This is a genomic window from Paraburkholderia phenazinium (genome assembly GCF_900142845.1).
GTDB classification, from domain to species: Bacteria; Pseudomonadota; Gammaproteobacteria; order Burkholderiales; family Burkholderiaceae; genus Paraburkholderia; species Paraburkholderia phenazinium_A.
Genome location: NZ_FSRU01000001.1, coordinates 916,277 through 972,821 on the forward strand (window position 1 = coordinate 916,277; position 56,545 = coordinate 972,821).

The window sequence follows — 56,545 nt, forward strand, 5'->3', positions numbered from 1 at the left end:
GCGCGCCGGACGCAGGTTGACGTACTGGTCGAACTCGCGGCGGAACTTGAGCAGCGAGCCCCACAACGAAATATGATCGGGCACGGTGTCGGGCCAGCCGACCGCGCCGAACAGGATGGCATCGCAATCGGCGAGCTGGGCTTTCCAGTCGTCGGGCATCATCTGGCCGTGCTGCGCGTAGTAGTCGCAACTGGCCCAATCGATCTGCTTGTATGAAAGCTCAATGCCGAAGCGGCGGCTCACTGCGTCGAGGACACGGATGGCCTCGGGCATGACTTCCTTGCCGATGCCGTCGCCGGGGATCACGGCGATACGATGCTGTTTGCGGGTCATGTCGAACGTCCGGGGAAGTGGCGTTGCGCCGTTGAAAGAGGACAATGCGCGGGAGGCCGCGCGACTGAACCCATTCTATTGATGCGAACGAGGCGCGACAGCCTGCTACCGGTTAATCCACTTTCCACGAATCGTGAATAAAACTCCCAATCTCGCCGACCTGCGCGTGTTTTGCGCGGTGGCCCGGCACGCCAGTTTCAGCGCGACGGCCGAGCTGCTGGGCGTGTCGCCCGCCTTTGTCAGCAAGCGCGTCGCGATGCTCGAAGCGGACCTCGGCACGCGCTTGCTGCATCGCTCCACCCGCCGCGTGACGATCACCGAGGCGGGCGCGCAGGTGTTCGCGTGGGCCGAGAAGATTCTCGACGACGTCGAGCATCTGGTGGAAGACGTGTCCACCGCTCGCCGCACACCGAGCGGCACGCTGCGCATTTCCAGCAGCTTCGGCTTCGGCCGGCACGTGGTCGCGCCTGCGGTAGCGCGCTTGTCGGCGGCGTATCCGCAGTTGAACGTGCGGCTGGATCTGTTCGACCGGATCGTCGATGTGGCGGCCGAAGGCTTCGATCTGGACGTGCGGATCGGCGACGACATCGCACCGCATCTGATTGCGCGCAAGCTGGCGTCGAATCATCGCGTGCTGTGCGCGGCGCCGGCGTATCTGGAGCGTCATGGCAAGCCGCGCGAGTTGGGCGACCTCGCGGCGCATCGTTGCCTCGTCATCAAGGAGCGCGATCACCCGTTCGGCGTGTGGCGGCTGACGGTCAACGGCAAGGAGTTGCAGTTGAAGGTCACCGGGCCGCTGTCGACCAATCACGGTGAGATTGCCGTGCAATGGGCGGTGGCTGGTTACGGCATCGTGCTGCGCTCGATCTGGGACGTGGCACCGCTGCTGGCGAACGGCACCTTGGTGCAGGTGTTGCCGCAGGCGTCGCAGCCGGCCAACGTATGGGCGGTCTACCCGGAGCGACGTGCGAGTTCGGCGAAAGTGCGGGCCTGTGTGGACTTTCTGGTGGAGGAGTTCAAGGGGTGGAACGGCGAGGCGGGATGAGACGCCGTCTTCCTGTACGGCTTGCGTCGCGCCATGGCCGAACCAGGCACTTGCTTACGACGCGTCGTGAAAGATCACGCCCAGTGTGTGCCGATGGCCCGAGTGCAGCCGGCTGACACCGTGCCGCAAATTGACCCGATAACTGCCGCGTGTGCCTTGCACGGGCCGGTGATGAACGGCAAACACCACGGCGTCGCCTTTGGTCAGCGGCACAACTTCCACGCGCGATTGCATGCGCGGCCGCTGCTCGGTCATCACGAACTCGCCACCCGTGAAGTCCTGCCCCGGCTCCGACAGCAATATGGCGAGCTGCAGTGGAAACACATGTTCGCCGTACAGATCCTGATGCAGGCAGTTGTAGTCGTCTTTGGTGTACTGCAGCATAAGCGGCGTCGGCCGGATCTGACCGGCGTCGTGGCAGCGCTGGATGAACTCGGCGTGCTGGTCCGGATAACGCACGTCGATACGCATGATCTGATTCCAACGGTTCGCCACCGGCACGAGATGTGGATAGACGGAGGTCCGCAGCGTATCGACGAGATTCGGCAGCGGATAGCCGAAGTATTTGTATTCGCCGCGGCCAAAGCCGTGCCGCGCCATCACGACGCGGCTGCGATACAACGCGTCCTGTGCATAGAGCGCGGCGAGCGCGTCGCATTCCTGCCCCGACAGGAGACCGCGCAGCATCGCGCTGCCGTGCTGGTTCAGGTCGTCTTCGACCGTGTACCAATCTATCGCGTCGACGCGTTGCGTCATTTCTGCGCGAGGGGCTTCGGTCGCAACGCCTGTGGTGTCCATGATGGGCTCGCGGCCGGGAAGGGGCTTCAATACGGTATTCATGCTCGGCTCCGAAATCTGCTTCAATAGACTCAGTGTACGGACGCGCGCGACGCTAGACACTCCGGGTCTTGCTCTCCAATTCGACAGAACTCCGGCTTGAGTGCCTGGTCTCGAACGTGTAAGCCTGCCTGCCGTCTTAACCAAAGCCAAAGACCCGCTTCAGAAATGCGAACTTCGCGGATGACACTGCAAGGTTCATAGTGAGGCTCTATTTGGCGTCTCCGGAGTACCGCGCATGTCTGCTTCCACCCAGAATCTCGACGCCTGGCTCGACAAACAGGACGTGGTCAAAGACAACATCACGGCTTTTCCGTTGCAGGCAATGGCGGCGACGCTGGACTGGAACGAAGCGGGCGATCTCGTGCCGCCGCTATGGCACTGGCTGTACTTCCTGCCCATTTCGCCTCTCGCGGAGGCCGGGCCGGACGGGCACCCGAAGCGCGGCGCGTTCCTGCCGCCGGTGCCGCTGCCGCGCCGCATGTGGGCCGGCGGCCGCCTCACATTTCATATGCCGCTGAAGGTGGGCGAGCGCGCCGTCCGCACTTCGACGATTGCGAATATCGAGGACAAAACCGGTCGCTCGGGCCGCCTCGTGTTCGTCACCGTGCAGCACACCGTTGAAGTTGCCGGCGAACTGAGGATCGAGGAAGAGCACGACATTGTCTATCGCGACGCGCCGCATCCCGACGCGCCGCCGCCGAAAGCGGCCCCGGCGCCGGAAGGCGAAACGTGGCGCCGCACCGTTCATGCCGACCCCTTGCTGCTGTTCCGCTACTCGGCGCTGACCTTCAACGGCCATCGCATCCACTACGACTATCCGTACGTGACCGAGGTCGAGGGTTATCCGGATCTGATTGTGCATGGTCCGCTGATTGCAACGCTGCTGGTCGACCTCGTGCGCCGCGAATTGCCCGAGGCCACACTGCAAAGCTTCGCCTTCAAGGCGGTGCGTCCCACCTTCGCCAACCGGCCGCTCACGGTGTGCGGCAAGCCGTCTGAGGACGGCAAGACCATCGACCTGTGGGCCAAAGACCACGAGGGCTATCTGACGATGCGTGCCACTGCCGCGCTGGCCTGAGCGTTGGGAGGTTCCGTCACCGGACCGCCTGACAGCCTGACAGCCTGACAGCCTGACCGCCTGAACGCCGGACGACCGGCCCCTTGATCACCACCGTTTTCTTTCGAACCCGATTTCCATGCAAACGACGCAACAGGATTCTTTCCAGGACATTCGCGAAGCCGTTCGCGATCTGTGCCAGCAGTTTTCCGGCGAATACTTTCGCAAGATCGACGAAGCGCGTGGCTATCCCGAAGCCTTTGTCGATGCGCTGACCAAAGCGGGCTGGCTCGCTGCATTGATCCCGCAGGAATACGGCGGCTCGGGACTCGGCCTGACCGAAGCCTCGGTCATCATGGAGGAAATCAATCGCGCGGGCGGCAATTCGGGCGCGTGCCACGGCCAGATGTACAACATGGGCACGCTGCTGCGGCACGGTTCGGCTGAACAGAAACGCAAGTACCTGCCGCAGATCGCGAGCGGCGAATTGCGTCTGCAGTCGATGGGCGTGACCGAACCCAGCACCGGCACGGACACAACGAAGATCAAGACTACCGCCGAGCGCCGTGGCGACCGTTACGTGATCAACGGTCAGAAGGTATGGATCTCGCGCGTGCTGCACTCGGACCTGATGATCCTGCTGGCGCGCACCACGCCGCTCGCCGACGTGAAGAAAAAATCCGAAGGCATGTCGATCTTTATCGTCGATCTGCGCGAGGCGATCGGCCACGGCCTGACCGTGCAGCCAATCCTGAACATGGTCAATCACGAGACCAGCGAACTGTTCTTCGACAACCTGGAAATCCCCGCGGAAAACCTGATCGGCGAGGAAGGGCAGGGTTTCAAATACATCCTTGATGGACTGAACGCGGAACGCACGCTGATCGCGGCCGAGTGTATCGGAGATGGTTACTGGTTCGTGGACAAGGTGTCCGCGTATGTGAAAGAACGCGTCGTGTTTGGCCGTCCCATCGGGCAGAACCAGGGCGTGCAGTTTCCGATTGCGCGCTCGTTCATCAACGTCGAAGCGGCAAGCCTGATGCGTTTCGAAGCCGCGCGCCGCTTCGACGCCCACGAGCCGTGCGGCGCCCAGGCGAACATGGCGAAGCTGTTGGCCGCGGATGCGTCATGGGAGGCGGCCAACGCCTGTCTGCAATTCCACGGCGGCTTTGGCTTTGCGTGCGAATACGACGTGGAACGCAAGTTCCGCGAAACACGGCTGTATCAGGTTGCGCCGATTTCGACGAACCTGATCCTGTCGTACGTGGCCGAACATATTCTCGGCTTGCCGCGTTCGTTCTGATGGTGAAGGTGAAGGAAGCATCGATGAGACCTCTCGACGGTATCAAGGTCGTCACCCTGGAGCATGCCATTGCGGCGCCGTTCTGCACGCGTCAGCTCGCCGATCTCGGCGCTCGTGTGATCAAGGTGGAGCGTCCGGGCGTGGGCGATTTTGCGCGCGGCTACGATGAACGCGTGCAAGGTTTGTCGTCGCATTTCGTGTGGACCAATCGCTCGAAGGAAAGCCTCGCACTCGACCTGAAGCAGCCGGCGGCCGCGAAGATTCTCGACGCGCTGGTCGCCGACGCGGATGTGCTGGTGCAGAACCTCGCCCCGGGCGCAGCGGACCGGCTGGGTCTGAGCTACGAAAAGTTGAGCGAGAGGTATCCGCAACTGATCGTCTGCGATATTTCGGGCTACGGCGCGGACGGTCCGTATCGCGACAAGAAGGCCTATGACCTGCTGATTCAAAGCGAATCCGGTTTTCTGTCCATTACGGGTTCACCCGGTGAGCCGGCCAAGGCGGGTTGCTCGATCGCGGATATCGCGGCGGGCATGTACGCGTATTCGAACATCCTGAGCGCGTTGTTGCTGCGTCCGCGTACGGGACGGGGTTGCCGTATCGATGTGTCGATGCTGGAGAGTATGGTGGAGTGGATGGGGTATCCGCTTTACTACGCCATCGACGGCCAGACGCCGCCGGCACTTTCCGGCGCTGCGCACGCGACCATCTATCCGTATGGTCCGTTCCCCGCCGGCGATGGCAAGACGGTGATGCTCGGTCTGCAGAACGAGCGCGAATGGAAGCTGTTCTGCGATCAGGTACTCGTGCAACCCGAACTCGCGACCGATCCGCGCTTTGCCTCGAATTCCAAACGCACCGCGGCGCGCGAAGCGCTGCGCGGTGTGATTGTCGAGGCGTTTGCGCCGCTGACGGCGGCGCAGGTGATCGAACGGCTCGAGGCCGCGGGCATCGCCAATGCGCAAATGAATACGCTCAGTGACGTGTGGGTGCATCCGCAACTGGCGGCGCGCGAGCGCTGGCAGGAAGTCGACACGCCGGCCGGGACGATTCCGGCCTTGCTGCCGCCGGGTCTGCCCACGAGCTTCGAGCCGCGCATGGACCCGGTGCCGGCGCTCGGCGAGCATACCGACGCGATCCTGCGCGAACTCGGCTACGACAGTGCGCAGATCGATGCGCTGCGCGCAGCCGGCGCGATCTGACGCAATACGCTCATGACGCCTGCCATGCCGACGCCGCTGACCTGGAGGTCCGACCACCCGGATCCACGGCGCGATGGCGCAAGCAGCGTCCCCTACGAACCTCACGGTACTCCGCTCCTATCATGACCGATCACCCAAGCCTCACGCTGGCAACCTTCGCCGCACAACTGGACTTCGACGCTATCCCTGCGGCGGTTGTCGAGCGCACCGTCAATCTGTATGTGGACTGGCTGGGCTCGGCGCTCGCCGGGAAGGGCGCGCGGCCCGTCGAGACGATTGCGCGCTTCGCGCGCCAGGCGGGCGGCGGGTTGCCGGATGACCCGTGCGAAATTCTGATCGACCGTAGCTGCACGACGCCGTATTTTGCCGCGATGGTGAACGGTGCCGCGTCGCATTTCGCCGAACAGGACGATGTGCACAACGGTTCGGTGTTCCATCCGGCGACGGTGGTGTTTCCCGTCGCGCTGGCGCTGGCGCAGGCGAACCGCGCGTCGGGGCGCGACTTCATCGCGGCGGCGGTGGCGGGTTACGAGGTGGGCATTCGCATCGGCGAGTTTCTCGGCCGTTCGCACTACAAGGTGTTCCACACCACCGGCACGGTCGGCACCGTGGCCGCCGCCGCGACCGCCGGGCGGCTGCTCGGCCTGACGCCCATGCAGATGCTGGACGCGTTCGGCTCGGCGGGCACGCAGGCGAGCGGCCTGTGGGAATTCCTGCGCGACGCCGCCGATTCGAAGCAACTGCATACGGCGATGGCCGCCGCCAACGGTCTGATGTCCGCCCAGCTCGCCGCGGACGGCTTCAAGGGCGCCACCCATATCCTCGAGGGCGCGCAGGGGATGGCGGCGGGCATGTCGAGCGACGCCGATCCCGCGCGCCTGGTCGATCGGCTCGGCAGCCGCTGGGCTATCGCCGAGACGTCGTTCAAGTACCACGCGGCCTGCCGCCACACTCATCCGGCGGCGGATGCGTTGCTCGCGGTGATCCAGCAACATCGTCTCGCGCCACGCGATATCGTGAAAGTGACGGCTCACGTGCATCAAGGCGCCATCGATGTGCTGGGTGCCGTGGTGACGCCGCGCACCGTGCATCAAGCGAAATTCAACATGGGTACCGTGCTGGGACTGGTCGCGTATCACGGCTATGCCGGCGTCACCGAGTTCGAGCAGGGCTTCGACACCGACGCGATTGCCGCCTTCCGCGACAAGGTGGAGATGGCCTTCGACGCCGAAGTGGACAGCGCCTATCCGGCCCGCTGGATCGGCAAGGTGACGGTGCTGACCGGCGACGGCCGCACGCTGCATGGCCGCGTCGACGAGCCGAAGGGCGATCCGGGCAATACGCTGTCGCGCGATGAAATCGAAACCAAGCTGCGGCGGCTGGCGGCGTTTTCCGGCGCCGCCTCGGACGAGGAAGCGTCGCGGTTGCTGGAGACGGCGTGGCAAATCGCGTCGCAGGCGCGTGTCGAATCCGTGTTCGATGCCGAGGTCACCGCATGAGTGCCGCGCTGCCCCGTTCGTATCTGTTCGTGCCGGGCAACCGGCCGGAGCGCTTCGAGAAGGCGCGTGCGGCGGGCGCGGATGCGGTGATCCTCGACCTCGAGGACGCCGTGCAGCCCGACGAAAAGCCGGCCGCGCGCGCCGCCGTTCTAGCTGCGGCGGATGCGGCGCGACCGGCGTGGGTGCGCATCAACAGTTCCGATACCCGCTGGTTCGCCGACGACATCGCTGCGCTCGCCGGCCATCCTGGCATAGCGGGCGTGGTGTTGCCGAAGGCCGAAACGCAGGAGCACATTGCCGCCGTGCTGGCCCATGCGCATGCCGCGCTCAGCGTGCTGCCGATTGTCGAAACCGCACGCGGCTTTGCGAATCTTGCGGCGTTGTGCGCGGCGTCACGGGTGAGCCGTATCGTGTTCGGGACGCTCGATTTCCAGATTGACCTTGGCATCGACGGCGACGGTGAAGAACTGCACCTGTTTCGCTCGCAGATCGTGCTGGCCTCGCGGCTGGCGGGCATCGGCGCGCCGGTCGACGGCGTGTCCACTACGATTACCGACGCCGACGCGATCGAAGCCGAGGCGCGGCGCGGACGCCGCTTCGGCTTCGGCGGCAAGCTGTGCATCCATCCGAAGCAGATCGAGGCGGTGCATCGCGCGTATGCATGGAGCGATGCCGAGCAGGCCTGGGCGGCGCGTGTACTGGAGGCGGTGGCGGCGAGCCATGGCGCCGCGGTGGCCGTCGACGGCAAGATGGTCGACCTGCCGGTGATCCTGAAGGCGCGGCGGATTGTCGGTCAGAGCTGAGCGGGCGCTTCTGGGCGCGTTGTCAGCGCCGCGGTGGCCCTCACACCTGCCTCGCGTAGCCGGGGCTGCCGGGCGTGGTTCGCTTCGTCCCCCTCATTAACGCCAGCGAAACACCGGCTTCCAATAATGCCAATTCCCACGTTGCGCCGGGTACTGCACTCTTAGTCTGTTAGGGCGATGGCCAATCGAGGCCGCGCCACCCAGGAGCTTGCGCCAGAGCCGTCACACCTCCAAAGACGGCCATGCAGCTCTGTTGATCGCGGACGCTTCCGCGTGTGCGTTAAGGAGACACAGCTTGGCAACCGTCAATTCCGGCGCGCGGCTCGACCGCCTGCCTATCAGCCGTTTTCACTGGCAAATCCTTGGCCTGATCGGCGCCGGTGCGTTTCTCGACGCGTTCGACATCTATCTCGCCAACGGTTCGCTCGCCGCGATGGTCAAGAGCGGCTTTACCGACCTACGGCTCGGCTCGTTTTTCATCTCTGCCACGTTCATGGGCATGATGATCGGCGCGGGGCTGTCGGGCTATCTGGGCGACCGCTTCGGGCGGCGCTATTCCTATCAGGCCAATCTGGCGATCTTCGGACTCGCCTCCCTCGCGGCGTGCTTTGCGCCGAACATCTACTGGCTGATCCTGCTGCGCTTTTTGATGGGGATCGGGCTCGGTGCGGAACTGGTGGTGGCGGCCGGCACGCTCTGCGAATTCGTGCCGCCGGCTACGCGAGGCCGTTGGACCTCGCTGCTGGCGCTGATCATCAACTCGGGTCTGCTTGGGGCAACCGCAGTCGGCTACTGGGTGATCCCGCATCTGGGCTGGCGTTATATGTTCGCGATTGCCGGTATTGGCGCGTTGATCGTCTGGTTCCTGCGGCATCGGATGCCGGAATCGCCGCGCTGGCTCGAAACGGTCGGCCGTCTGGACGAGGCGGAAGCGACGGTCGCGGCCATCGAGCGGCAGGTCGAGGCGCGCGTCGGCAAGCTGCCGCCGGTGGCGCGCGTGGTGAGCCACGAAGTGCCCGCCGCGCCGTTGTCGGCACTGTTCGCGCGCGGCATGATTGGCCGCACGCTGGTGGCCGCGCTCACCTGCATGGCTATCAATATGTCGCTGTACGGCTTTGTCGCATGGCTGCCCACCTTCTTCGTCAAGGAAGGGCTGACCATCGTGCAATCGCTGGGCTTCGTGCTGCTGATGTCCTTCGGTGCGCCGATGGGGGCGGTGGTCGGCTACCTCGTGACGGATCGCATCGGACGCCGCAACGGCATCGTGCTGTTCTCGCTGCTGACTATCGTACTTGGCTTCTTTTATGTGCAGATGCGTGCGCCGGCGGCGATTTCGATTATGGGCTTCGCGCTCGTTACGACGATCTACACGGTGTGCACGCTAGGTCTGTTCGGCTATATTCCCGAACTCTTCCCGACCGCACACCGTTTGCGCGGCACGGGTATCGCCGGGACGTGCGGGCGCGCCGCTTCCATGACTACGCCTTACGTCGCGTTGCTGTTGTACACGCATTTCGGCGTGACGGGTGTGGTGGCGATGGTGGGCGGCGTGCTGCTGTTGCTCAGTGTGGCGATTCTCGCGTTGCGTATCGAGACGAGTCAGCAAACGCTCGAAGAGATCTCGCCGGATATCAGTGTGCCGGAGACTGGCGAGAGCCAGGCGCTGGGGAGTGGGGCAGTGTAGCGGCTGCTATGAGGTAAGGGCATAGGCCGTTCGGCCGACTTTCCCGCTCGGTGCCGCGGAGATAAGCTAGGGTTTCCAGACACGCATATCGCGTGTTGTGAGGAAGGGGAGCCTGGCTATGTCTGAGAATACGAACGCGGCAATGACCGAAGGCGCAACCGGCGCAACCGGCGCCACGGGCGGCGCAAAATCGAGCACCTATGTGCTCGTCCACGGCGCCTGGCACGGCGGATGGTGCTGGGACGCGGTCGCGCAGAACTTGCGCTCGCACGGTCATCGGGTGTTCACGCCGACCCTCAGCGGGCTCGGTGACCGGGCCCATCTGATTTCGCCGGAGATCGATCTTCAGGTGTTTATCGAGGACGTCGTTCATGTACTCGAGCGGCACGATCTGTCTGAGGTGATTCTCGTTGGGCACAGCTTTGGCGGTGTGACCCTGCTCGGCGCGGTGGACCGTGTGCCGCAGCGAATTCGTCAACTGGTGTTTCTCGATGCCGTAGTGCTGTCTGCTGGAGAGACGGCATTCTCGCGGCTCCCTCCGGAGATCGTCGCCGCTCGCAAGCAACAGGCAACGGAAACCAGCAATGGGCTAACCATTCCTGTGCCGCCCGCGAGTGCATTTGGTGTGGTCGAGCCGGAGCAGGTGGCGCTGCTCGAGCGTCATTGCACGCCCCATCCGCTGAAGACCTTCGATGACCCCATGGTGCTAAAAGGACCGCCGGGCGGCACGCTGCCGAAGGTGTATATCCAATGCGTCGATCCCGTCTATGGGCCGCTGCAAAGCAGTCGCGACTTCGTCAAATCGCAAAACGATTGGGCTTGGGATGAGATCGCGACCGGGCATGATGCCATGATTAGTGCGCCGGACGCGCTGGCTGAGAAGTTGTTGGCGTTTGCTTGAGGGCCGCGGCCGCAGGGCACGTCGCTTCGGTCGGGGGCATTCGCCTTTTTCGAACGCATGGTTCGCCTCCGGTTAAGATTGCCGTTCAACAGCGTCGCGTGTTCGCTCTGCTTGCACGTCCGCCGCCCACCTGCCGGTCGCCACCAGCTATCCCCTCCGCGCTCACTTCCTCGGCTTTCATCATGCATTTCGATTTTGTAGACCTGCGGCTCATCGTCAATATTGCCGACACGAAGAACCTGGCGCGTGCAGCAGAACGCTCCCATCTCTCTGCGCCGGCTGCGAGCAACCGGATCAAGAACCTCGAAGAGCAACTCGGCTTCAAGCTGCTCTATCGAACCAGCCAGGGCGTGACGCCCACGCCCGCCGGCGACGCGTTTGTGCACCATGCGCGGCTGGTGCTCGAACGCGTCGAGCATCTGGCCGGCGACATGCAGGAGTACGGCGAAGGTATCAAGGGTCACGTGCGGATCTGGGCCAATACCACCGCCATCAGCGAGTTTCTGCCTACGGTGCTCAGTCACTTCCTGCGCGATCACCCTGACGTCAACATCGACCTGCGCGAGGTGCTGAGCGGCGAGATCGTCAAGGGCGTGGCAGACAGCGCCACGGATATCGGCATCGTCGCCGGCAACGTGCATGCGGAGCACCTGGAGATGCTGCCCTATCGCGACGACCGGCTGATCCTCGTCACGTCGAAGGATCATGCGCTCGCGCACGAGCGCTCGGTCGATTTCGCGCAGACGCTCGAAGACAACTTCGTCGGTTTGCCCACCTCGAGTGCGATTCATGCGTTCGTCATGAGCGCCGCGGATACCCTCGGGGTGCGGCTCAAGCTGCGTATCCAGGTGGGCAACTTCGAGGCCGCCTGCCGGATGATCGAAGCGGGCGTGGGCATCGGCATCGTGCCGGAATCCGTCGCGCTGCGTCATGTGAAGACCATGCAGATCGCGCTTGTGCGCTTGAATGATGGTTGGGCTGAGCGCAAGCTGAAAATCTGCGTGCGCAGTGTCAAGGATTTGCCGCCGTTCGCGCGGGCTTTGGTCGACCGCTTGATGATGGGTGTCTGACAGGCTGGAGGGCTCGGGTCGATGGGGTGCGTCGCAAGGGTGGATACTTTCCAATAAGAAACAAGACCAACCCTGATCGAGGCGCTGCCCGCGGCCAGTTCCGGCTGGTGTAAGCGCTTGCCCTTCATATGCTTCAAACCCCAGATGGACCTATGAAGGACGAATATGAAGAAATCAGCCCCAACTCGCCGCCGCGATTACGCTTGCCCCCATAAAACCCCGCGTGTATAGTTTCCGAACTTACTCTTGTTTCGCATTGGAAATTAAAGGGATTCTTCATATGAACGCTTCGACTATCCTCGCCGATCTCGGCATCGCCCACGCGGCGCAAGCCGGCGACATCGCGGTTCATTCGCCGATCTCCGGCGAGCTCATTGGCCGTGTGGCCAGCAATACCGTGGCCGACGTCGACGCGGCGCTCGCCAATGCGCAGCAGGCTTTCAACGCATGGCGCAACGTCCCGGCCCCGCGCCGCGGCGAACTGGTGCGTTTGCTCGGCAACCGTCTGCGCGAGAAAAAGCAGGCGCTCGGCAGCATCATCACGCTCGAAACCGGCAAGATCCTTCAGGAAGGTTTGGGCGAAGTGCAGGAAATGATCGACATTTGCGACTTCGCGGTCGGCCTGTCGCGTCAGTTGTACGGCCTGACCATTGCCTCGGAGCGTCCCGGTCACCGCATGGCGGAATCATGGCATCCCATGGGCACTTGCGTCGTGATCTCCGCGTTCAATTTCCCGGCCGCCGTGTGGTCGTGGAATGCCGCGCTCGCGCTGGTGTGCGGCAACGCCGTGATCTGGAAGCCGTCCGAAAAGACGCCGCTCACCGCGCTCGCCGTCAATCAGATCCTGCTCGACGCGCTGAAGGAATTCGGCGACGCGCCGCAAGGACTGACGGCGCTGATCAACGGTGGTCGCGACGTCGGCGCAAAGCTGGTCGCCGATCCGCGTGCGTCGATCGTCAGCGCAACCGGCAGCACCGAAATGGGCCGTACGGTTGGCGTCGAAGTGGCAAAGCGTTTCGGCCGCTCGCTGCTCGAACTGGGCGGCAACAACGCCGGCATCGTCACGCAGAGCGCCGACCACGAGCTCGCGTTGCGCGGCATCCTGTTCTCGGCGGTGGGTACGGCGGGCCAGCGCTGCACGTCGCTGCGCCGCCTGTTCGTGCACGACAGCGTGTACGAACAGACCGTCGAGCGTCTGAAGCAGCTCTACAACAAGGTGCCGATCGGCGACCCGCTCGAAAAGGGCACGCTGATGGGCCCGCTGATCGACAAGCAATCGTTCGCCCGCATGCAGGAAGCGCTGCACCAAGCTGTCGCGGAAGGCGGCAAGGTGTTCGGCGGCGAGCGTGTCGAAGTGAAGGGCTACGAAGGCGGCCACTATGTGCGCCCGGCGCTGGTGGAAATGCCGTCGCAAACGGCTGTGGTGCTGAAGGAAACCTTCGCGCCGATCCTCTACGTGCTGCGCTACACGGATTTCGCGGATGCGGTCGAAGCGAACAACGCGGCGGTGCATGGCCTGTCGTCGTGCGTATTCACCACCGATCTGCGTGAAGCGGAGCGTTTCCTCTCGGCGGCCGGCAGCGACTGCGGCATTGCCAACGTGAACATCGGACCGAGCGGCGCGGAAATCGGCGGCGCCTTCGGCGGCGAGAAGGAAACGGGCGGCGGCCGCGAGTCGGGTTCGGATGCGTGGAAGGCGTACATGCGCCGCGCCACCAATACGGTCAACTACTCGTCGGCATTGCCGCTGGCGCAAGGCATCGACTTCAACATCGGCTAAAGGCGAAACGTCGTGCGCTCAGCGGGTTTAGTACGCGCTGAGCGCGCGTCGTAGCGCGAGATGAGGGACGCGCGGGTGCACCATCCTTCCGCGCGCCGCGCCGTCTTGCGATGAAGCCGCTAGCCCCTATCAACCTGTGTTCGACTGGCCGCCCCTCTGAGGCGGCCGGCGCCTGCTTCCGGTGAGCCGATCATGAGTGCCCCCAACCCTGCCGCTTCGCACCAGCCCCCCCACGCGGATTCGTCCGCCACGGGGACTTCCTATGGGGTGGAAGACTCGGAGGCGGCCCGGCGTGTGCCTGGGAGTTCGAAAGTGGTCGTCGTCGGTGGCGGCGTGATCGGCAGCTCGATCGCGTATTTTTTGCGTGCCTCGGACCCGACGGTCAGTGTCACCGTGATCGAGCGCGATCCCACCTATGCACGCTCGTCGTCGGCGTTATCGGCGGCGTCGATCCGGCAGCAGTTCTCTACGCCGCTGTCGATCCAGATGTCGCTATTCGGCATCGAGTTCTTGCGTTCGATCGGCGAGCGGCTCGAGATCGACGGGGCCAGGCCGTCCATCGATCTGCATGAAGGCGGTTATCTGTTCCTCGCCACGCCGGCCGGCGAGTCGACCCTGCGCGAAAATCACGCGCTGCAGAAGAGCCTCGGCGCCGACATCAGTCTGCTCGACAGGGTGGCGCTGCAGGCGCGCTTTCCCTGGCTCAATACCGAGGACCTGGTGGCGGGTGCCTATGGCGAGAGCGGCGAGGGCTGGTTCGACGGTTATGGTCTCGTGCAGGCCTTGCGCAAGAAGGCGCAGGCGCTCGGTGCGCGCTACGTGGCCGATGACGTCGTGGCGTTGCAGCGTGACGGCAAGCGTGTCACCCAGGTGGTGACGGCGGGCGGCGAGACGTATGCCTGCGACGTGGTCGTCAATGCGGCCGGCGCGTGGTCGCGGAAGGTGGCGGAGATGGTCGGCATCGACATTCCGGTGTTTGCACGCCGCCGCAGCATATTCAACGTGAGCTCGCCCGCTCAACTCGAACGCTGTCCGCTGCTGATCGATCCGACCGGGGTCTATTTCCGCCCGGAAGGCAAATCGTTTATCTGCGGCACGTCGCCAGGCGCCGACAACGATCCGGACGATCTGCCGCTCGACGAGGTCGATCACGCGTTGTTCGACGAGGTGATCTGGCCGACGCTGGCGCATCGCGTGCCGCAATTCGAGGCGCTGCGCGTGCAGAACTGCTGGTCGGGCTATTACGAGTACAACGTGCTGGACCAGAACGCCATCATCGGACACCACCCGGATGTCGATAATTGCATCTTCGCCAATGGCTTTAGCGGGCACGGTCTGCAGCAGGGGCCGGCAACCGGTCGCGGCGTCAGCGAGCTGATCTTGCAGGGCCGTTATACGACGCTGGATCTGTCGTCGCTTGGTTTCGGGCGTGTGCTCGAGAACCGGCCTATCGTCGAAAAGAATGTGGTTTAGAGGCTGCTAACGCGCTTGCCTGGGCACTGCATGCCCAGATGATTCCGAAAACTCAACAGGTAGTGACTAGATATCGTTTGCCGCCTGTGCCGTTGCTGACCACAATCGACGCCAGTCGCGGATCGTGAGTCGCGGACCGCCGCATGTCACATGCCGCATGCCGTTCAGGCCACACCCCGTAAGCCAGTTACTATCGGCCGCGTTAGCGGTCAAACGCCAACCGCCAATCATGTTCAAGTTCACCCCTCCGTTCGAAGCACCGACCGGCTCTCCGATCCGTGAACTGTTCAAGTACCTGGGCCAGCCGGGCATGATTTCGTTCGCGGGCGGTTATCCGGCGAGCGACCTGTTCGATCGTGCGGGCCTCGATGCGGCTGCTGCGCGCGCGTCGCAGCAGCCAACGCTCTGCCTGCAATACGGTCCGACGGACGGCTTGCCGGTTCTAAAAGACGAACTCGCCCGGCTGATGACGCGCCGCGGCACGCCGTGTACGCCGCAGGAGTTGCTGGTAACGACCGGTTCGCAGCAGGGCTTCGATTTGCTGCTGCGGGTGCTGGTGGGTGCTGGGGATGTGGTGCTGGTCGAACAGCCGGCCTACCCGGCTACATTGCAGGCGCTTAAGCTGCAGCAGGCCGAGGTGGTGACGGTGCCCGTCGATCAGGACGGCCTCGATGTGGCCGCGCTGGCCGCACTGCTCGAAGCGGGCACGCTCGAACGTCTGCCGAAGCTGCTCTACACGGTGCCGACTTTCGCGAATCCCACTGGCGCGACGCTCTCGTATGAGCGGCGTATCGCATTGCTGAAGCTGGCGGCGCGCTACGGTTTTCTGGTGGTCGAAGACGATCCGTACGGCGATCTGCGTTTTGCGGGCGAGCCGTTGCCCTCGCTGCTCGCCTTGAGCGCCGAGGTGCCGGGATCGCGTGATTGGGTCGTGCATTTCTCGAGTCTGTCGAAGATCGTGGCGCCCGGTTTGCGGGTGGGCTGGACCATCGCGCATGCGGAAATCTTGCGGCGCTGTGTCGTCGCCAAACAGACCGTGGATCTGTGCAGTTCGCCGTGGACTCAGGCGATCGCCGCGGAGTATCTGGCGAGCGGCGCGCTCGAATGGCATCTGCCGAAGATCATTGCCGCCTACGCGTTGAAGTGCACGACGTTATGCGATGCGTTGCAAACGCATCTGAAGGACGAGGTTGCGTTTCATCGTCCTGCCGGCGGGATGTTCATGTGGGGCCGGCTTGCGGGCGGCGGCGACGCGTCGGCTTATCTGAAGGCGTGTATCGAGCAGAACGTGATGTTCGTGCCCGGGGTGGCGTTCTTTAAGGACAACGTGGATCTTGCGTCGCTGCGGCTGTCGTTTGCGGCGCCTGGCGTGGGTGAGATTGAAGAAGGTGTGCTGCGCTTGAAACGGGCGCTGGGGATGTGGGGCGCGGCTTGATTAAGGTCATGGCGGTGACGTACCGCTAGCAATGCCGCGAATGCCAATGGGTTCAAACACTTGCGTGACGAGTCCGCAGGATATCCACAGGCTTGCGAACATTATCTGTGGAGAACTACCCTACCCGCAAATGCTGCAACACCCCAAACCCATGCACCCCATGCAGCCAGACATGGCCGGCCACAAACCACGCCGCGATCCACGAAGCCCCCACAACCAGCAGATCGCAATGCCCGCTATTCCACCAGTTAAGCGAGTGCCGTCCAGCGATCCACGGCACGCCGAGCGGGTTGGGCCAGTCCGCGAGTAAATGCATCAGACCGCCGCAGGCGAACCCGAACGCAAGCGCCGCGAGCGGCTGATGATGCGCAAGCTCGCGATAAGAAAACACCAGCAGCGCGATCCAGCCAATCCCCCAATGCGTGACGGTGCGATGGGTGATCCACAGGCGCCGCTTGCGCGACCACCACGCCACTTCAAGCCAGTCCGGCGCAGTACCGCCCGCGACGGCGGCAATGAAACTCAGCAACACCCACACATGGAAGGGGCCGTTCGCGCTGCTGCGCGCGACGATGGCTGCGGCGATGACGCCGGCCGCGAAGCCGGTGGCGTGATGTGCTTTGTTGGAGGCCATCGATAGTGCGCGGCGCCACGTGCGCCGTCTGAATGCAAGGGGCGGTTATGTTCGCAGATGCCCGCGCAAAAAGACAGCGCCGCGCGTGCTATGCAGGCGCGGCGCCGGTCACTCAACGCTCAGTGTTCATCACAGCGGCCTAAATAAACCACACGACGAACACCCGGCCAAAACTATTCCTAAGTCGCGCAACGCGCGATATCAAAGCGCATTTCCGGTTCCGGCGGATCGTCCGGTGCATTGGCCGGTCGCATGACCTTGATCACCGAGCCGGCGCTGACCGGCGTCAGCGTGACGAAGTATGCGGTGTCCGAACCCGAGCCGACGGCCAGTTCGGTTGCGCCGCCCACCGACGACGCCTGCACCCGCGACAAACGGCTTTGGAGGCATTCAGCGATGTAAGACGGCGTGCGCTGCGATGTCACGAACACCAGCGGCTGTGAAGCATCCCGCGTAGGACCGGACGAGCCGCACGCAGCAAGCGCGAGAGCGGCGGGAGCGAGCAAGAGAAGTTTTTTCATGATCGGATCGTCGATGTTCCCGATTAGCGACGGGAACAGGGGCACGGGCGGAACAGGGTGCTCCGCGACGAAGCCGCCGTTCAGCCGCGACGAACTCATGGTGAAATCGCCGCGCGGAAGGCAACTGGCCCGAGTATACCTGCGCGCACGTGGCCGTTCGAAGCACGCAACAATGAGTTACGCATAAAAAAACGCGCGCGTGATTGTGTCACGCGCGCGTTTCTCAACAGGCCGGATCGGTCGATCCGGCCTGCAGCTTCATTAGAAGCGGTGACGCAGACCCACGGTCGCTGCGACCTGGTTGCCGCTCGACGACGGCGACAGCGTGTTGATCATAGCGACGTTCTGCTGGCCATCGCCCAGTTGGCCCGAAGCGTGCTGGTACACGCCTTCCACGTAAACGTCGGTGCGCTTGCTGAGCGAGTAGTCAGCTTGCAGCGAAACGGTGTGCCACTTCGGATCACCCGAGGTCGTGCCGCCCGTCGCCTTGCCGTCCGTGAACGTGTACGCGCCGTTCAGGCTCAGCGCCGGCGTCAGAGCGTACTTGCCGTTGATTTCAAAGTTGTCGAGGTGCAGGTTCGTACCGGTCGGAACCGTGAAGCCCGAGATCGAACCGCCGCCCTGGCCGCCGGCAATCAGGTTGTCGTCTTGCGTGTGGGTCCACACGAAGCCCACCGTAGCCGGACCGTAGGCGTAGTTCGCGCCCACGCCATACGTGCGCTGCAGGGCAGCCGTCAGGTTGGCGTTGTTGCCGTCGCCTGCCGACACTGCACCGTTGCTCAGGTTCGAGCCGCCCAGCGAATTGTTCAGTTGCAAGTACGCAGCAGCAACGTTCAAGCCACCGTTGGTGTACGAAGCGCCGGCGCTATATGCACGGTTGTTCGCGAACTGGCCAGCGTCGTTGCTGAAACCGTACAAGCCGCCAAAGCGGAAGCCGGAGTAGTTGGCGCTCTGGTACTTGACTGCGTTCTTGATCGAGAACGAGTTGTCCAGGTTGTCGTTGTCGAACGGGTGGGCGGCGAGGTTGTTGCCGTAGCCCGAACCTGCTTCCGACAGCGGGCCGAGGTAGTCGACCACGGAGTCATATTGACGGCCGAGCGTCAGCGTACCGTACTGGTCGCTTTGCAGACCCACGAAAGCCTGACGATTGAACATCGTGTTGCTTTCGGTGAACTTGCCGCTGTTCAGGTTGAAGCCGTCTTCCAACGTGAAGATGGCATGCAGGCCGCCGCCGAGGTCTTCGCTGCCGCGCAGGCCGAAGTACGTATCCGACACCGTGCCGCTACCTTGCTGCCAGTTGTTGTGGCCGCCCTGGTTGTTCGAATAGACGAGGCCGGCGTCCAGCGTGCCGTACAACGTAACGCTGCTTTGTGCATGAGCATTGATGGCGAACGCGCCCATGATGCCCGCGATGATGAGGGTTTTTTTCATGCTTTATAAACTCCGAGACAGTCCGTAGAGAATCGCCTGACAGGACTTAACACCGATGCCACTGGCCGCCTGAGGATTCGCAGCGAAGTGTATTCCCCCTGATGAATTGATTAACCTCATCCCGCACAACAATGCTTTCCAGAATCAGGAATACCGGATTTTATTTTCGTAAGTGCAGGTAAATAAAGCGATTTTGTGTGTCGCGGAGAATCCATCGCGGGTATGTCAATCTTTTTCCTGTTGCACCTGCGCGACGCCCACCCATTAAGGCTGAGCGGCTTTCGAATTACAAATGAAACATTAACTTTAAATTCTTTTGTTTTTTGAAAGAGACTATTCCGGATAGTGTGGTGATTGCGGCCGGTCAGTGGCTTTACAATTCGGCTGCCCCTTGACCAAGGGTGTCTTTTTTTTCATCTGTTTATACGCGGCCTGCGGGCCGCGTTTTTTTATTCTGTATTAAATCCGATTATAAGTTCCAACGGATCGCGAAAAATATTTTTTTGAAATTGGCAATAATCCACGGGCTCTGCCGTTCGGCATAGGCCGTACCCCGGTGCAGCCGGGGCGGGTAGAATCGGGTCCTAGTTGACGAATCCGATCCGAACCTGAGCGACCCGCAATGACCGATACCCCCCTTCCATCGCCCGACACCGCTGCCGATCCTGCGACGGAAGATCTCCCCGAACTGCCCGAAACCCAGCACGACCCGCGTTTGTGGCGCGACGACGGCTGGACGGCGCGCGTCATCAAGAATGAAGACGACGACGGCTGGGCGGTGGAGATGATCAAGGACGGGGAGCCGGAGCCCGCTCTGGTCGGACCGTGGACCATGGGTCGCGACAAGAAGAACCCGAAGCCGCTCGATACGGGCGCTTTCAATACGCTTGTGAAGACCGCGTCGGAGGTGCTGCGCCGGCACGAGCAGCAGTTGCACGCCATGCTGCATAAGCGCGTGACGGTGGAATCGCCCACCGGCGACGAACTGGCGGTCACGCTCGACATCGTCCCGAGCGAGGACGACCCCTACGCGCTGTTGACGGCGTTCGACGCCTTCGGCGAGCAACTCGCCCAGGTGAAAGTGGCGCCCAGCTTCAAGTTAGGCAAGGCGAATGCCGCGGCCTGGGTCGAAAACGGGTTCCGCCGGCCGGGTTGAGGCCCCCGCGGGGCGCCGTTCCCGCTTGCCTCAGTTCCGTTTGCAGAAAATCGCGGTGATATGCGGCCCGACGTGATGCACGATTGCCGTGCTGCCCGCCTGGGTCACGGCGTCCTGCACGCTCGAGTCGCTGCCGAACACCACCGCGCCGTACGCCGAGTTGGCAAGCGGTTCGCCGTCACCGGTGCGGAACATCGGATCGTCCTTCTCGAAGCCCACCACTGCAAACACATGGAAACCGAAGGCGCTCAGGTCGGCGCCTTTGGCGGGCCGGAACGCGTTGATCGAATTGCTTTCGACGCGCATCGGCGTCGGATCGATCAGTTGCTGCTGGGCAAGGTCCGCAATGAACTGATGGCCCGATTCGTTACAGGCAAGCGGCGCGTCGAGCGCGCTCGCGTGGCAGGCGAGCGGCAAGACCCCTGCGGACAGGGCGAGCAGAACGGAAGAAAAAACGTGCTTCATAAGCTTCAGATCACGTGTGCACAGTGGCAAGTTCGCAACGGGGCAGGTCAGGGAGAGACGCTGGAAACGCCGCCACGCAAGGTCGTGAATCCTCGGTGAATTTGCCGCGAATCCGATTACGCGGCGTTACAGGCGTAACTGGACTCGCACTTTACCAACGTTCGGGTATTTTTGCTTCGAACGGTATCTGTCAAGGGTTCGCGAGGAAATTGGCGCGGAAAACAGCAAGGTTTCCCGTAACCGTATATATTTCCGGGTTATGAATTCTCGACCATCATCTTTAAAAAACGTTCCGGTCCCGAAAACATGGGACGCGAGGCTCGCTCGCCGGCTTGTGACGCCGCTTGTGGACACGTTTGTCACGCCCAATCATCTCACCACGCTGCGTCTGCTGATCGGCCTCGCAGGTGCGCTGTGCCTCGCGCGGGGCGGGTTTTCCTGGACCAACGCGGGCGCGCTGCTGATCGTCCTGTCGAATTTCGTCGACCACACGGACGGCGAGCTCGCGCGCATCAGCGGCAAGTCGAGCCGGATCGGTCATTTTTACGACCTGGCCTGCGATGCGCTGGTGACGATCCTCCTGTTCGTGGGCATGGGAGTCGGCATGGGCGGGGTTCACGTAGCCGAGCGGGTCGTGCCGGGCGTATTGCTCGGCAGCCTCGCCGGCGTAGCGGTCGCAGTGATTTTCTTCCTGCGCATGCGGATCGAGGAGATGGAAGGCAAGGCCGGCACCAGGCAGGCCTCGGTGGCCGGCTTCGAGACCGAAGACGTGTTGTATCTGCTGCCGCTCGTGACGCTGACCGGCGTCGTCACGCCGTTTGTGGTGGCCGCCTCGATCGGCGCGCCGCTCTTTGCCGTATGGGTGATCGTGGACTTTCGCCGGGCGCTGCGCCGCACGGCGCAGCCCGCCGCCGAAACCAGTCAAATGCAGGTTAGTCCATGAGTACGCAGGCCGAAGATGATGTGATTGCCCAAGCCTCGTCCGACCGCGTACCCGTCACGCCCGCTTCGGTAGAGGCCTTCGGGGCCGTTCCCGAGGCGGACCGCGCCGTTGCCGGCCGCACGCGTCAGTTCGACACGGCGCGCCTCTCCAAAGACTTCGCCGAGCAGGGCGCCTTCCTCTACATGGAAGACTTCCTCGCGCCCGAGGTCACCGCGCAACTCGTGCATAGCGCCCGCGCGCTGCTCGACGAAGTGAATCGCAACTACCTGCCGGGCCACAAGCAGGGCGGCAGCGTGAGCCGTCATACGATCGACCGCCTTGCGCCGTTCATTGCCGAGCTGTATCGCTCGAAGGAACTGATCGGCTGGCTGGAGAAGTTGAGCGGCGACAAGCTGATGGTGTCCCCGCCCGACGACCCGCACGCCTATGCGCTGTATTACTACACCCGGCCGGGCGACCATATCGGCTGGCATTACGACACCTCGTACTACGACGGCCGCCGCTATACGCTGCTGCTCGGCGTGGTCGACGAATCGTCGTGCCGTCTCGACTACGAGTTGCATACGAAGAATCCGGATGTGCCCGATGTACCCGGCTCCGTGCAGATCCCCCCGGGCGGTCTGGTGTTCTTCGACGGCGACAAGCTGCGCCACCGCATCACGCCGGCGGCCGCCAATGAATTCCGCGTCTCGCTGACGTTCGAATATGTCACGGATCCGAACATGCGCCCGTGGCGCCGTTTCATCTCGAACATGAAAGACGCGATCGCCTATTTCGGCTTTCGCCAGGTCTTCCGTCAGATGATCCAGCGCAAAGGGGCGGGGCAATGACTCGCGCGGCCATGATCCTGCTGTCGATCGGCGTCGCGCTGTTCGTCGCGCTGCTCGCCTGGCAGGGCCTGGGTTCGGTCACCTCGACGCTGCTGGTCGCCGGTTGGGGCCTCGCGCTGGTGGCCGCGTTCCATATCGTGCCGCTGGTACTGGATTCGGCGGCGATCGCCGTGCTGATCGACCGGCGCCGCGACCCTGTCGCCGCGCACGATGCCTTGCTCGCGCGCTGGGTCGGCGAGTCGGTGAATAGCCTGCTGCCGGCCGGTCAGATCGGCGGTCCGGTGGTGATGGTGCGGCAACTCTCGCAGCGCGGCATGCGCATGCGCGACGCGGCCGCCGCGATCACGGTCAGCACCACGCTGCAGGCGCTTGCGCAGATCGTCTTTGCCGTGCTCGGCTTGCTGCTGTTCGGCGCTTACGCGGCGCAGGGCGCGCTGCACGACTTGCGCACCGCGACTTTTATTGCCACCGCTATACTCGCCGGGCTGATTGCACTGTTCTTTTTCGCCCAGCGGCGCGGCCTGTTCGGACGGCTCCTGCGGGTCGTCTCGAAGGTATTCGGCAAGCGCGACTGGTCGACCCTGACAATGCGCGCCGACGCCGTCGACGGCGCCGTGCAGGCGCTCTATCGCGAGCGCGGCCGGGTGCTGGCGAGCTTTGCGCTGAGCCTCGTCGGCTGGATCGTCGGCACGGTGGAAGTGTGGCTCGCGCTGCGTTTCCTCGGCCATCCGGTCGGTTGGGTCGACGCGTTGCTGCTCGAGAGTCTGGGTCAGGCGATTCGCGGTGCCGCGTTTGCGATCCCCGGCTCGCTTGGCGTGCAGGAGGGCGGCTATCTGCTGCTCGCGCCGCTCGTCGGCCTGCCGCCGGATGCGGCGCTGGCGTTGTCGCTCGCCAAGCGCGCCCGCGAGATTCTGCTGGGTCTGCCGGGCCTGTTGTACCTGCATTTCAGTGAAAGAAACTGGCAGCGTCGGCGTGCGACGCGCGTGCCGGCTGTCGACTAACCCTACTTTTAGAAAGGGACCACGCATGCGTGCCATTATTCTCGCTGCGGGCCTTGGCCTGCGTCTTCAGCTCCCGCCGGGCGAACAGTTCCCGAAATGCCTGCTGCAGTTCGACGGCGTCAGCCTGCTCGAACGGCATCTGCAGATGCTCGAAACCGCCGGCGTCACGGATGTCGTGTTGGCGCTCGGTTTCCAGCCGGGGCTGGTCGAGGCCGAGCTGAAGCGCATCAACTGGCCACATCCGGTCGAGATCGTGATCAATCCGCGTTTCGACCTCGGCAGCGTGCTGACGGTGCACACCGTGGCCGATCCGCTGACGCGCGGCGGCGACGTGCTGCTGATGGACGCCGACGTGCTGTACGACGAGCGCATCCTGAACGCGCTGGTGGCGGGCGAGACGGTCAACCGTCTGCTGATCGACCGCGACTTCGAAGCGGGCGACGAGCCGGTCAAGCTGTGCCTGAAAGACGGTGTGCCGGTCGAACTGCGCAAGCAGCTTGCTGTGAATCTGGAGTACGACACGATTGGCGAGTCGGTGGGCTTCTTCCGCTTCCGTGAGGAAACTGCACAGCGCTTTGCGCAGATCGTGGCGGGCTACATCGACAGCGGCCGTTCGAACCTGCCGCACGAAGAAGCGGTGCGCGATCTGCTGCTGGAGCGCAGCCAGGTGTTCGATACCGCCGACGTGACCGGTGCGCCGTGGATCGAAATCGACTTCCCGAACGATGTCGTGCGCGCCCGCGCCGAGATCCTGCCGCAATTGCAGCCGCTGGTGACTGTGCCGCGCTGAGCGCCGCATCTCGCTTCTGCTTTGACGCACATGTGCCGGTTGTTGACGGCACATGTCGCTCCCAAAACCTGCGCATGGCACACGCCAGGGCCGCAGCGTCATCACTTCAAATAAAGCCCCGGTGTCCAGGCGCCCGAACGGGACGAAAAGCTCACGGTCTGGCTGACTGGATTCTTGATGCAGATGCCTATCTGCGACGCACCCGCGGCCCTTTGCGACGCGATATACCCACTGATGTCGTTGAGCCGGACCTGCTGAACGTTATCCAGGTAGATCCCACCGATGCGCTGGCTCAGATCGCAAGACGCAACGGTAGGGGCATGCCCCGTCTCGTCCCAGTCCGTATGTGCCGCGTATAGCTGGATCGTGATGGCGGCGGTATCCGTAACGTTTCCGCCAAATGACTGCAAGTACGACTTGGCGTACGGATAGTCGTTGAGATTGGCCGGCATGGGAAACCGGATGAAAACCAGGTTGCCCGGCGCCGCGACCAAGGTTGTGCCTGCGGGCTGGGCAACGCCATTGCTATCCAGTTGAACGTTCGCGGCGGCCGCCGAATAGTAGGTGGGGATGTTTTTGTCGCAGGTGCTTCCCGGCGTGGCGGGCTTGTTCATGCAGGTATCGATCAGGTATTGCATCGTCTCCGGGCGCCACGCGTTCATGAAGTCGCCGTGCGCGGTGTACAGGCTGCCCCATTGCGGTACCCATTGACCGTTCTGGAACACCGGGTCCATCGAGAGTTGCATATCCGACATGTCGGGATTGGTCCCGAGATCGTAGGCAAGGTTCATCTGCAACTCCGGGATCTTCACCGGATAGGCGCTGGGACAGGTGCCGTCGCTGTTTCGGTAGGCCACGTTGAGCTGGCCGCTTGCCGCTTTTCTCGCGGCCTGCATACGGGCTGCCCTGCTGTTCCCCAGGATCGGTACCAACGTCTTGCCGTCCCAGCAATCCGGAAAGTGCACGGAGATATTGAATTGCGAATGTTCGCCCGGCGTTTTCGGCGGACAGGTTTTCGGCGGCTCCTTGACGTAGCCCTGACCGGCGCACAGGAAATCGATGTGCGGGTTCTGCTGGGTGCCCATGTGATCTCCCGCCAGCATTTCCAGACCGGCCGGAATCACGTTGACGGGCACCACGGGCTGGTCGTTCCTGTAGTAGGTCTTCTCGTACATCGGCGGGATGATCTCGGCGCCACGCTTTAACTGCGGCGACCAGTAAGCCGAAGGATCTGCCGGCGAATCGCAGGTGGTAGCGATGTCTTGGGTCAATGAATCGGGCGTGCTAAAGGCGTTCGTATGCGTGTTGCCAAAGAAGTCGTGCACCATCGCTTCTCCTGGCTTTCCGGGGTAGACGATGGCGTCGTCAGGCAGCGTATGCGAGTAGGCGCACTGCGTATTGAACTGGTTGGCATGCGCAGCGCCTGCCGCAAGCAGCAACGTCAATCCAACAATGGCATGGGTTTTCATGAGTGACTCCGGCGAGGCTGAATAGAGCGGCGTCCAACGAAAGTTGTTTCGTTAAACTAAATAAATAATGAAATGGAATGTGCGATGGTTTCAGTGCGCACGTCAACGAATCACGGGAGGGTAAAGGGAGTCTAGTTCATGATCGGCGTCGCAAATCGCCGGCGGGCATTTTCGCGCCAGGTGAACGAAACGATGTGGATCAAACGAAGCGAGGACGAAACGATGAACGGCTGAAGTGCGCAGACCTATATGTCCGAAAATGCACATGCGCAATACGCGTGACATATAACCGCGAGTGCGATTCTCCGTCTTTATCGGACATTCATCGAAGCCTTGACCTTTCTTGACCAATTAGCGGCGTGATCCAGGTAAATTTCGCCTAGCATACTGAAAGCATGCGTTCCGGAGCGGTCTGGTGTGGCCGCTCGCCATCCACCCCATAGGAGGTTTCAACATGAGTATTTTTGGTGAGATTGTGAACAAGCTGTTCGGCAAGGCGAAGCCGGATCAACCGCCGCCCGCCGCGGAGCCCACGCCGGACCCTGCGGTTGCGCAGGCTGCCGCGCAGGCCGCCGCCCCCGACGCCGCGCCGGCGCCCGCGCCGCTGACGGATGTCGACGTCGCTGCCGTGCTGGACCAGCTTGTGAGCGAGAGCGGACAAACGCTGAACTGGCGCGTGTCGATTGTCGATACGATGAAGGCCCTCGGCGTCGACAGCAGTCTCGACCATCGCAAGCAGCTCGCCACGGAGCTCAAGTACAGCGGGGACATGAACGATTCAGCCAGCATGAACATCTGGTTGCACAAGCAGGTCATGCTTGCGTTGGCCGCGAACGGCGGCAAGCTGCCGCCGGATCTGGCTTCCTGAATGCGCTGATGCGGGTGCTGCGCCAACGCCCGGTGGCCTCGGGCGTTGCGCGTTGAGCGCCACGAGGTCTGTCCGCGGAGAGACGAACACGCGGGCAGGCCGTATCTTATGCTGCTGCTTTAGCCCAATCTGACAACATCTGTTGCCGGGTCGATGCCATAATTGAGGCTTTATGCCGACGGCTTTGCCACCCGTCGTCCTGCCAATGCCTCTTGCCCTGGGTGCATTCATCGTTCCGCTGATCGTCGCGTGTGCGATGTTCATGGAAAACGTGGACGGCACGGTCATCGTGACGTCGCTTCCCGTTCTGGCGCGTGACCTCGGTCAGAGTCCCATCACCCTCAAGCTTGCCATCACCAGTTATGTGATCGGCCTCGGCGTCTTCATTCCTATCTGCGGCTGGGTGGCCGACCGCTTCGGCTCCCGCACGGTGTTCCGCACGGCCATTGGCATCTTCATGACCGGCTCGCTGATGTGCGCGGCCTCTACTTCGCTCGGCACGTTTGTCTTTGCGCGCTTCGTGCAGGGCTTGGGCGGCGCGCTGATGGTGCCGGTCGGGCGCATCATCATTTTCCGCTCGATGCCGAAGTCGCAATTCATTCGCGCGGTCAACTACCTCACGGTGCCCGCATTGCTCGGGCCGGTGCTCGGGCCGCCGCTCGGCGGATTCATCACCACGTATCTGCACTGGCGCCTGATCTTCTTTATCAACATTCCGATCGGTGTGCTCGGCATCTGGCTCGCGAACAAGCACATCGCCAATGTGCGCGAGGCGCATCCGGGGCGTCTCGACTGGGCCGGCTTCGTGTTGTCGGCGGGTGGGGCTTCGTCGTTCATGCTGGGCGTCTCGCTGATCGGCGGAGAACTGGTGTCGAATACGCTGTCGCTCGGTATGACCGTGGCCGGCGCCGCGCTGCTGCTCGTCTACTGGCTGTATGCGAGCCGGGTCGAATTGCCGGTGCTCGATCTGCGCCTGCTGCGCATCCCGAGTTTTCACGCGAGCGTGCTGGGCGGTTCGCTGTTTCGCATCGGTCTTGGCGCCGTGCCCTTCCTGCTGCCGCTGGCGTTGCAGGAAGGACTCGGCATGACAGCCTTCGTGTCAGGCTCGATTACGTGCGCCTCGGCCTTCGGCTCGATCTTCATGAAGACGGTCGCTTCGCGCGTACTCGGACGCTTTGGCTTCCGCAAGGTGCTGATGGTCAATGCGTGCTTCGCCGGACTGGCGATCGCCGTGTACGGATTGTTTTTCCCCGGCATGCCCCATTGGGCGATCTGGTGCGTCGTGTTGTTCGGCGGCTTCTTCCCGTCGCTGCAGTTCACGTCGTTGAATACGCTCGCTTATGCGGATATCCCTAGCCGCGACATTGGCCGCGCCACCAGCGTGGCGAGCGTGATCCAGCAGATTTCGCTTGGGCTCGGCGTGACGATAGGCGGGCTCGTGCTGCAGATCTCGCATCATCTGCAAGGCCATCCGGCGATTGTGTGGTCCGACTTCTGGCCCGCGTTTCTGGTGGTGGGGCTGTTCTCATTGGGCTCGATTCCGGTGACCGCACGCATGCCGCAAGGCAGCGGCGACGAAATCGCCAGAGGCGGCAGAGGGCGCGCATAACAGCAAGACCCTGCCACGAGCGCCAGGCAGAAACGAAGTGGATGAATTCGTTGCAGCACAGCAAGTTAGGACTGCAGTCGGTGGCTTCGCAAAACACCGTCACGCATGCTATAAGCGAAGGCAGTCGTTTTTTTCACCGCGAAAGAATGGTCATGGAGGAGAGTCAATGTCGTTGGATAAAGTCAAGCTGTCCGCAAGCGCATTTGCCGTTGCCGCACTCGTCACGGTCTCGAGCGGCTTGCTCGAAACGGCCCCCGCGTACGCGAAAACATCCGATCAACCTGCTGTTCTCAACGCCTCGGCCATCGCCGTTGCGGACAAGTTCAGCGCCGACGCCGCCGAGCAGATCTTCAAGGAAGGCGGCAATGCCGTCGATGCCGCTGTAGCCATTGCCTTCACGCTTGCCGTGACCTATCCGGAAGCCGGCAATATTGGCGGTGGCGGCTTCATGACGCTCTACGTAGACGGTAAGCCTTACTTTCTCGACTATCGCGAGAAGGCGCCGATCTCGGCGACACGCAACATGTACCTCGACGACAAGGGCAACGTCATCAAGGGCATGAGCCTGTTCGGCTATCGCGCGGTGGGCGTGCCGGGCACCGTCGAAGGCATGTGGGAAGCGCAGCGCCGTTTCGGCAAGCTGAAGTGGAAGCAGGTGCTGGCGCCGGCCATCAAGTACGCCACGGATGGCTTCGAAGTGAGCGAGCAGTTGCAGCAGCGCCGCGACGACGCGGCCAAAGACTTCGCGGGCAAGACCAACTTCGATACTTACTTCGGCAACCTCAAGCAGGGTGTCAATTTCAAGCAGCCGGATCTCGCCGCGGTGCTGACGCGCATTGCCAACCAGGGCGCCAAAGACTTCTACGACGGCAAGACGGCCGACCTGATCGCCGCATCGATGCGCGGTCACGGGCTGATCACCAAGCAGGACCTGCACGAATACAAGGCCGTGTGGCGTCAGCCGGTCGAGGCGAACTGGAACGGCTATCACGTGATCACCGCACCGCCGCCGAGTTCGGGCGGCATCGGCCTCGTGCAGTTACTGAAGATGAAAGCGGACCTTGCGCCTGACTTCAAGGACGTGCCGCTCAACTCGGCGCAGTACGTGCACCTGATCGCGGAAATCGAAAAGCGGGTGTTCGCCGATCGCGCGCAATACCTGGGCGACCCCGACTTCTACAAGGTACCGGTCGCCCAGCTGATCGACGATTCGTATCTGGCCAAGCGCGCTGCCGAGGTCAATCCGACTACGCCTTCGGATACGAAGAGCGTGCAGCCGGGACTCGGCACCTCGATGCCGGAGAAGGCCGAGACCACGCATTTCTCGGTGATCGACAAGTGGGGTAACGCTGTCTCGAACACGTACACGATCAACGGCTACTTCGGCTCGGGCGTCGTGGTGGACGGCACGGGTATCGTGCTCAACGACGAAATGGATGACTTCTCGGCCAAGCCGGGCATGGCGAACCAGTTCGGCGTGGTGGGCAGCGACGCGAATGCGATCGAACCGAAGAAGCGGCCGCTGTCGTCGATGACGCCCACCATCCTGACGAAGGACGGCAAGGTGTCGCTGGTGATCGGCACGCCGGGCGGCTCGCGCATCTTCACGTCGATCTTCCAGGTGATCAACAACGTCTACGACTTCAATATGCCGTTGCAGGACGCGGTGGCCGCGATGCGCTTCCACCACCAGTTGCTGCCGCCGAACACGATCTTCTGGGAGCCGTACAAGCCGATCGAGGGCGAACTCGCGCAGCAGATCGAAGCGAAGGGCTACAAGCTGCAAGGCCAGGACTTCAGCGGCGACATTCAGGTGATCAAGGTCAATGGCGATACGCCCGAGCCCGCTGCCGATCCGCGTGGCCGCGGTGTGACGCGGATGGTCCAGTGAGGGTTTGACGCAGCGGCGGTGTGAGCGCGTTTCGCGCCGCACCGCTTACAGCTCTGTAAACCGCCCAAAGAAGCGTTCCCATGCTTCCTTGTCCGTCGCGGAGAGGGTGGGGTTCGACGTCACGCCGAACGCCTCTTCGCGGGCGCGGATGCAGGCATCGATAAACTGCTGCAAGGTGTCGCGATCGGCAAACACCAGTTCGCGTCGCGATGCGGCAATCTCCACGCGCGCCGGCGTTTTGCTCACACGCGGCACGCCGGCGTCATCCGGGCCGGCGGTGTCCCGCGTGACCCGCACCTGATAGTTGCCTGTCACATCGATCTCCCATGCCAGATGATGGCGGTTTGCTGTCCGAGGGTCGGTTCCCTCAGTATAGAAAATCGCTGTGACACTGTTGGATTTCTCTGGCTTTTCTGCCGTGCGGTTCGGCCTTAGCTAGCCTGTTCGACCGGTGTGAGCGTCAACTCGAGCCGCTGCGCGCCGCGCAGCACCGTCACGTTGACCGGGCGGTCGATCCGCGACGCATCCAGCACGCGTTGCAGGCTGTCGACACCATCCACGGGCAGCGTATCGATCGCGACGATCGTATCGTCCGTGCGCAGTCCGCCTATTGCCGCCGGGCTGGCCTTGACGATTTCCATGACCCGCACGCCGGTTTCCGAGTCGAGGCCAAAGTAGCGTTGGACGCGCCGCGACAGCGGCGTGGTGGTGCCCGCTACGCCGATATACGCGCGCCGCACCCGGCCGTGCGCGAAAATCTGCATGATGACCCACTTCGCGGTATCGATGGCCGTCGCAAAGCAGATGGCCTGGGCGCCGGGGATGATCGCCGTGTTCACGCCGATCACCTGGCCCGCGGAGTTGATCAGCGGGCCACCCGAGTTGCCGGGATTCAAGGCCGCGTCGGTCTGGATCACGTCGTAAATCATGCGCCCCGAGTTCGAGCGCAGCGAGCGGCCGAGCGCGGAGACCACGCCGGTGGTGACGGTCTGCTGCAGGCCGAGCGGGTTGCCGACCGCAATCGCAATCTGACCGACCCGCACCCGTCCGGATTCGCCCAGTTCGACGTGCGGCAACGGTTCGGCCGAACCGATCCGCAGCACGGCAAGGTCGCTGCCGGGGTCGTCGCCAACCAGATCGGCGTCGAACTGGCTGCCGTCGGCAAGGGTGACGCGGATCTGGGCGGCGCCGTGTACGACGTGGCTATTGGTCAGCAGGTAGCCGTCCGGCGTGAACAGGAAGCCCGAACCGGTGCCGCCGCGCGTGCCGCGGCCGCCCGGATTGGCGGGCGTGCGGTGTTCGACGGCAATGAACACCACCGCCTGCTGGACCCGCTCCAGCGCGCCGATCACGGTGCGCGAGTAGGCGTCGAGCAAGGCGTCGTCGTTCAGGGCGGACGGTGTGGCGGACGCGGCGGCGCCGACGGACGCGTCCGGCTCGGACGAGGCGCGCGACAGATCATCAATAAAACGGGGACGGCTTCCCATGGCGAAGCTCCGGACAGGGCGGGAGCGTAACTGCAGGGCTGTCCATCCGTTTTCAAGATGCGGGTACGGGTGTGAGAAACTGGCCGTGCCGACGCCCCGTGCGCCAGATGCAAGGAGTACCGCAATGACTGAAGCTGACCCCTCCGAGGCGCCGCGCATCGAGTCGCTGAGCGCGATCACGCTGGCGACCCATGACATGGCGCGGGCCGTGCCGTTTTATGAAGCGCTAGGTTTCCCGCTGAAGTACGGCGGTCCGCAGGAAGCGTTTACATCTTTTGCGTTCGGCTCGTCGTTTCTGAACCTGATTGCCGATAGCCGCGGCCCGATTCACTGGTGGGGGCGGGTGATCGTTTACGTGTCGGACGTGGACGGGATTTATCGCAGGGCGCTGGCGGCCGGGTTGCAGCCCGAGTCCGCACCCGCGGATGCGCCGTGGGGCGAGCGCTATTTCCACCTGACCGACCCGGACGGCCACGAGTTGAGCTTCGCGAAGCCGTTGCGCTAGCCGGATTGGATCGCGTGGAAAACTCGCTATCATGAGTTGATGCAAGCCGTGCCGCCCCAGTAATAACAGTGACACCTCGATCGCCGATAATCGGCCGGTCGCCGCTGCGTCCGGCGCAGTGGGCTTACCTATTCCCGTTTCCAGGAGAGTCGCGATGAAAGAGCAGGATCCCAGAGCCGATATGGCGTCGATGGCGGAGCGGCAGCGCCGTTTTGAAGAGGATCTCATCGACGCGTACGACGAAGAGCTCGAAATGGAAGTGGACGACCGCATCAACGACGGCGAAGCGGGTTTTTCGGCCGAGCATCGCGAGGCGCGCAAGAAGTACTTCCGCGAGCTGTTCCGTCTGCAGGGCGAACTGGTCAAGCTGCAGGACTGGATCGTCGCCACGGGACACCGGCTCGTGGTGATCTTCGAGGGACGCGACGCGGCGGGCAAGGGCGGCGCGATCAAGCGCATCACGCAGCGTCTCAACCCGCGTGTGTGCCGGGTTGCGGCACTGCCGGCGCCGAACAATCGCGAACGCACGCAGTGGTACTTTCAGCGCTATGTGTCGCATCTGCCGGCCGGCGGCGAGATGGTGCTATTCGACCGGAGCTGGTACAACCGCGCGGGTGTCGAGCGTGTGATGAACTTCTGCACGGACGAAGAGTACGAGGAGTTTTTCCGCTCGGTGCCGGAGTTCGAGAAGATGCTGGCGCGCAGCGGCGTGCAGATTCTCAAGTACTGGTTCTCGATTACCGACGAAGAGCAGGAAATCCGCTTCCAGACACGTATTCACGACCCGCTCAAGCAGTGGAAGCTGAGCCCGATGGATCTGGAGAGCCGGCGCCGTTGGGAGGCGTACACGCATGCGAAGGAAGTGATGCTGCAACGCTCGCATATTCCCGAGGCGCCGTGGTGGGTGGTTCAGGCGGTCGACAAGAAGCGCGCGCGTCTGAACTGCATTCACCATCTGCTGAGCCAGGTGCCGTATCACGAGGTCGAGCATCCGCTGATTACGCTGCCGGAGCGCGTGTACAACACGGAGTACATCCGGCAGCCGGTGCCGGCTAACATCATCGTGCCGGAAGTGTATTGAGCGGCTGACGGGTGTTTGCGGCAGGCGGGTGGCGGGAGAGGCAGGTTACTAGTGTGATGGTAAAGCATCACACTAGTGAACTCGTAAAGCATAAAACAACCGGCTCGCGCCCCGTCGTCCCTTCAAAACACGTGCAGGAACACCCAATACAATCCGGCTGCCAGCGCAATGGAAGCGGGCAGCGTCAGCACCCACGCCATCAGCAGACTGCGCACCGTGCTCCACTGCAGCCCCGAGCCGTTGGCCGCCATCGTGCCGGCTACCCCTGACGACAGCACGTGCGTCGTCGACACCGGCAGACCGTAGAGATCGGCCGCGCCGATCGTCAGCATGGCGACCAGTTCCGCCGAGGCGCCCTGCCCGTAGGTCAGATGCTGTTTGCCGATTTTCTCGCCAACCGTCACGACAATCCGCTTCCAGCCCACCATCGTCCCGAGCCCGAGTGCGATCGCCACGGCGACCTTGACCCAGGTCGGAATGAATTTGGTTGCATGATCAACCTGCTTCTTGAAGTTGTCGATCGGCTTCATGTCGTCCTGCGTAAAGGCGGGCTGTTTGGCCTTTTCCATCAGGCGAATCGCCTCGGAGGTGACGTACATGTTGTTACGCACGTTATCGACGACATCTTGCGGCACGTTCGCCATCGAACCCGATGCGCCGACCTGCTGACCGATCTGGTCGGTCAGTTGCTGCAGCGCGGGCAGCGTCTCGGGCGTCAGCTGGCGGGTGCGGACATAGGCCTCGACGGCGGTGCGCGGGTGCGCCGACGGCGGAGCGCCGTTCGTATATTTGGCGAACGTAGCGGAGGCCTGTTGCGACACCGCGACGAAGGTTTGCGTTTCACCAGGCGTGACGGCCTTGTTCAAGGCGTACGCGGTGGGCACCGTGCCGATCAGGATCAGCATGATCAGGCCCATGCCCTTTTGGCCGTCATTCGAGCCGTGTGCGAACGAAACGCCCGTACAGGTGAGGATCAGCAGGCCGCGGATCCAGAACGGCGGCGGCTCCGAGCCCTTCGGTTCGGCATACAACGCCGGCACGCGGACAACGGCTTTCAGTACCATCAGAAGCAGTCCTGAGAGCAGGAACCCGACGATCGGCGAAAACACGAGCGACTTGCCGACGCCCAGCGCCTGATTCCAGTCCACGCCGCTGGTGCCGCTGGCGCCGTGCATCAGTTGATTCATCAGGCCCACGCCGATGATGGAGCCCACTAGCGTATGCGAGCTCGACGACGGCAAGCCGAAGTACCACGTGCCGAGATTCCAGATGATGGCCGCGATCAGCAGGGCGAACACCATCGCGAAGCCGGCGCTGCTGCCGACCTGCAGGATCAGTTCGACCGGCAGAAGCTGCAGCACGCCAAACGCGACAGCGCCGCTCGAAGTCAGCACGCCGAGGAAGTTCCACGTACCGGACCACATCACCGCGATATTCGGCGTGAGCGAATGCGTGTAGATCACTGTGGCGACGGCGTTCGCGGTGTCGTGAAAGCCGTTGACGAACTCGAAGCCGAGCGCGATCAGCAACGCGACGCCGAGCAACAGGTAGGGCAAGAAACTGAGTGACTGTACGGACTGCAGATCGGTTACCAGATGCACGGCGCAATACACCGCGCCGAATGCGATCACAAGGAGGAAAATAATCAGACCAATGCCGCGGCTTCGAGCGTTGGTGGTGGTCGTCTGCGGGTACGAAAGTTCCGGCATGGCGTGAGCCCCAAGGTAGTCGCGTCAACTTTTTATGTTGGTTCATCAATATGTCGCATTCGTGACAGATATGTGTCATTCCGGCCCTTTAGGCGCGCAGAGGGGCCTCGCGCCTTGCCTGGCGGACCTGTGTCATATGTGAAACGCATACGGCTTGCAACTACTATTTCTATTTTGTGGCGGCTAATTTAATTCGTAATACGAAACATATTGCCGATTTCGGTATTCGTCGTTTATCGGCCCTTTCCTCACATCATGAACCCCCGCTGATTGAGTCAACGCTTGCCGTCCGGAAGGCCCGTGGAGCGAACGCGTAAAATGTCACTCCGGTTTGCCGCATCCGATCAGAGACGCCCTTGAAACGAAAAATGCCCGCGCTCAACGCGCTCAAAGCTTTTGAAGTGGCCGGCCGTACCGGCAGCTTCACCCGTGCCGCCGAGTTGCTCAACGTCACCCAGAGTGCGGTCAGCCGGCAGGTGCGTCAGTTGGAAGAGCAACTCGGCGAGGCCTTGCTGCAACGCCGCCATCACCACCTCGAACTGTCGGCCGCCGGCCGCTTGCTCCTGCAGGCGCTGCAGCAGTCGTTCGACAAGATCGAACTGACCGTGCGCAGCATTCAGGAAAAGACCCATCTGAACCGCTTGCGCATCAACGCGCCGCCCACGTTTACGAGCCGCTGGCTGATGCCGCGTCTCGCGCGTCTGCGCGACGCGCACCCGGAACTCGAACTGAGCCTGTCGACGCGCGTCGAGGACAAGCTCGCCGAATCGGGCGTGCTCGATTGCGCGATCCGTTTTGGCGACGGCGAATGGGAAGGCTTCGACAATCGTCTGCTGATGAGCGAACGGCACGTCGCCGTCTGCTCGCCGGCGCTGCTCGCCCGGCACTCGGGGCAGCAGGGCATCGACCTGAATCAGTTCACGCTGCTGCACGTGCTGGCGAGCGACGACCAGCGTTACCTCACCTGGCAGCACTGGCTGAAAGCGGCCGGGATTGACGGCGTCGATACCAGCGGCGGCTACGAATTCGATCTGCTCGATCTGGCGATTCGCGCGGCCGTCGACGGTCTCGGCATCACCATCGCCGACCGCCATATGATCGCCCGCGAACTGGCAACCGGTGAACTCGTGCAGGTGCTGAACGTGCATGTCGACGGTCACCAGTCCTACTGGCTGGTGACGCGCCCGGAGCAGGGCGATCTGCCGCAACTGGCCTTGTTTCGCGACTGGCTGCAGCACGAAGTGTGGTCGACCGAACGCAACCTGGAGCCGTCGGCGTCGTCGCCGGAACGGCTGATCGGCGGCCACTGAACGTTAAGCGGTAAGCGGCGGATAAGCGGCGGATAAGCGGCGGATAAGCGGCGGATAAGCGGCGGATAAGCGGCGGATAAGCGGCGGCCTCGTTTGCGGGTTAGCGTGCCGGCAAGCGGCCACTCACAACGCATAAGGGGGCCTGAAAGCCTGACCAGGAAGCGCCTTTACATGCCGGCCGGCACGACGCCGTAGCGCCTTGCAAACGGCTTGAACGGCGTCGACGGAGCGGTTAAGGCGAAGTAAGTTAGAGGCCCACACCAAAAAGTTCGTTTTCTGCGGTGTTCTGCACGTTTCGCGGCTAGCTCTGCTTTCCGGTTTCGTCTGATTATCTATACACTGGCTCGACGATGACGAAACACAAGGTCGTTCTGAAGAACAAGGTGTGGGCCGCGTAACGGGGAATGGCTTTAACGTGCCGCGCGAGCCGACGCTAACAAGAAGAATTGAGAGCAAGCGTATGGGGCAGCGAGCCGAAGGACCAACTGGAGAACCGCGGGTATTTCTGGAAGGGGTACGTCCGCAGCGCGTGGTGTCGACACGCTGGAGCGTGTTGCTGGCATTCGTGGTGACGACGCTCACCTGTTTATTGAGCGGCGCGCTCAAGAGCATGGCGGGTGAAATCGCAGCTATCTGGCTGACGAATGCGGTGCTGCTGGGCCAGATGATGGTAGTTGCGCCCAGACAGCGCTATTGGGTGCTGGCCGGCGGCATAGCGGGGAACCTGGCGGCCAATCTGATTAGCGAAAGCCTCGCGGTATCGCTCTCTTATACATTGGCCGATACGCTCGAAGTGCTGATTGCGTTCAGCTTTGCGCCGCGCTTGAGCACGGTCGCCGATTTGTTGCGTCCCAAGGCGCTGCTGAGATTTCTGGCCGGTGGCGTGATCCTCGCGCCGCTTTTGTCGGGGCTGCTTGCTACGACGCTGCTGCGCAGCCAGTTGAGCGGCCATCTGCTACCCAATCTTGCCAACTGGTTCGTCTCCGACGCGCTCAGTCTCGTGATCTTTACGCCCGCGGCGGTCGTGTTCTGGAACGGTGAGGCCGCCGATCTCCTGCGTGCGGACCGGCGTCTGAAAACCTTGGCCCTGTTGCTACTGGTGTGCGCCGTCACCGCCGGGGTATTTTCCCAGAGCCGGTTCCCGCTGCTCTACTGGGCGCTGCTGCCCATCGTGCTGCTGGCGTTTCAAGTGGACCTTGCAGGGGTCATGGTGGGCTTATTGCTGTGTCTTGCGATTGCGGTGTCGTTCACCATGCGCGGCATTGGACCGCTGTGGATATTCCCGTATGAGGACATGGAAGCCCGCATCTTCTCGCTGCAACTGTTCCTGTTTGCCGCGTTGTGCATTGCACTGCCGATCAGCGCGACGCAAGTGTCGCGTGGCCGCCTTGTGGGACTCCTGCGCGAGGGCGAACGGCGCTACCGGATACTCGCAGAGAACGCGACCGACATCGTCATGAGTGTCACGCTCGAGGGCCGGCTTACCTATGTTTCGCCGCGTGCTCAAACCGTGATGCGTCGCAATCCTGACGAACTGATCGGTGCGTACTTGCCGGACCTGGTGATTGCTGACGATCGCGATGCGCTGGCCACGGCCATCGAGAATCTGGCGATCGGCGCGAGCGAAATCTCGCAGGTCAGCCGCTTCAGACGACCGGACGGCCAGATCCTCTGGCTGGAAACCTATCTTCGTCCGGTGATCGATCCGTTTTCCGGACAGCCTGAAGCGCTCACGGCGACGACACGCGACATCACGGTACGCAAAGCGGCCGAGCAGCGCCTTGCCGACGAGCGTATCGAACTACAGGGACTGGCGTTTCGCGACGGACTGACGGGACTCTTCAACCGGCGTCATTTCGACCTCGAACTGGCCAATCAATGGCGGCAAGTTGCAGAGGGCGACGGCGCCGGTTTTACGGCGGTCGTGATGATCGATATCGATGCGTACAAGAGCTATAACGACCACTACGGCCATCAGCGGGGAGACGACTGTTTGCGCACGATTGCCCAGACCATCGCATTGTCGGCGCGGCGTCCGACGGATATCGTGGCCCGCTACGGTGGCGAGGAGTTCGCGTTGATCCTTAAGGAGACCGATCTGCATGGTGCGCGCGTGGTGGCGGAGCGCATTCGCCGTGCTGTTGAAGGGCTGCAGGTACCGCATCACGCGAGCGATGTCGGGATGGTGACGGTGAGCCTGGGCGTCGCTGCGCGGCAGCCGCGTGAAGGGGGCGGCGCGGCCAGTCTCGTGGCGGCCGCGGACCGCGCGCTCTACGAGGCCAAGCGGCGCGGCCGCAATCAGACCTTCGTGGCCGAAGACGGCGATGCGGGTCCCGGCTCGCGCGCCTGACGCGTCACGCCGGCCAGAACATGCCGAGCGCCGCGAGTCCCATGATTGCGGTCGCGATCCAGCCCACCCAGCGCAATAGACCCGTCACGGCAAACTCACCCATGATCTCCGGGCGTCCTGACATCAGCATCACCAGCACCATGATCGGCACGGCCGCGAGGCCATTGACGACGGCGGCCCAATACAACGCGTCGATGGGATCGAAATGGGCAAAGGTGAGCGTCACGCCGCCAAAGGTCGCAACCGCCATCACCACGTAAAACTGCTTGGCGACGTTCACCTGCAGCGCCACACTGTTGCGCCAGTTCATCGCACCGGCGGCCGCATACGCAGCGGACCCGGCGAGCACGGGCAGGGCGAGCAAGCCGGTGCCGATCACGGCGAGACTAAACAGCAGGAATGCGAATGGACCGGCGACGGGCTTCAGTGCGCTCGCGGCATCGGCAAACGTTGCGAGTCCCGTGCGATGCACGTGCAAGGTCGCCGCAGTCGAGAGAATGATGAAGAACGCCACGCCGTTCGACATCGCCATGCTGACCCAGGTGTCGAGGTTGATTCGGCGCAGGTGTCCGCTAGCCTGTTTGGGCGCGTCAAGCAGGGTCTCTTGCGCCGGCTCCGAACGGATCTCATCCGCTTCCTGCGACGCGTGCCAGAAAAACAGATAAGGGCTGATCGTGGTGCCCAGTACCGCAACGACAGTGGTCAGGTAGTGGCTGGAGAAGGGTATTGGCGGCTTGACGAGATTCAGGCCCACCGCTTTCCAGTCGAGCCGCATGACGAACGGCGTTGCCACGTAGGCGAGCAATGCGAGCGGGAGCCACTTAAGGAATCGCGCATAGCGATCGTAGGGGACAAAGACTTGCAGCAGCAGGGAAGCGGTGCCCAATAGCACGATGTAGATCTGCACGGGACCGCCGAGCACGAGCGTGACCGCTGCGCCCATTGCCGCCAGGTCCGCTGCAATATTGATCGTGTTGGCAATCAGCAGGACCATGACGGCGGCGTAAAGGATCTGCGAAGGATAGTGGCGGCGCAGGTTGGCCGCGAGTCCGCTGCCGGTGACGCGCCCCATGCGTGCGCTGATCGATTGAATCGCCACCATCAGCGGGTAGGTGAGCAGCACGGTCCATAGCAGGCCGAAGCCGAATTGCGCGCCCGCCTGCGAGTAGGTTGCGATACCGCTCGGGTCGTCGTCGGCCGCGCCTTTCACGAGGCCTGGCCCGAGGCGTCTCGCCCAGGAGCGTTCCGCCTCGTCTTCAACGACGAGTTCAGGCTCGAACGGTTCGTTTGGCACGGTCTTCCCCTATTGGTTTGTGTCCGCACCGAGGCACCGCCGAGGGTGTCGGGTGGGGTTATCGCGCGGCTATTCGTTCTCCGAGCAGCATTATTCGTGCCACGAGGAAATCGTGCGGTTCCGTGAGACGGTTCTTCCCGCGAGGTTGGACGTGGACGGCATTGCCGACTCTAGTCGAAGCATACTCAGTTCTATTAATGAAACAGTCTCGAGCTTCATCCGTGTCGGTCTAAAGCTCGCCTTGCGATTCGATGCGAGGTCAAAGAGTGTGTTCATCAAACATGCTTAAGCGCATTGAAGCGTCCTATGCTTTACTTCGTTGTGCGTGAAACCATAGCGTTTTGCCATGCGCTCATGGCATAGTGCGTCCATTGCCCACACGTAAGGAGGCGGTAATGGCCACTCTAGAGCAAATTCAAGCGCGTATGAAGAAACTCCAGGCGCAAGCCGAAGTGTTGCTTGCCAAACGCGCGCAAGCGGCTGTCGACCAGATCCGCGAACTGATGATCAAGCACGGCTTGACCACCGTCGATATCGAAGCACGCGCCAAGGCAAGGCGCGAAGCCAAGGTGGCCGGACGCCGTCTTTCAAACGGAGCCGCCAGTGCTAAAGGCAAGATGCCGCCCAAGTACAGGGATCCTAAAACCGGCGCAACCTGGAGCGGTCATGCGCGGCCGCCTGCCTGGATCAAGAACGTGAAGGACCGCACCCGTTTCCTGATTGATGGGGCGGCGGCGATTGCGCTGAACGGTAGCGGCGCTAGCCACGCAACGACTGCGGCCAGGAAGGTGTCGGCGAAGAAAGCGGCTGCTAAGAAAGCGCCCGCAAAGAAGGCCACCGCAAAGAAGGCCGTTGCTAAGAAAGCCGTGACGAAGAAGGTTGCAACCCGGAAGGTCGCAACGAAGAAAACCGCGGCCAAGAAACCCGCGGCCAGGAAAACAGCCGTAAAGAAAACGGTTGCCAGGAAGGTTTCAACCGCGAAGCGGGCACCCGCCCGGAAGGCCGCCGCCAAAAAGGCCGCGCCGAGCGCTGCAGCGTAACGGAACCGGCCGCTCGATCGGCTGTTAGAAACGACATTGGCCCGCCAAGGCGGGCCAATGTGTATGCAGGAACGCGAGTTCCGGCGCGCTGTTACAGCGGCGTAATATTGGCCGCTTGCTTACCCTTCGGGCCCTGCTTCACTTCGAAGCTGACCTTCTGGTTTTCTTGCAGCGATTTGAAGCCACTTCCCTGGACTTCAGAAAAATGCGCGAACAGGTCTTCACCGCCGCCGTCCGGCGTAATGAAACCAAAGCCCTTTGCATCGTTAAACCACTTCACTGTACCTGTTGCCATTTTCCTGAATTTTCCAAAAAAGACGTTGTGTTGGTGCCGGTTAGCCGAGGTCGGCAAGACGCGACGCTTCTTTTTACCACAGGCAAATGACAATTCACAACCAGGGTCGCTACCGCCTGCCGCCGGAAGTCCCTCGTTTCGGCGCTACCCCGCGCAGCGTAACGGCCTCGGTCTCCGCCCGCAGGCTTTTCACGCGCGCCGCCAACGCGGCTGCGCTGGCCCGTGACGGAAACGGATCGAAGGCATAACCGCGGCGCGCCCAGGCATCGAGACCGCCCTTTAGCGCGCGAATACGCGTAAACCCTTTGCGGCGCATCTGTTGCGTAATTCGCATCGCCGTCGCCTCATCCTGACAGACGCAATACACCACGCGATTCCTTTCGGGCAAAGCCTCTTCGATGTCCGCCTGCGAGGTCGCGTCGAGCCGCTGCGCGCCGGGTATGCGATGCGTATCGTCCAGTAGCGCCGACTCGGGCCGGGCATCCAGAATAATGGGCGGAGATTCGGTGCGCAGCGTCGCTTCAAGCTGTTCCTGGGTAATCCGAACCCGCTTCAACCAGCGTCTAAAGCGCCAACGCTGGATACAGCGGTAGACGAAGTACAGCAGCGACGCGGCCAGCACCAGGTCGATCACGGTGGTGCCATGCGCCCGGACGGAGAGCACGAACAGGCTGAGCTGCTTTTCGAACACGGCTCCGCCGAGCAGCCAGAATGTTGCCCATACGGAAGCGCCCAGCAGGTCCCATGCGAGAAAGATTTTTGGGTCGACACGGGTCGTGCCCATCAGCGGCGGAGTGGCGATACCCAACCCAGGAACGAATTTGGACACCGACACGATCGGCGCTCCGAAACGTTCAAACAGCGAGCGCGCGGTCCGCACGTGTGTACCGGCGGACATCGACAGGCGCGAAAGGGCATTGATCAGCCGTTGGCCGTACCGGCGTCCCGCGATAAACCAGATCCCGTCGCCGATCAATGCGCCGAGCACGGCTGCGGGCAGCACGTACCAGAACGACAAGGTTCCGCTGGCAATCGCGGAGCCGGCGAAGAGCAGGACCGGTACCGCGGGTATGGGCACACCAAGACGGGTAAGAAGCACGTTTAGAAAAACGACCCCGCCACCCCAGGTCGAAATTTCCGATTGCGGAAACTCTATCAATTGCAGTACTCCTGAGGTCACGAACGAGGGGGAGCGGCATGTCTGCTGTGCCTGCATTCGTGGCGTGCTGTATCTGGAATCGGGAGATCCTGGCAGACGTCAGCACAGGTTCATTCTACGTTTGAATCGATCAGCGTGACGCGCACACCTTCGCATCCGGCGCTGCTCGATACCTCCAGTTCGCGCCAGCCGCTCGCTTCGCCTTGAACGGAGATGAGCGGATCGATTTGCCTGTCGGGACGCAACACATTGAACGGCCACGACGGACGGCGCAAGCGCTCATGCACGAGCGAGCCTAACCAGATCGGCGCAGCGGGCGTGCCGCTTTTACGTTGCACGGCATAGTCGGTGGACCAGAAACGCAAGACGTCGCGTTCGTCGCGCGCGTCGCGGGCGCGAGTAAAGACCAGCGCGGACGGTTCGCCGTTGTTGAGCTTCGGCAGTACCGGCAAGGCGGTGGCTTCGGGATCGGGCGCCACCAGCGAGAGGAGCGAGCGTGCCGACAGTTGCGTGCCTTCTATCCAGCCTCGACGACTCAACTGCGCTTCGATCTGCTCGCGGTTGGCCGACCATTGCACCGTAATCGGCTCGCGCCGGTCGCCCGTCATGTCGGACCGGTAGCACGCGAAGGTCTTCCAGAGCGTATCGGTCCATTGCGCTTCGGTGACCACGTTCAAGGGACGATTCGGCAGGCTGGAAGGTTCGCTGGTGGCGCGGCTAAGGACGATCTGCGGCGCCGCGCTCGCGCAGATCACCAGCAGCATCACGGCAGGCATGAACTCGCGCGAAGCGGGCACCGTGGGGTTGCGCCAGACAGCGGTTAGTGCGACGACGGCGACCCAGATCGCCGCGAATGCGGCGCCGCCAACTGCATCGGAGAACGAAAAACGTCCGAAGTAGAGGCCCGCGAACGCGACGGCAATGACAATCGCGGTGCTGAGCGTCGTCGCAAGAATGCCCTGGATTTTGCCGACCCGCCGCGCCAGCAGAAACGCGAGGAAGCCGTAGACGATCGCGCTTGCCGCGACGTGATTGCTGGGGAACGCATACGCGTCGAAACTCCCTTGACCCAGCGGCGCACGCCGCACGGCCAACTGGATCGCGAAGATCAGCAACTGCGAAAAGGCGACGGCAGCCAGCCAGTAGGCAACCGCCAGCCAGCGCCGTTCATACGTCATCCATACGATCACGGTTGCGACGACGGCTGCGAGTGTGGGGACGCTGCCCAGGGTCGCGAGGCCCGATATCAAGGTGTCGGCCCAGGTGGAGTGGATCGATTGCAGGAATCGATAGACGGACATATCCACCTGAACCAGCGGATCGCCATTGGCGACGCCCTTCAATACTCCGAAGAAAATGCCGGCGAACAACAACACCAGCACGGAGATGATCGCGACGATGCCCATGGCCGGACGCTCGGGATTCAGCACCTGCAGGAGGAAGGTGGCGGCACGTCCGTTGTGACACCGTGCCCAGGCAATCAGTTTGAGACGCGAGGCGATCGTCCATGCCTGTGCGCGCGACAGGATCAGGCGCATCAAGCGGAAGCTGAGCCAACCGATTGCCGCCAGAATCGCAATCACGGCGACGAGTCGAAACGACACTGCGCCGGCCAGTTGCAGCGACGCGCCGAACACGACACCCGGCAGAATGTGCGCCGGCGCCCACAACAGGGCCGACACGACGTTCATCGCATAGAAGCGCACCGGACTCATGCCCAGCATGCCGGCGACGACCGGCACGATCGCTCGCAAGGGCGCGATGAAACGGGCAAACACGACGCTGCGCGCGCCATGCGCCGCGAAATACTGTTTCCCGCCGTGCAGAATCTGTGGATGCGTGCTGAAGGGCCAGAGCTGGACGATCTTGCTGCGGTAGCGGCGACCCAGCCAATAGCTGATGCCGTCGCCGGCGACGGCGCCGGCGAGCGCGCAGGCGAACAGCCAGCCGAGGTTTAGGGTTCCGGTGCCCACGAGGGCGCCGGCGAGGAACATCGCCGTGCTGCCGGGAATAAAGGTGCCGACGACAGCGACCGACTCCAGGAACGCGGCAAGGAAAACCACCGCCAGCGTCCATTCCGCGTGGCCGCCGAGCAGATGCAACAGGTGAAGATACGCGTGCTCCATCTACTTCTCCGGCAGTTCGGCGCGATGAACGAATCAACGCGATCGGGAAACGCGCCATGTCGAAATATAACCTCAGCAGATGTCGTGCCGTGCTGCTTCGCTCACGCATAAGCGGTCTGGGCCGGCGGCGGGGGGCCTTGAGGGCGCGCGTTTGCGGTTGGCCGGTGGCGTCGTTGACGTCTTGCGAACTTGACCTATAACGGAGTTGCGGCGCGGTCGTTCTGTGTATCGGGGGCGGCCGCAGCCGGTCCGAAGCGTGCCATTGGTGCATTGCACGGGCCGGTCCGGCAGCAAGGCTGGGCGATTGGAGCCGTTACCCAGGTAATGGGTACCCGATGCAAGGAGTGTCGAGATGAAATCACTTTTCGTGTTGCCGTTGGCTAGCGCTGGCCTGCTTCTGGCAGCCGGCATGGCGAGCGGGCAGGACAGGACGATGGACGTCCAACCACAGGGCCGCGCCATCCTGGAGCAGAACGCGAACCAGTCCGCGCAAGACGCGACGGATATGCCCTACAGCGAAACCGGGCCGACCGGCAAGCCGACCGCGGGTTCCATCACCCATGCCTCGTATGGCGGCACGGCCGATTTCGGCGCAGAGTCGGGTGGCCCGCGGTGCGCAACGGGTCCCCGCTGCAACATTTTCCGCGGCCGATGACGGCAACGAAACGGCGCCCTTGCGGTATCGCGCGATGCTTCGAACGTTCGCAAACGCCATGTGCAGGAAAAGCGGTGCAATGCCAGAGATGGCATTGCACCGTCACGCATCTCTCGGCGCAGCGCGAGAATTAAAGCGACATTAAAGATTTATCTACCTCGTCGGACGCGTTGTCGCTCAGGCACGACACTTACGCATCGCAAATCCGCTAATTTTTTTCCAGAAAGAAATGCGAGCCCGCTTCGCTCAAGGCGCTAGCGTGTCCGCGTTTCGCACTTGCGCTTGTTGAAAGACTGAGTTTCGCCTGAGAGCTCTCGCCAAAGAAAGCGGCTACTTAAACTTCGCTTGCACTTTCATGTCGCTGCAGCCGCACGCAGCGGCGCTGCGTCACAGCGCACAGAAGGGCGCTAAAGCGCGTAGCAGGCAGAGATTCTCCACTCCACTCATCAGGTAAAGGTAAATGAAAAAAACGTGTTTGGCCGGACTGTTGTCCGCACTTGCGCTGTCTAATGTCGCGCATGCTCAGAACAGTGTCACGCTCTACGGCATTATCGATGAGGGCCTCGACTTCACCACCAACGCGGCCGGTAACCGGGGATACCAGATGGTGAGCGGCGATACGGCCGGCAGCCGTTTCGGCCTGAAAGGCAGCGAAGACCTCGGCGGCGGCATGAAGGCCATTTTCCAGTTGGAAAACGGCTTTAACACCAACACGGGTGCGGCGGGCCAGGGCGGCCTGATGTTCGGCCGTCAGGCATACGTGGGCTTGTCCTCGGCGCAATACGGCACGATCACGATGGGCCGCCAGTACGATCCGACCATCGACATGTGGAGCGGCTTCACGGCAGCCGGCAACTGGGAAGGCGATCTCGGCGCGCATCCGCTTGACAACGACAACGCGGATTGGGACTACCGCATCCAGAACTCGGTCAAGTACGTGTCGCCGACCGTGGCGGGCTTCACCGGCGAAGCCATGTACGGCTTTAGCAACGAAGCCGGCGGTTTCGCCGACAACCGGATGTACAGCGCGGCGCTCCAGTACCAGATGGGAGCGCTTTCCGCTGTATTGGCCTATATGAAGACCAACAACGGCGGTGCGAATACCGGCGGGGCATCGCCGAGCACGACGATCGTGTTCAGCGGGTCCTCGCAACAGAACATCGACGCCGGTGCTTCGTACAAGTTCTCCGACAAGGCCGTGGTCTCGCTGGCCTATTCGCACATCGATGTCTACAACCCGACCTACAGCGAGTATTTCACCACGCAACCGGTCGCGGGTACGCAAAACTCATGGAAGTTCGATAACTTCGAAATCAACGGCCAGTACTACTTCGCGCATGACTTCTGGCTCGGTGCCGCCTATACGTTTACGCGCGCCCACATCTCCACGGTGACGGGCAGCTCGGATGCAAACTGGAACCAGTTGTCGCTCATGCTCGACTATGATCTGAGCGCGCGCACTTCTGTCTACGTGCAAGGGGCTTATCAGCACGCGGACGGCAAGACGGGTCAGGACTTCGATTACGCGAACATTGTCGGTTCGCCGAGTCAGTCGTCGACCGGCAACCAGATGGTGTACCGCATTGCGATGATGCATCGCTTTTAAGGCGTCCGCGATTTAACTGCAACATGCAAAAGCACAGACCGGATTCCGGTCTGTGCTTTTTTCATTGTTGTGCGTTTTAACACGTCTGGCAGGGGCTAAAGCTAAGTTTCTTGCCTGACGTGATAGTTGGTAGTGGGGGTAATGTAAAGAATCCATCTTGATGTTTCATGCAATGCGCACAAAGTGACGGGTTTTTCATCTTTGTGCGGTCTGGTATTTATTCGCGTAAGGCTATGATGCCGACACTGTGACGATTCTGACCATGCTTTGGCAGTTTATGTAAGCTATGGAATCCTTATTGTAATGTTGAGCCTATCCGGAAGCCCATATCCCAGGACGCGAGACGAAATCGACCAGCATGAATGCTCAGGAATTTAATCGCTGTCGATCCGGTCCAGGCGGGTCCACGTTCTTAACGAATCAACACGCGAGGGGCCGATGACCGTGTCCACTCTGGAACTTGGCAAAGTACGAGGAACGGCGATCTCCACTGAGACACGAGCTACGCATTCGACGAGCCGTCCGGGCCAGCGCTGGCATACGAGCACGTTTAGATGGCTGTCGGCTTACGCCGCGATCTTCACGCTGTGTTTCATGGCCTTATTGGGGTTCCTCGAATATTCGGTCGGCGCGGCGATGGAACGCGAGGCGGACAGCGCGATTCACTGGCAGATGCGTTACTTCGATTCGAAAGGCGACGACCGGCTGGTGTCCGCGATTGAAAGACGGATCGAGCGGGAGAACCGGCACGCAAATTACTACGGCCTGTTCACGCCGGACGGCCAGCGCATTGCCGGCGACATCATGGCGTTGCCGCACGGCTTGAAGTTCGAACTGGCGAGCGAGTCCCACAGTTCGACCACGGGCAGCACGCTGATGCTCGCAGAGAATCCTTCCACGCCCACAGTACGCGTGATGGGAGAGACCCGCGCCAATGGCGACCAACTGGTGATCGGGCGCAGCCTGGACGATGTGCGGCAAGTGCGCGAGGAATTGACCCGCGCGCTGATCGGCGGGGGCGTGCTGTGTCTGGTCCTCAGTCTCGGTACCGGTCTCCTGCTGAGTTTTCGTCAGATGCGGCGGGTGGCGGACATGCGGCGCGTCACGACTCGCATCGCCAATGGCGATCTGGCGCAACGCTTGCCGATTGGCGGCCGCGATGAACTGGACATGCTTTGCCATCTCGTCAATCACATGCTTACCGAAGTGGAGCGTCTGATGAACGAGGTCAAAGGCGCGTGCGACGGCATTGCGCACGACCTGCGCACGCCGCTCGTGCGCTTGCGCCTGCAGTTGGCGAACCTCGCGGAGCGGGTGCGGGACAACGGTGACGAGGCGGCCAATACGTTGCTTGCCCATGCGCGCGTCGAGGCGGATTCCATTCTCGACCGCTTCGGCGCCATGCTGCGCATTTCGGAAATCGGCGCATTGCAACGGCGCAGCGGCTTCGACATTGTGTCCTTGCAGACGCTCGTCGAGGAACTGTGCGACCTGTATCAACCGCTCGCAGAGGAAAAGTCGATCAAGCTGCAGTTGAGCACCGAAGCGGTCGATTCGGTCCATGCCGATCGGGCGCTGCTGTTCGAGGCTTTCAGCAATCTGCTCGACAACGCCATCAAGTTCGCGCCGGAAGGGGGCGATGTCAGCGTGGTGTTGCGATCCGACCAGGCGGGTCCGCAACTCGTAATCGCCGACAACGGACCGGGTATCCCGGTGAGCGAGCGCAACGCGGTGCTCAACCGCTTCTACCGCGTCGAGCAGACGCGTCACATACCAGGCACGGGGCTTGGGCTCGGCATTGTGTCCGCAATCGTCCGTCTGCATGATTTCGAGCTCCGCATTGGCGGCGAAGAGTGCGGCACGACGATCACCATCGATTGCTGGTCACACAACCTGCAGTAGGTCCTAACGCTAGATGAGAATTCTGCTGGTGTCGTCCTCCGAGACGGAGACGGTTTACCTTCATAAGGCGTTCAGGGAGAGCGCGCACAGCGTACACGTAGCGGATAACCTGCGTTATGCCCTCTATCTGGCCTCGCATGAAGCGTTCGATGCGATTGTCGTTTCCGCGGTGGGGCTGTCCCTGATGACCGCACTGTTCGACGCGCTGCCCGAACTGGCCAGGCTGCCGCGCGCACCGTCGGTGATCGTTGCGCTTGCAAGCGGTACCTCGCAAGATCGCGCGCGCGTGCTGCGCGCCGGTGCGGACGCCTGCTTCGTGCAACCGTATTCGTTTCTCGAGATGCAGGAGCGCATGCTGGCGCTTCATCGCGCTTCCGTGGCGCGTTCGGCGCAGCCGGCCGTTACGACGCCGGCGCTGAAGCTGGACCCGTTGACGCGCGATCTCGTCGAAGACGGCAAGCGCGTGCTGTTGACGAAGCGCGAATATCTGCTGATTGAATGCCTGCTGCGTCAGGCGAAGGCGCCGGTAGCGAGAGATCAGTTGATCCGTTACGCGTGGCCGGACAAGGAGGATGTCGAACCCGCCAGCGTCAACCTGGTGGTATCGCGCCTGCGGCGCAAGCTGGAGCTGAATGGGTTCAGGGTCCGCGTCGAGACCATTAGCCGCTTCGGCTATCAATTGGCTTCGTGATAAAGCCTGGCGTGGGGTATCGGGCCGGCTCGCGCCCGCGCAATGCGGACCGGCGCGGGCAGGCTGCAGGAGATCCGGCAGTCCGCTTCGCCCGGCCATTCACATGCGATGACGCGTGTTGCGCGAAACGTTCACGGATGCGCGTACACGGTGCTGTTCAGGTAGGCGAGCTGGCCGTCCTTTTCTGCGTGTACGAGTTCGCCATAGACTTCGGCGCGGGTCTTCGGTGCAACGGCCTGGCCGGTCGGCGGAACCCATGTGCCGACTTGCGGCGTGGCGTTCGACATCGCCACGGTGGTCGTGGCATTGTCGGCCGGAGCGTTGGTGGCCGGATTGCTTTGGGCGAATGCCGTGCCGGTAGCGAGAATGCTCAACAGGGCTGCGATCTTCAGTGCTTTCATGACTGCTCCTTCATGCGGAAGAGATGGTGAGGTCCGGGCTGTACCGCGTCATGCGGTGCGCGTCTCGGTAAGAAGCAGAATAGAGAGGTAGGCCTATCGCAACGCGAGCATGAAAGTGAAGAGATTTTTAATCGGCTGCAGCGCTTAGCTGAGTATGTAGCCCGAACCCCTGACGGTATGGATCTGCGGATCCTCGCCCGCCGCACTCACCTTCTTGCGCAAGCGCCCCACGTGAACGTCGATGAGGTTGGTGCCCGGGTCGAAGCGGCAGCCCCAGACACCTTCGAAAATCATCGTGCGCGTGAGCACCTGGCCCGGATGCCGCATCATGTATTCGAGCAGTTTGAGTTCGGTGGGCTGAAGGTCCAGCGCCTCGCCGTGATGACTGGCCTGGCGCTTGAGCAGATCGAACGCCAGTTCGCCGACCTGCAGGCAGGTCTCGACGTTGCGAACCGGGGTCTTGCGCCGCAATAGCACTTCGGCGCGTGCGGCCATCTCCTCGCGTGCAAACGGTTTGGTGAGGTAGTCGTCGCCGCCTGCGCGTAGGCCGCGAACGCGCTCGTCGACGTTCGACATCGAGCTCACCAGCAATACGGGCGTGTCGATGCCCGCGTCGCGCATGGTGGCGAGAATCGTCAAGCCATCCAGATCGGGAAGCGTGCGGTCGAGCGTCACGAGGTCGTAGGTGAACGCCATGACCCTGGCGATGCCGTCGCGTCCGCAGCGCGCAACGTCCACTTCATAGCCGGACTCGGATAGCGCGCTCAGAATCTCCTGAATCATCAATTCATCGTCTTCAACAGATAGCACTTTCGGCATGGCTTGTTCGTTCAGGGAGGAGGGGCGTGAGGGAAGCCTGCATCTGCATGACCCATGGCGAATCCAAGGAGCAGGTCGTACGAACATCATCGCTGAGCGCGCGTAACCGGACGTCGCCACGGGGATGAAGGGTTTTTAATGGTTTTGCAACAGGACTGTGGGCTGCCTTTGCCAGGCAACGCCGGCATCGCGAAGAGACTGCGTCCCGGCGATGCGGTTTCCGGAAGGGCCGGGAAGCGAATGATGGCCGCCGAGACGGAGCCGAAAATTTATTTGTGTCAGACTAGATCGATGTCGGCGCCGCAACCGCATAATTTCGCCCGGTTCGCCTCGCTCACCCGCTCAGGACCGCGCTTTCACGTCTCGTGGCGTGAGGCGTCAGCAGCCATATCCCGCACGAAGGCCGCGCCTTGCGTGCGGTTCCGGCGAGCGCAGACGCAACACCTTCCGGCTCCATTCCTTCTTCACTCGGTTTTTCATGCGCACCAAGTTCATCAAATGGTTTTTCATTGTCTGCCTGCTCGGCAGCGGCACGGTCTACTCCGCGTTGATTCTGCTGCTGTTTCCTTTCGTCGGCAGGGCCGGGCGGTACTGGCTGGCAGCGCAATGGTGTCGTGCAATGGTCGCATGGATGCGCTGGCTGCCGGGCGTCACATGTTCGGTGGAAGGCCTCGAGCATCTTCCGGCGGGACCCTCCATCCTCTTGTGCCGTCACGAATCCACGTGGGAGACGCTGGCCTTTCTCGCGCTGTTTCCGCGGCGGATCAGTTTTGTGTTCAAGGAAGACCTGCTGCGCATTCCGTTCTTCGGCTGGGTGCTGCGCGGGCTCGACATGGTCAGCCTGAACCGCGGCTCGCCGCGCCAGGCGCATCAGGCGGTGACACAGGAGTGCGCCGCGCGGCTCGCCAAGGGTGATGTGGTGGTGATATTTCCGGAAGGCACGCGCGTGCCGCACGATGCCCCGCCGCGCTTGACCTCGGGCGGTATTCGTCTGGCATGCGCGACCGGCGCGCCGGTGGTGCCGGTAGTGCACAACGCAGGCAAAGTTTGGCCGGCGAAGGGCTGGCCGGACCGGAAGGGGCACATTCGGGTGGTCGTGGGTCCGGAATTTTCATCGCGCGAGACGTCGCAGCAGGACTTGAGCCGGGCCGTGCACGACTGGATGAAGACGGCTTTGCTGGAACTTTGAGGCGCGGCGCCCGGACGGTCTGGGCGCGCTTCGTCGCGTCTTTGCAACGGGGCGGGCGTGCCGGAGGGGCGGTGGGCCGTCCCAAACCGCCGCCACATAAGCAAATGGCCCGCCGAAGCGGGCCATTTGCAGCAGGGGGAACGGGTTCCCGGCCTGTTACAGCGGCGTGATGTTTGCCGCTTGCTTACCCTTCGGGCCCTGCTTCACTTCGAAGCTGACCTTCTGGTTTTCCTGCAGCGATTTGAAGCCGCTTCCCTGGACTTCCGAGAAATGTGCGAACAGATCTTCGCCGCCGCCGTCAGGCGTAATGAAACCAAAACCCTTTGCATCATTGAACCACTTCACAATACCGGTTGCCATTTTTTAATCCATTCAATTTAAATGTCGCGTTCGCGTTTGCCGCGTCTTCGCCCCGCGACCGAACGCGAAGAATGACTTTGTACCACGCTGATATCCAACCTGCCAATCATCATGTTTCAGCGATGCGTTCTAAACCACGAAATCTCAGTCAAATTTGTGTTGGGAGAATGTAATGTGCCGGTAGGGTAAACTGCGACCCACACTCTCCCAGGAAATACATGAAACACTACTTGCAGGAAGAGTTGACATCGTTTTGGGGCCGTCTGACCCCCTATCTCGCGCTGTTGGAGTCCGCGCAAAGCGGCGCGCTGGAGCCGATCGGGCGTGTCACCGTCGACACGGACGAACGCCAGGCATTCGCGCTGCATACCACCGATGCGAAGCCACACGGCGATACCTCGGACGTTCCGACGGGACAAAGCGCCACCTACACGCGTTTGAAGGCCGATGGCGCCGCCTGGGGCCCCTGGCTAAGGGAAGCGTACTGATCACGGCGGCGAACGCCGCTTCCAGAGGGCTGTGCGGGCGCGATGCCCGCTACGCTCCGCCACTCAATCTGTTTCAGCGTATGAGCAAGTCTGCATTCATCCCCAGCGTTCCGGCGCAATCCGAGAGCGATTTCGACGTCTCGGCGTCCTCGCGCCTCGCCGGCTACCGGCGCTTTTTCGGCGTGTTGAACGTGGTCCGCAAGACCGACGGCCGACTGTTGTTCCCGTTCGACGGTGCGCCCGAACTTGGCCCCTTCCCGACGAAAGTGGAGGCGCTGGCGGCTGCCCAGGTGTATGGCGAGCATATCGTCGCCGCCGACCTGGCCAATCCGGAGCTATAGCAGACCTGGCGGCAGCCGTATGTCTTGTCCTTGCGCCAGCCGTCGCTTGCAGGACGAGTCTGCAAGGACGGCTACACGGTCTGACGCCGCAATGAAACGCATCGATATGCTCGGTAGTACTGACGGACACTGCTGCATGTTATTGCGGATCGGTTTTGGCCTGCGTCGTTTGAGTGTTCGACGTGTCGCTGGATGAAGGCATGCTCATGCTGCCTTGATCCATCATCATGCCGGCGGGTTTGGTGGTCCACGGGCTGTTGATCGGATCGCCTTGATACGTCATCCCAGCCGTTGCCGCACCGTGCGCGTTACCCGCACCGCCGTTGTTGCCCGCAAACGCTGCTCCCGACACGCTCAACGACACTGCAGCCGCGCCCGTCATGACGACGGTCAGAATTGCCTTGTTCATTTCGATTCTCCCGGTAAGCGATGCAAGATTGCGTCGCGTCACTTCATATACGGGGAAATGCCGGCACTGGATGCACACCTTCGGTCACGCCACGATGCGCCGTGCGATCTCTTTCTGTTCCTCACCGCAAGCAGCCGTAACCTGGCGTTACCAATCTCGCATGCAGGTTTCACCTGTAAATGAGAACCCTCCCTAGACTTCCGTCACTGCGGTGGCCGTCGCGCATTCCGCTACGCGCGCCAGGCTTTTTCTTGCGGGAGACATCAATGCAACGAACGCGTCACCCCCTCGTGACCGCCCAGTTGGATGGCACGGAACTGTGTGCCGATTATTGCCAGCAAACCGGCCGCTTGCGGATTCTCCAGGGGACCGCCGTCGTACGGGAATGGTTTCCGCCCAACTCGTGGATTGCCATCGCATCGGTGGCCGGCGCCCGCAACTGGGGGACGCGGCCCGATTCCGATGAGCTGCAGATCTTGCTGGCAAGTCAGGTGTCGTTGCTGCGGATCGGCTAGTCGAGCCGGCGCTTCAGCCACGCCGACCCTTCCCCTCTCCTTCATGCCAAACATGAGTTTTTCGAATGTTTGGTGCCCAAATTAGTCGCTTGTCGCCCCTCGCTACGCGGAGAAGAATTCTGCCCATGCAGCGGCGGCATGGAATCCATAGCCGTCGGCCATGCGTTTTTCGCACTACGCCACCTGGTAACGACTATGCGACTCGATCGGAATTTTGTGAGCGGCCAGTTCATCGATCCCGCCAGCGACGAACTCATTTCCGTCTACAACCCCGCCACCGAGGCCCTGATTGCCCGCGTCGCGGGCGCCTCGAAGGACGAAGCGATTGCCGCGGTCAACGCGGCGGCGCTTGCGCAGAAAGGCTGGCGTAAGCTGCCGTCCGCCGAACGCGCGGTTTATCTGCACAAGCTTGCCGACGCGCTGACCGAATGCGCGCCCGCGATCGGCGCGGCGCTTGCGCTGGAGTCGGGCAAGAGTGTCGCCGACGCAACCAGCGAAGCCATCTATGCCGGCCAGATCACGCGCTATCACGCGGAATGGGCGCGCCGCATCGAAGGCGAAGTCATTCCGAGCGACACCCCCGACGAGAACCTGGTGCTGCATCGCGAGCCGATGGGCGTCGTGGCTTGCCTGATTCCGTTCAACTATCCGGTCTACACGTTCATGCGCAAGGTCGCGCCTGCGCTGATTGCCGGCAATACGGTGGTGGTGCGGCCGAGCAACAACACGCCGACGTCCGCGTTCGAAATCGCCAAGGCTGTCGAACGCGCGGGCTTGCCGGCCGGCGTGGTGAACATTCTGGCGATGAGCCACGATGTTGCGGAAACGCTTTGCACGCATCCGGCGGTCGGCATGATCACGCTGACGGGCAGTGTGGGCGCGGGCCGCAAGGTGCTCGAGTACTGCAAGGCGAACATCGCGAAGCCGTCGCTCGAACTGGGCGGCAAGACACCGGCGATCATCGAGCCGGATGCCGATCTAGAAAAGGCCGCGCGCGAACTCGTCGCGTCCAAGACCACGCATTGCGGCCAGTTGTGCACGGCGATCGAACGTGTGTACGTGCATGAAAGCGTGCACGACCGTTTCGTCGCGCTGCTCAAGCAGCATATGAGCGCCGTGAAATCGGGCGATCGCGCCGACCATCCCGCTTTGATGGGACCGCTCGTCAACGAGGCGTCGCGCCGGTCGATTCACGCCATGGTCGAACGCGCGGTAGAGGCGGGCGCCAGGCTCGAGACGGGCGGCGAGTTGCCGGACGGCAAGGGCTTCTTCTATCCGGCCACGTTGCTGTCGAACTGCCGTCAGGACATGGAGATCATCCAGGAAGAAACCTTCGGTCCGATCATGCCGGTCGTGAAATACAGCACGCTCGACGAAGCGCTTGGGATGGCTAACGATCACCAGTTCGGCCTCTCTTCGGTGCTGTACACCGAGAACTATCGCACGGCGATGAAGATTGCCAACGGCATCGAAGCCGGCGAACTGTACGTGAACCGCACGCCGGCCGATCCGTACCAAGGCTTCCACGCAGGCTGGAAGCGCTCAGGCCTGGGCGGCGACGACGGCAAGCACGGCATGCTCGAATTCACGCAGACCCGCCTCGTGGTCATGAAGTACTAAAGCAACGTTTATTCGGACCCGGCGCGCCGCTCGCAGCGGCGCGTCTTCCTCAACCTGCAGATTCGCGCAAGCACGCTGCAACCATAACAAAAGATATCGGGGACTCGACAAAGCCGGTGCAACCTTGCACCGCAGGCCTTGCGTGTCTCTTAGGAGCACCTCAGTGTCATCTCAGTCCGTCCAATCCGCCGCCTCGCTGGCCGCATCCAACGACGCAGCCGCCTTGCGCGAAACCCCGGCGCAGCGCTATGTGCAACTGCTGCTGCTGGTGATCGCCGCCGGTGCGATCTATCCGATTCTCTATCTGCGGCAGGTGTACCAGCCCACGATGCTGGAAGTGTTTCATATCACCGACAGTCAACTGGGCTATCTGTATTCGTCGCTCGGCACCATCTTTTTGCTGAGCTATTTGCCGAGCGGCTGGCTCGCCGATCGCATCGCGCCGCGCCTGCTCATCTGCTTTTCGCTGATTGCAACGGGTGCGCTCGGTCTGTGGTATTCGACCGCCCCGTCGTTTCATCTGCTGATGGTGATCTTCGGCGGCTGGGGCCTGTCGACAGGTCTGACGTTCTGGGCCGCCGTGATCAAGCGTGTGACGATGATCGCCGGCGCGCATGAACAGGGCCGTTTCTTCGGCTTTCTCGACGGCGGCCGCGGCCTGGTTGAAGCGCTGCTGGCAACCGTCGCCATCACGCTGTTCGCATGGGCCACGCAGACGCGCGGCGAACCGGTGGCGGCCGGCTTCAGGCTGGTGGTCTACATGTACGCGTTTCTGTGCATCGCGCTGGGCGTGGTGCTCGGGATGGTGAAGGATCCGCAGGGTAGCAAGGCCGCCGCGGAGCAAGCTGCCACGCGCAAACGCAACAACGTGCTGCTCGACCTGAAGACGCTCGCGACGATTCCGGAGCTGTGGCTTGTCGCCGCGATTGTGTTTTGCGGCTACCAGGTGTTCTGGGCAACGTACAGCTTTTCCGCGTATCTGCATGAAGGGGCGATCGGCCTGTCGGTGGTGATGGCCGGCACGATCACGACGCTCAAGTTGTGGATGCGGCCGATTGGCGGCATCGGCGGCGGCTTCCTGGGTGACCGCTTCTCCAAGATTTCGGTGCTGGTGATCGCGCTGTTTCTGGCCGCGCTCTCGCTGCTGGGACTGGTCGCCG

General features: G+C 62.4%; 53 protein-coding genes (2 of these 53 cut by a window edge). 35 read left to right on the forward strand and 18 right to left on the reverse strand.

Annotated elements, in window-relative coordinates; translation table 11 throughout:
- A protein-coding gene (locus BUS12_RS03965; protein WP_074294339.1) for a tartrate dehydrogenase crosses the window boundary here: on the reverse strand, positions 1-333 show its 5' portion. It extends 762 nt beyond the left edge of the window; the window shows 333 of its 1,095 coding nt (coding positions 1-333); it begins with the start codon at positions 331-333; its stop codon lies beyond the left edge, outside the window.
- Positions 334-466: 133 nt separating this feature from the next.
- On the opposite strand from BUS12_RS03965, the gene BUS12_RS03970 reads away from it, so the two are divergent.
- Complete coding sequence (locus tag BUS12_RS03970; protein WP_074294340.1) at positions 467-1,378, forward strand: LysR substrate-binding domain-containing protein; 912 nt, start codon at positions 467-469, stop codon at positions 1,376-1,378.
- Positions 1,379-1,432: 54 nt separating this feature from the next.
- Here the strand turns inward: BUS12_RS03970 and BUS12_RS03975 are convergent, their stop codons facing one another.
- Positions 1,433-2,218, reverse strand: a complete 786-nt coding sequence (locus tag BUS12_RS03975; protein WP_083640436.1) for a 2OG-Fe(II) oxygenase — start codon at positions 2,216-2,218, stop codon at positions 1,433-1,435.
- 235 nt (positions 2,219-2,453) lie between these two features.
- Here BUS12_RS03975 and BUS12_RS03980 point away from each other — a divergent pair, with 235 nt between their 5' ends.
- The 11 genes from BUS12_RS03980 (at position 2,454) to BUS12_RS04030 (ending at position 16,425) form a co-directional block, all read left to right on the forward strand.
- Positions 2,454-3,296 carry an HTD2 family dehydratase gene (locus tag BUS12_RS03980; protein ID WP_074294341.1) on the forward strand — a complete coding sequence of 281 codons (843 nt, stop codon included), beginning with the start codon at positions 2,454-2,456 and terminating at the stop codon, positions 3,294-3,296.
- A 118-nt stretch (positions 3,297-3,414) separates the two neighbouring features.
- On the forward strand, positions 3,415-4,578 hold the full coding sequence (locus tag BUS12_RS03985) for an acyl-CoA dehydrogenase family protein (protein ID WP_074294342.1): 1,164 nt from the start codon (positions 3,415-3,417) through the stop codon (positions 4,576-4,578).
- A gap of 23 nt (positions 4,579-4,601) precedes the next feature.
- Positions 4,602-5,780: a CaiB/BaiF CoA transferase family protein gene (locus BUS12_RS03990; protein WP_074297066.1), complete on the forward strand. Its 1,179-nt coding sequence runs from the start codon at positions 4,602-4,604 to the stop codon at positions 5,778-5,780.
- A 122-nt stretch (positions 5,781-5,902) separates the two neighbouring features.
- A complete protein-coding gene (locus tag BUS12_RS03995) occupies positions 5,903-7,279 on the forward strand; it encodes an MmgE/PrpD family protein (protein ID WP_074294343.1) in 1,377 nt (458 codons plus the stop codon).
- Complete coding sequence (locus BUS12_RS04000; RefSeq protein ID WP_074294344.1) at positions 7,276-8,082, forward strand: HpcH/HpaI aldolase/citrate lyase family protein; 807 nt, start codon at positions 7,276-7,278, stop codon at positions 8,080-8,082. Before BUS12_RS03995 ends, BUS12_RS04000 begins: the two co-directional genes overlap by 4 nt.
- A gap of 295 nt (positions 8,083-8,377) precedes the next feature.
- Positions 8,378-9,766 carry an MFS transporter gene (locus tag BUS12_RS04005; RefSeq protein WP_074294345.1) on the forward strand — a complete coding sequence of 463 codons (1,389 nt, stop codon included), beginning with the start codon at positions 8,378-8,380 and terminating at the stop codon, positions 9,764-9,766.
- Between the two features lie 118 nt (positions 9,767-9,884).
- Entirely contained in the window at positions 9,885-10,667 is a 783-nt protein-coding gene (locus BUS12_RS04010) for an alpha/beta fold hydrolase (protein ID WP_083640235.1), read from the forward strand.
- Positions 10,668-10,849: 182 nt separating this feature from the next.
- Positions 10,850-11,737, forward strand: coding sequence for a LysR family transcriptional regulator (locus BUS12_RS04015; RefSeq protein WP_074294347.1), 888 nt, complete (start codon positions 10,850-10,852; stop codon positions 11,735-11,737).
- A 280-nt stretch (positions 11,738-12,017) separates the two neighbouring features.
- Positions 12,018-13,517 carry an L-piperidine-6-carboxylate dehydrogenase gene (gene amaB, locus BUS12_RS04020; protein WP_074294348.1) on the forward strand — a complete coding sequence of 500 codons (1,500 nt, stop codon included), beginning with the start codon at positions 12,018-12,020 and terminating at the stop codon, positions 13,515-13,517.
- 192 nt (positions 13,518-13,709) lie between these two features.
- Positions 13,710-14,990, forward strand: a complete 1,281-nt coding sequence (locus BUS12_RS04025; RefSeq protein ID WP_253190000.1) for an NAD(P)/FAD-dependent oxidoreductase — start codon at positions 13,710-13,712, stop codon at positions 14,988-14,990.
- 229 nt (positions 14,991-15,219) lie between these two features.
- Positions 15,220-16,425, forward strand: a complete 1,206-nt coding sequence (locus BUS12_RS04030) for an aminotransferase-like domain-containing protein (RefSeq protein ID WP_074294349.1) — start codon at positions 15,220-15,222, stop codon at positions 16,423-16,425.
- Positions 16,426-16,540: 115 nt separating this feature from the next.
- Here the strand turns inward: BUS12_RS04030 and BUS12_RS04035 are convergent, their stop codons facing one another.
- The 3 genes from BUS12_RS04035 to BUS12_RS04045 form a co-directional block, all read right to left on the reverse strand.
- Positions 16,541-17,059, reverse strand: a complete 519-nt coding sequence (locus tag BUS12_RS04035) for a metal-dependent hydrolase (RefSeq protein ID WP_074294350.1) — start codon at positions 17,057-17,059, stop codon at positions 16,541-16,543.
- Positions 17,060-17,238: 179 nt separating this feature from the next.
- A complete protein-coding gene (locus tag BUS12_RS04040) occupies positions 17,239-17,580 on the reverse strand; it encodes a sugar ABC transporter ATPase (RefSeq protein ID WP_143788253.1) in 342 nt (113 codons plus the stop codon).
- A gap of 261 nt (positions 17,581-17,841) precedes the next feature.
- On the reverse strand, positions 17,842-19,011 hold the full coding sequence (locus tag BUS12_RS04045) for a porin (RefSeq protein ID WP_074294352.1): 1,170 nt from the start codon (positions 19,009-19,011) through the stop codon (positions 17,842-17,844).
- Positions 19,012-19,633: 622 nt separating this feature from the next.
- On the opposite strand from BUS12_RS04045, the gene BUS12_RS04050 reads away from it, so the two are divergent.
- Complete coding sequence (locus BUS12_RS04050; RefSeq protein WP_074294353.1) at positions 19,634-20,167, forward strand: hypothetical protein; 534 nt, start codon at positions 19,634-19,636, stop codon at positions 20,165-20,167.
- A 30-nt stretch (positions 20,168-20,197) separates the two neighbouring features.
- On the opposite strand, the gene BUS12_RS04055 is transcribed toward BUS12_RS04050, so the two are convergent.
- Positions 20,198-20,632, reverse strand: a complete 435-nt coding sequence (locus tag BUS12_RS04055) for a hypothetical protein (RefSeq protein WP_074294354.1) — start codon at positions 20,630-20,632, stop codon at positions 20,198-20,200.
- Between the two features lie 259 nt (positions 20,633-20,891).
- Here BUS12_RS04055 and BUS12_RS04060 point away from each other — a divergent pair, with 259 nt between their 5' ends.
- Genes BUS12_RS04060 through BUS12_RS04075 form a run of 4 tightly spaced genes read left to right on the forward strand, consistent with a single transcriptional unit; the run spans position 20,892 to position 24,196 of the window.
- Entirely contained in the window at positions 20,892-21,575 is a 684-nt protein-coding gene (locus tag BUS12_RS04060; RefSeq protein ID WP_074294355.1) for a CDP-alcohol phosphatidyltransferase family protein, read from the forward strand.
- Positions 21,572-22,405 carry a HalD/BesD family halogenase gene (locus BUS12_RS04065; RefSeq protein WP_074294356.1) on the forward strand — a complete coding sequence of 278 codons (834 nt, stop codon included), beginning with the start codon at positions 21,572-21,574 and terminating at the stop codon, positions 22,403-22,405. Before BUS12_RS04060 ends, BUS12_RS04065 begins: the two co-directional genes overlap by 4 nt.
- Positions 22,402-23,406 (forward strand): flippase-like domain-containing protein, encoded by a 1,005-nt coding sequence (locus tag BUS12_RS04070; RefSeq protein ID WP_074294357.1) that lies wholly within the window; start codon positions 22,402-22,404, stop codon positions 23,404-23,406. The genes BUS12_RS04065 and BUS12_RS04070 overlap by 4 nt, the downstream gene beginning before the upstream one ends.
- A 25-nt stretch (positions 23,407-23,431) precedes the next feature.
- The gene (locus BUS12_RS04075) at positions 23,432-24,196 is read left to right on the forward strand and encodes a phosphocholine cytidylyltransferase family protein (protein WP_074294358.1); all 765 of its coding nucleotides are present in this window, start codon (positions 23,432-23,434) and stop codon (positions 24,194-24,196) included.
- A gap of 101 nt (positions 24,197-24,297) precedes the next feature.
- Here BUS12_RS04075 and BUS12_RS04080 read toward each other — a convergent pair whose 3' ends face one another.
- Complete coding sequence (locus BUS12_RS04080; protein ID WP_074294359.1) at positions 24,298-25,665, reverse strand: DUF1996 domain-containing protein; 1,368 nt, start codon at positions 25,663-25,665, stop codon at positions 24,298-24,300.
- A gap of 454 nt (positions 25,666-26,119) precedes the next feature.
- Between BUS12_RS04080 and BUS12_RS04085 the strand changes: the two genes are divergently transcribed.
- The 3 genes from BUS12_RS04085 to ggt all read left to right on the forward strand — a co-directional run bounded on the left by BUS12_RS04085 (position 26,120) and on the right by ggt (position 30,033).
- Positions 26,120-26,533: a DUF3597 domain-containing protein gene (locus BUS12_RS04085; RefSeq protein WP_074294360.1), complete on the forward strand. Its 414-nt coding sequence runs from the start codon at positions 26,120-26,122 to the stop codon at positions 26,531-26,533.
- Between the two features lie 205 nt (positions 26,534-26,738).
- Complete coding sequence (locus tag BUS12_RS04090; protein ID WP_074297070.1) at positions 26,739-28,142, forward strand: MFS transporter; 1,404 nt, start codon at positions 26,739-26,741, stop codon at positions 28,140-28,142.
- Between the two features lie 166 nt (positions 28,143-28,308).
- Positions 28,309-30,033 carry a gamma-glutamyltransferase gene (gene ggt / locus BUS12_RS04095; RefSeq protein WP_074294361.1) on the forward strand — a complete coding sequence of 575 codons (1,725 nt, stop codon included), beginning with the start codon at positions 28,309-28,311 and terminating at the stop codon, positions 30,031-30,033.
- Positions 30,034-30,078: 45 nt separating this feature from the next.
- On the opposite strand, the gene BUS12_RS04100 is transcribed toward ggt, so the two are convergent.
- Together BUS12_RS04100 and BUS12_RS04105 are read right to left on the reverse strand one after the other, a co-directional pair.
- Positions 30,079-30,348: a hypothetical protein gene (locus BUS12_RS04100; RefSeq protein ID WP_074294362.1), complete on the reverse strand. Its 270-nt coding sequence runs from the start codon at positions 30,346-30,348 to the stop codon at positions 30,079-30,081.
- Between the two features lie 116 nt (positions 30,349-30,464).
- Positions 30,465-31,520 (reverse strand): S1C family serine protease, encoded by a 1,056-nt coding sequence (locus tag BUS12_RS04105; protein WP_074294363.1) that lies wholly within the window; start codon positions 31,518-31,520, stop codon positions 30,465-30,467.
- A 124-nt stretch (positions 31,521-31,644) separates the two neighbouring features.
- Here BUS12_RS04105 and BUS12_RS04110 point away from each other — a divergent pair, with 124 nt between their 5' ends.
- On the forward strand, positions 31,645-32,025 hold the full coding sequence (locus BUS12_RS04110) for a VOC family protein (RefSeq protein WP_074294364.1): 381 nt from the start codon (positions 31,645-31,647) through the stop codon (positions 32,023-32,025).
- 154 nt (positions 32,026-32,179) lie between these two features.
- A complete protein-coding gene (gene ppk2, locus BUS12_RS04115) occupies positions 32,180-33,106 on the forward strand; it encodes a polyphosphate kinase 2 (protein ID WP_074294365.1) in 927 nt (308 codons plus the stop codon).
- Positions 33,107-33,228: 122 nt separating this feature from the next.
- Here the strand turns inward: ppk2 and BUS12_RS04120 are convergent, their stop codons facing one another.
- Positions 33,229-34,815, reverse strand: coding sequence for an inorganic phosphate transporter (locus BUS12_RS04120; RefSeq protein ID WP_074294366.1), 1,587 nt, complete (start codon positions 34,813-34,815; stop codon positions 33,229-33,231).
- A 368-nt stretch (positions 34,816-35,183) separates the two neighbouring features.
- On the opposite strand from BUS12_RS04120, the gene BUS12_RS04125 reads away from it, so the two are divergent.
- Together BUS12_RS04125 and BUS12_RS04130 are read left to right on the forward strand one after the other, a co-directional pair.
- A complete protein-coding gene (locus BUS12_RS04125; RefSeq protein ID WP_074294367.1) occupies positions 35,184-36,125 on the forward strand; it encodes a LysR substrate-binding domain-containing protein in 942 nt (313 codons plus the stop codon).
- Between the two features lie 460 nt (positions 36,126-36,585).
- Positions 36,586-38,475 (forward strand): bifunctional diguanylate cyclase/phosphodiesterase, encoded by a 1,890-nt coding sequence (locus BUS12_RS04130; RefSeq protein WP_083640236.1) that lies wholly within the window; start codon positions 36,586-36,588, stop codon positions 38,473-38,475.
- A gap of 4 nt (positions 38,476-38,479) precedes the next feature.
- Here the strand turns inward: BUS12_RS04130 and BUS12_RS04135 are convergent, their stop codons facing one another.
- Positions 38,480-39,769: an Nramp family divalent metal transporter gene (locus BUS12_RS04135; protein ID WP_074294369.1), complete on the reverse strand. Its 1,290-nt coding sequence runs from the start codon at positions 39,767-39,769 to the stop codon at positions 38,480-38,482.
- A 395-nt stretch (positions 39,770-40,164) separates the two neighbouring features.
- Between BUS12_RS04135 and BUS12_RS04140 the strand changes: the two genes are divergently transcribed.
- Entirely contained in the window at positions 40,165-40,809 is a 645-nt protein-coding gene (locus BUS12_RS04140; RefSeq protein WP_074294370.1) for an H-NS histone family protein, read from the forward strand.
- A 91-nt stretch (positions 40,810-40,900) separates the two neighbouring features.
- On the opposite strand, the gene BUS12_RS04145 is transcribed toward BUS12_RS04140, so the two are convergent.
- The 3 genes from BUS12_RS04145 to BUS12_RS04155 all read right to left on the reverse strand — a co-directional run bounded on the left by BUS12_RS04145 (position 40,901) and on the right by BUS12_RS04155 (position 44,389).
- A complete protein-coding gene (locus BUS12_RS04145; RefSeq protein WP_074266324.1) occupies positions 40,901-41,104 on the reverse strand; it encodes a cold-shock protein in 204 nt (67 codons plus the stop codon).
- 109 nt (positions 41,105-41,213) lie between these two features.
- Positions 41,214-42,320 carry a VTT domain-containing protein gene (locus BUS12_RS04150; RefSeq protein WP_253190001.1) on the reverse strand — a complete coding sequence of 369 codons (1,107 nt, stop codon included), beginning with the start codon at positions 42,318-42,320 and terminating at the stop codon, positions 41,214-41,216.
- A 53-nt stretch (positions 42,321-42,373) separates the two neighbouring features.
- Positions 42,374-44,389, reverse strand: coding sequence for a bifunctional DedA family/phosphatase PAP2 family protein (locus BUS12_RS04155; protein WP_074294372.1), 2,016 nt, complete (start codon positions 44,387-44,389; stop codon positions 42,374-42,376).
- 352 nt (positions 44,390-44,741) lie between these two features.
- Here BUS12_RS04155 and BUS12_RS04160 point away from each other — a divergent pair, with 352 nt between their 5' ends.
- The 4 genes from BUS12_RS04160 to BUS12_RS04175 all read left to right on the forward strand — a co-directional run bounded on the left by BUS12_RS04160 (position 44,742) and on the right by BUS12_RS04175 (position 49,243).
- The gene (locus tag BUS12_RS04160; protein WP_074294373.1) at positions 44,742-45,044 is read left to right on the forward strand and encodes a hypothetical protein; all 303 of its coding nucleotides are present in this window, start codon (positions 44,742-44,744) and stop codon (positions 45,042-45,044) included.
- Positions 45,045-45,504: 460 nt separating this feature from the next.
- Complete coding sequence (locus BUS12_RS04165) at positions 45,505-46,650, forward strand: porin (RefSeq protein WP_074294374.1); 1,146 nt, start codon at positions 45,505-45,507, stop codon at positions 46,648-46,650.
- Positions 46,651-47,088: 438 nt separating this feature from the next.
- A complete protein-coding gene (locus tag BUS12_RS04170; protein ID WP_083640237.1) occupies positions 47,089-48,552 on the forward strand; it encodes a sensor histidine kinase in 1,464 nt (487 codons plus the stop codon).
- A gap of 13 nt (positions 48,553-48,565) precedes the next feature.
- On the forward strand, positions 48,566-49,243 hold the full coding sequence (locus BUS12_RS04175) for a response regulator transcription factor (RefSeq protein WP_074294375.1): 678 nt from the start codon (positions 48,566-48,568) through the stop codon (positions 49,241-49,243).
- Between the two features lie 131 nt (positions 49,244-49,374).
- Here BUS12_RS04175 and BUS12_RS04180 read toward each other — a convergent pair whose 3' ends face one another.
- Positions 49,375-49,644: a DUF4148 domain-containing protein gene (locus BUS12_RS04180; RefSeq protein WP_074294376.1), complete on the reverse strand. Its 270-nt coding sequence runs from the start codon at positions 49,642-49,644 to the stop codon at positions 49,375-49,377.
- Positions 49,645-49,788: 144 nt separating this feature from the next.
- Positions 49,789-50,463 carry a response regulator transcription factor gene (locus tag BUS12_RS04185; protein WP_074294377.1) on the reverse strand — a complete coding sequence of 225 codons (675 nt, stop codon included), beginning with the start codon at positions 50,461-50,463 and terminating at the stop codon, positions 49,789-49,791.
- A 478-nt stretch (positions 50,464-50,941) separates the two neighbouring features.
- Between BUS12_RS04185 and BUS12_RS04190 the strand changes: the two genes are divergently transcribed.
- Positions 50,942-51,652 carry a lysophospholipid acyltransferase family protein gene (locus BUS12_RS04190; protein ID WP_074294378.1) on the forward strand — a complete coding sequence of 237 codons (711 nt, stop codon included), beginning with the start codon at positions 50,942-50,944 and terminating at the stop codon, positions 51,650-51,652.
- A gap of 156 nt (positions 51,653-51,808) precedes the next feature.
- On the opposite strand, the gene BUS12_RS04195 is transcribed toward BUS12_RS04190, so the two are convergent.
- Positions 51,809-52,012, reverse strand: coding sequence for a cold-shock protein (locus tag BUS12_RS04195; protein WP_074266313.1), 204 nt, complete (start codon positions 52,010-52,012; stop codon positions 51,809-51,811).
- 218 nt (positions 52,013-52,230) lie between these two features.
- Between BUS12_RS04195 and BUS12_RS04200 the strand changes: the two genes are divergently transcribed.
- Both BUS12_RS04200 and BUS12_RS04205 read left to right on the forward strand, forming a co-directional pair.
- Positions 52,231-52,500 carry a hypothetical protein gene (locus BUS12_RS04200; RefSeq protein ID WP_074294379.1) on the forward strand — a complete coding sequence of 90 codons (270 nt, stop codon included), beginning with the start codon at positions 52,231-52,233 and terminating at the stop codon, positions 52,498-52,500.
- Positions 52,501-52,580: 80 nt separating this feature from the next.
- On the forward strand, positions 52,581-52,841 hold the full coding sequence (locus tag BUS12_RS04205; protein ID WP_074294380.1) for a DUF6723 family protein: 261 nt from the start codon (positions 52,581-52,583) through the stop codon (positions 52,839-52,841).
- A 139-nt stretch (positions 52,842-52,980) separates the two neighbouring features.
- Here BUS12_RS04205 and BUS12_RS04210 read toward each other — a convergent pair whose 3' ends face one another.
- Positions 52,981-53,250 (reverse strand): hypothetical protein, encoded by a 270-nt coding sequence (locus BUS12_RS04210; protein ID WP_074294381.1) that lies wholly within the window; start codon positions 53,248-53,250, stop codon positions 52,981-52,983.
- A gap of 266 nt (positions 53,251-53,516) precedes the next feature.
- On the opposite strand from BUS12_RS04210, the gene BUS12_RS04215 reads away from it, so the two are divergent.
- The 3 genes from BUS12_RS04215 to BUS12_RS04225 form a co-directional block, all read left to right on the forward strand.
- On the forward strand, positions 53,517-53,765 hold the full coding sequence (locus BUS12_RS04215) for a hypothetical protein (protein WP_074294382.1): 249 nt from the start codon (positions 53,517-53,519) through the stop codon (positions 53,763-53,765).
- A 195-nt stretch (positions 53,766-53,960) separates the two neighbouring features.
- Positions 53,961-55,385 carry an aldehyde dehydrogenase gene (aldA, locus tag BUS12_RS04220; protein WP_074297073.1) on the forward strand — a complete coding sequence of 475 codons (1,425 nt, stop codon included), beginning with the start codon at positions 53,961-53,963 and terminating at the stop codon, positions 55,383-55,385.
- 163 nt (positions 55,386-55,548) lie between these two features.
- Positions 55,549-56,545, forward strand: the 5' portion of a protein-coding gene (locus BUS12_RS04225; RefSeq protein WP_074294383.1) for an MFS transporter. The gene runs 326 nt beyond the window's last position; only the first 997 of its 1,323 coding nucleotides appear in the window; its start codon is at positions 55,549-55,551; its stop codon lies beyond the right edge, outside the window.

Coding starts and splice junctions, on each gene's coding strand:
- BUS12_RS03975 (WP_083640436.1), bottom strand. CDS start 2,218: ATGAATACCGTATTGAAGCCCCTTCCCGGCCGCGAGCCCATCATGGAC.
- BUS12_RS03980 (WP_074294341.1), top strand. CDS start 2,454: ATGTCTGCTTCCACCCAGAATCTCGACGCCTGGCTCGACAAACAGGAC.
- BUS12_RS03985 (WP_074294342.1), top strand. CDS start 3,415: ATGCAAACGACGCAACAGGATTCTTTCCAGGACATTCGCGAAGCCGTT.
- BUS12_RS03990 (WP_074297066.1), top strand. CDS start 4,602: ATGAGACCTCTCGACGGTATCAAGGTCGTCACCCTGGAGCATGCCATT.
- BUS12_RS03995 (WP_074294343.1), top strand. CDS start 5,903: ATGACCGATCACCCAAGCCTCACGCTGGCAACCTTCGCCGCACAACTG.
- BUS12_RS04000 (WP_074294344.1), top strand. CDS start 7,276: ATGAGTGCCGCGCTGCCCCGTTCGTATCTGTTCGTGCCGGGCAACCGG.
- BUS12_RS04010 (WP_083640235.1), top strand. CDS start 9,885: ATGTCTGAGAATACGAACGCGGCAATGACCGAAGGCGCAACCGGCGCA.
- BUS12_RS04015 (WP_074294347.1), top strand. CDS start 10,850: ATGCATTTCGATTTTGTAGACCTGCGGCTCATCGTCAATATTGCCGAC.
- amaB (WP_074294348.1), top strand. CDS start 12,018: ATGAACGCTTCGACTATCCTCGCCGATCTCGGCATCGCCCACGCGGCG.
- BUS12_RS04025 (WP_253190000.1), top strand. CDS start 13,710: ATGAGTGCCCCCAACCCTGCCGCTTCGCACCAGCCCCCCCACGCGGAT.
- BUS12_RS04030 (WP_074294349.1), top strand. CDS start 15,220: ATGTTCAAGTTCACCCCTCCGTTCGAAGCACCGACCGGCTCTCCGATC.
- BUS12_RS04035 (WP_074294350.1), bottom strand. CDS start 17,059: ATGGCCTCCAACAAAGCACATCACGCCACCGGCTTCGCGGCCGGCGTC.
- BUS12_RS04040 (WP_143788253.1), bottom strand. CDS start 17,580: ATGAAAAAACTTCTCTTGCTCGCTCCCGCCGCTCTCGCGCTTGCTGCG.
- BUS12_RS04045 (WP_074294352.1), bottom strand. CDS start 19,011: ATGAAAAAAACCCTCATCATCGCGGGCATCATGGGCGCGTTCGCCATC.
- BUS12_RS04050 (WP_074294353.1), top strand. CDS start 19,634: ATGACCGATACCCCCCTTCCATCGCCCGACACCGCTGCCGATCCTGCG.
- BUS12_RS04055 (WP_074294354.1), bottom strand. CDS start 20,632: ATGAAGCACGTTTTTTCTTCCGTTCTGCTCGCCCTGTCCGCAGGGGTC.
- BUS12_RS04060 (WP_074294355.1), top strand. CDS start 20,892: ATGAATTCTCGACCATCATCTTTAAAAAACGTTCCGGTCCCGAAAACA.
- BUS12_RS04065 (WP_074294356.1), top strand. CDS start 21,572: ATGAGTACGCAGGCCGAAGATGATGTGATTGCCCAAGCCTCGTCCGAC.
- BUS12_RS04070 (WP_074294357.1), top strand. CDS start 22,402: ATGACTCGCGCGGCCATGATCCTGCTGTCGATCGGCGTCGCGCTGTTC.
- BUS12_RS04075 (WP_074294358.1), top strand. CDS start 23,432: ATGCGTGCCATTATTCTCGCTGCGGGCCTTGGCCTGCGTCTTCAGCTC.
- BUS12_RS04080 (WP_074294359.1), bottom strand. CDS start 25,665: ATGAAAACCCATGCCATTGTTGGATTGACGTTGCTGCTTGCGGCAGGC.
- BUS12_RS04085 (WP_074294360.1), top strand. CDS start 26,120: ATGAGTATTTTTGGTGAGATTGTGAACAAGCTGTTCGGCAAGGCGAAG.
- BUS12_RS04090 (WP_074297070.1), top strand. CDS start 26,739: ATGCCTCTTGCCCTGGGTGCATTCATCGTTCCGCTGATCGTCGCGTGT.
- ggt (WP_074294361.1), top strand. CDS start 28,309: ATGTCGTTGGATAAAGTCAAGCTGTCCGCAAGCGCATTTGCCGTTGCC.
- BUS12_RS04105 (WP_074294363.1), bottom strand. CDS start 31,520: ATGGGAAGCCGTCCCCGTTTTATTGATGATCTGTCGCGCGCCTCGTCC.
- BUS12_RS04110 (WP_074294364.1), top strand. CDS start 31,645: ATGACTGAAGCTGACCCCTCCGAGGCGCCGCGCATCGAGTCGCTGAGC.
- ppk2 (WP_074294365.1), top strand. CDS start 32,180: ATGAAAGAGCAGGATCCCAGAGCCGATATGGCGTCGATGGCGGAGCGG.
- BUS12_RS04120 (WP_074294366.1), bottom strand. CDS start 34,815: ATGCCGGAACTTTCGTACCCGCAGACGACCACCACCAACGCTCGAAGC.
- BUS12_RS04125 (WP_074294367.1), top strand. CDS start 35,184: ATGCCCGCGCTCAACGCGCTCAAAGCTTTTGAAGTGGCCGGCCGTACC.
- BUS12_RS04130 (WP_083640236.1), top strand. CDS start 36,586: ATGGGGCAGCGAGCCGAAGGACCAACTGGAGAACCGCGGGTATTTCTG.
- BUS12_RS04140 (WP_074294370.1), top strand. CDS start 40,165: ATGGCCACTCTAGAGCAAATTCAAGCGCGTATGAAGAAACTCCAGGCG.
- BUS12_RS04145 (WP_074266324.1), bottom strand. CDS start 41,104: ATGGCAACAGGTACAGTGAAGTGGTTTAACGATGCAAAGGGCTTTGGT.
- BUS12_RS04150 (WP_253190001.1), bottom strand. CDS start 42,320: ATGCAGGCACAGCAGACATGCCGCTCCCCCTCGTTCGTGACCTCAGGA.
- BUS12_RS04155 (WP_074294372.1), bottom strand. CDS start 44,389: ATGGAGCACGCGTATCTTCACCTGTTGCATCTGCTCGGCGGCCACGCG.
- BUS12_RS04160 (WP_074294373.1), top strand. CDS start 44,742: ATGAAATCACTTTTCGTGTTGCCGTTGGCTAGCGCTGGCCTGCTTCTG.
- BUS12_RS04165 (WP_074294374.1), top strand. CDS start 45,505: ATGAAAAAAACGTGTTTGGCCGGACTGTTGTCCGCACTTGCGCTGTCT.
- BUS12_RS04170 (WP_083640237.1), top strand. CDS start 47,089: ATGACCGTGTCCACTCTGGAACTTGGCAAAGTACGAGGAACGGCGATC.
- BUS12_RS04175 (WP_074294375.1), top strand. CDS start 48,566: ATGAGAATTCTGCTGGTGTCGTCCTCCGAGACGGAGACGGTTTACCTT.
- BUS12_RS04180 (WP_074294376.1), bottom strand. CDS start 49,644: ATGAAAGCACTGAAGATCGCAGCCCTGTTGAGCATTCTCGCTACCGGC.
- BUS12_RS04185 (WP_074294377.1), bottom strand. CDS start 50,463: ATGCCGAAAGTGCTATCTGTTGAAGACGATGAATTGATGATTCAGGAG.
- BUS12_RS04190 (WP_074294378.1), top strand. CDS start 50,942: ATGCGCACCAAGTTCATCAAATGGTTTTTCATTGTCTGCCTGCTCGGC.
- BUS12_RS04195 (WP_074266313.1), bottom strand. CDS start 52,012: ATGGCAACCGGTATTGTGAAGTGGTTCAATGATGCAAAGGGTTTTGGT.
- BUS12_RS04200 (WP_074294379.1), top strand. CDS start 52,231: ATGAAACACTACTTGCAGGAAGAGTTGACATCGTTTTGGGGCCGTCTG.
- BUS12_RS04205 (WP_074294380.1), top strand. CDS start 52,581: ATGAGCAAGTCTGCATTCATCCCCAGCGTTCCGGCGCAATCCGAGAGC.
- BUS12_RS04210 (WP_074294381.1), bottom strand. CDS start 53,250: ATGAACAAGGCAATTCTGACCGTCGTCATGACGGGCGCGGCTGCAGTG.
- BUS12_RS04215 (WP_074294382.1), top strand. CDS start 53,517: ATGCAACGAACGCGTCACCCCCTCGTGACCGCCCAGTTGGATGGCACG.
- aldA (WP_074297073.1), top strand. CDS start 53,961: ATGCGACTCGATCGGAATTTTGTGAGCGGCCAGTTCATCGATCCCGCC.